Raw genomic sequence first — 56,668 nt, 5'->3', positions numbered from 1 at the left:
TTGCTCGACACCGAGACCAAGGCCTTCGGGCCCGTGCTGGCCTCGCGCTATGAAGCGATCACACGCGCCGCGCAGGAGCGGCTCGGAAAGGCTGCGTTCCAGCGCGCCTACGAGGCGGGCCGGCGTCTGGAGCCGGGCCGGCAGATGAGCCTGGCGCTCGGCGGTGCTGCCGCTGCTGAGAAGGGCCAGGCAAGCGCGGTGTCTGGGTCCGATCTGCTCACTCCGCGGGAGAGGCAGGTCGCGTCACTGCTCGCTGAGGGCCTGAGCAATCGAGCCATTGCCACAAGGCTTGTGCTCTCCCAGAGGACAGTCGAGGTCCATGTCGAACACATTCTGAGCAAGCTCGGCTTCCGCTCCCGAACCGAAGCAGGCGTATGGGCGGCCCAGGCGCTTCAGGGCAAGGAATGAAGCTGTCGGCGCGGGGTGGCCCGGGACAGCCTCCTCGGCCGCTTGGATCCGTACGGCCAGCAGCCGGAGGACGCGCCCGCGTTTGAGCTAGTGCAGCATCAGAGGGATGTCGAGTCTGGCTGAAAGTTCGGTGGCGGTGATGCCGTACGTCTCGCGCACCGAGACTCCGGAGAGGCCGAGTCCGAAGGCGGCGAGTCGGTGTAGACCCGGCTGACGCGCCCGACGCCTGTCACTCCCGCGCCGATCTCGTGGCGATCGATCTCGAGGATGCGGTCGAGGAAGACCGAAAGGACGACGCGCGGGCATCAGCGGGCGCATGGCTTTCGAGCGACGGTCGTGCCTGTGTCCGGATCAATGCCCCGTCAAGCGCGTCGTTCGGTACGGACCTTGATGCCTTGGTCGGCATCCCGGGCTTGGGCGCCGCGAAGCTTCCGAAAGTCGACTCGCCCCAGCCATAGACGACCGTCGCCCAACGGACCGGCTTGCCAGTCATCGCCTTGATCGAGTCAGCGGCTGCATTGTGCGAGTCCATGACCTCGCCGCCACACCAGGTGGCCCCGCCTCGCTTTCGGTCACCTCGACTACGCGCTCGACGTGCGCGCGCCGATCACCCCCGCCGCGTTCGGCCCGACGAGGAGGCCGTCCGCTGGGCCCGCCGTGTTGTCCCATCAGTCTCCGGGAACGGAGCGGTTCGCGTTGACGGACACATGGTTGACGCGCCGGTCCTAGTGCTGCGCCGCGGAAGTTCCGCCGATGGCTATCGGGTCGTTGACCGGGCATGGTGCTTGATCCTGATGTTCTGTGTTGGAGGACCGGGTTCGTGCGCACACCACCCCGCAGCGTGCCGCGCGCCGTGCGCACATTGTTCTGCTGGCTGCGGAAGGGTGTCCGGCCCGGCAGATAGCGGAGATCGCTCGGGTGGATGTCTCCACGGTGGTGCGGTGGCGGGACCGATTCGCCCGGGAAGGATTGGCGGGGCTGGAGGACCGGCTCCGCTCGGGTAGACCTCCCGTCTACGGTCCGGAAGTTCGGTTGCGGATCGTGGCGACGGCCACCAGCGCTCCGCCGCATCCGCATGGCGGTTGGTCGCACCGGCTGATCGCCCATCATCTGGCTGACACCGGCATCTCTTCCTCCCAGATCGGCAGGATTCTCGCCGCGCTCCAGGTCAAGCCGCACCGAGTGCGTGGCTGGCTGACCCGGCCCGCTGATTCGAACTTCTTCAGCAGGGCGGCCGAGGTATGTGCCCTTTACCTCAGCCGCCCGCCGGACTCGGTGGTGGTGTCGGTGGACGAGAAGACCGCGATGTCTGCCCGCTCCCGCAAGTACCCCGACCGGCTGCCCGGTCCTGGACGGGTGCGTCTGCGGGAGTTCGAGTACGTCCGCCATGGCACCGTCTCGGTCACTGCCGCGCTGGACGTGCACAGCGGGCAGGTCGTCGTGGAGAACCTGCCACGCAACGACTCCGCGCATTTCGTGAAGTTCCTGGCCCGTCTGGAGCGTTGCATCCCTGCCGGGCTGACGGTCCATCTGGTGCTGGACAACGGCTCCTCGCACGTCTCCAGGGCCACTCGGGCCTGGCTGGCGAAGCATCCACGGATCGTGGCGCACTACACCCCTAAACACGCCTCCTGGCTCAACCAAGTGGAGATCTTCTTCTCCCTTCTGGCCCGGGCCGTCCTGCGCCACGGGGACTTCTCCTCCCGCGCAGACCTGCTGGAGAAGGTCACCGACTTCACCATCGTCCACAACGCGACCGCTCGTCCGTTTCGTTGGAACTACGAAGGACGACCGCGCCAGACTGGGCACGAGAGCACCGCCACTGCGAAGGAACCGTGCCATGCCCGCTGACTCCGTCCTGCAGATCAAGGTCACCCTGGCCGACATCCGCCCTCCGATCTGGCGGCGGCTGCAGGTCCCGGCCGACCTCACGCTCGACCGCCTGCACCTGGTGATCCAGACCGCGATGGGCTGGGAGAACTACCACATGCACCTCTTCCAGACCCCGACCGGCGACTACGGGCGCCGCGACAGCGAGCTCGGCCACCGCGACGAACGCAAGGTCCCGCTTCATGCAGTTGCACCCGCCATCGGCGACAGGATCGGCTACACCTACGACTTCGGCGACGACTGGGTGCACCACATCGAGGTGGAGAAGACCCTGCCCCGGGCTCCGGGAACGGCCTACCCCCACTGCCTGACCGGCCGGCGGGCCTGCCCACCGGAGGACTGCGGCGGCCCGTGGGGCTACGCGAACTTCCTCGAAGCCATCACCGACCCGGGACACGAGGAACACGACGAACTACTCGAATGGGTCGGCGGCACCTTCGACCCCAGCCACTTCGACCTCGAAGACACCAACAACCGCCTCACCGTCCGATAGCCATCGGCGGAACTTCCGCGGCGCAGCACTAGCTCGGACACAGGTGATTCTGCGGAACGCGGACTGATGCTCAGGTCGGCGTACCGGCAGCCGGTTGTCCTCATTGCGGGTCTGCTTCCCGATCTCCGCACACCGTCATGCTTCAGGCGAATCGCTGGGTGAAATTATCCGGCATCGTCAAATCCGATTCCAAACCACATCCTTTATTTACGGGTGATGTCAGCGACGTAACCACAAGGAGAAAATATGTCCCTTACCGCCGAGCGTCCCAGCGACCTCGACCGTAAGCGCTTCTTCATTGATGGAGCATGGGTCAACCCGAGCGGCGACCGCGTGCAGGATCAGATCGAGGCCGCCACGGGCGAGCGCATCGGCGTCGCCGCGTTGGGCACCGAAGCGGACATCGACGCCGCCGTCCGTGCCGCCCGCCGCGCGCTGGACGAGGGCCCCTGGGGGCGTACCCCAGCGGCCGAACGCGCCGCGGTGCTGCGCAGGTTCGCGGACGCGCTCGACAAGCGCGCTGGGGACACCGCGACTCTGGTAAGCCGCGAGAACGGAATGCCGATCGGACTCTCTCAGATGTTGAACGGCGGTGCGCCCGCCATCCTCCTGCGGATGTACGCCGACGTCATCGAGAGCCTCCCGCTGGAAGAGGCGCGCCCGAGCCAGGCCGGGTCGACGATCGTCCGCCGCGAACCCGTCGGCGTGGTCGCCGCGATCACGCCGTGGAACTTCCCGCAGGCGCTCGCCATGTTCAAGATCGCACCGGCGCTCGCCGCCGGCTGCACGGTGGTGCTGAAGCCGTCGCCGGAGACCGCCCTCGACTCGTACGTCTTCGCCGACGCCGCCCAGGAGGCCGGGCTGCCCGAGGGCGTGCTGAACATCGTGCTCGGTGACCGCGACGCCGGCGCCGCGCTGGTGTCGCACCCGCTGGTCGACAAGGTCGCCTTCACCGGGTCCACCGAGGCCGGTCGGGCCATCGGACAGGAGTGCGGCCGGCTGATTCGCCGGGTCACCCTCGAATTGGGCGGCAAGTCGGCTGCGATCTTCCTGGAAGACGGGAACGTCGAGACTCTGCTCGCCGGCCTGGACAACGCGTCCTTCCTCAACAACAGCCAGACCTGCACGACCCAGTCGAGAATCCTCATCGCACGCTCCCGCTACGACGAGGTCGTCGACGCGATCGCGAGTTTCGCGGACGCGTACAAGCTCGGAGACCCCCTCGATCCCTCAGTGACGATGGGTCCCATGGCCACCCGCGGGCACCTGGAGCGCGTCCTCGGCTACATCGAGACTGCCAAGAACTCGGACGCCCGCCTTATCACCGGCGGTGGCCGTCCGGAGCACCTGAACCGGGGGTGGTTCGTGCAACCCACGGTCTTCGCCGACGTCGACAACGCCGACCGGCTCGCCCGCGAAGAGGTGTTCGGTCCCGTCATGGCGCTCATCCCGTTCGACGACGACGATGACGCGGTCCGGATCGCCAACGACAGCAACTACGGCCTCGGGGGCTCGGTCTGGAGCGCCGACGAGGACCGGTCGCTGGCCGTGGCACGTCGCGTCCGTACCGGCACGATCGGGCTCAACTACTACACCCTCGATCTCGGCGCGCCGTTCGGGGGATACAAGGACTCCGGAATCGGTCGCGAGCTCGGGCCGGAGGGGATCAACGCCTACCTCGAATACAAGTCGATCTACGCATCGACGAGGTACCGCCCGGCATGACGCATTCCCCAGGAACAATGAGAGAGGACGGGCAGAAATGAGTAGTCCTGTCGAGGTGGTCACCGCCTACTTCGCCGGCGTCACCGCAGCCGATCCGCATGCCGTGGCCGATTTGTTCGCCCCGGACGCGGTCCTGCAGAACGCCGCGGGCACGCTGACCGGTGCCGAGGCGATCAGGCGGATGTACGAGAACGGTCTCACTCCCGGCGCGATGAAGCCGAACCCGAAACAATTCGTCGTCGACGGCGAAAACATCGCAGTGGAGATCGACCTGATCGCGAACGGAAGTGCCGTGACACTCGGTGACTTCTTCACGGTCCGGAACGGGAAGATCGAGCGTCTCGCCATTTACAGCCTCAGCCCTGTGGATGGGCGTCTTTTCGACAAGGTCGGTGTCGACCCCGATCCGGCGTGAAGGCCGACGAGCACTCGGGGATCGCATCGCCGATGAGCCCGGCGCCCCGTCGTGCTTTGCACATTTCCACGAGTTCACAAGGAGAACGATGAAGGTCACAGTCTTCGGCCCGGCTCGGCGGGTCGGTGTGGTACACGAGGGTTCCGTCGTCGACATCAACGGCGCGTATGCCAAGTACTTGGCCGAGACCTCGCATGCCGCCCGGCCACTCGCCGAGGCAGCCGCAGCCGTTCCGGCCCAGCTCAACGCATTCATTGAGGAGGGGGCGCGAGCCCTCGACGGTGCCCGAGCTGCACTGGAGTACCTGGTCGACCAGGCGCAGGACGTCCGTGGTGTGACAGGGGAGCAGCTCAGCTTCGGACTTGACGAGGTGAGGCTGCACGCCCCGATTGAGGGCCAGTCCCGGATCCTCTGCGCTCTCGCCAACTTCGCTGACCACATGCAGAGCGCAGCTGAGAACTCTCGCGGCGGTGACGCCAAGACCACTATCAACCGTCTTGTCGAGGGAGGGCCCAAGTTCTTCGTGAAGGACCACCGCGCCGTCTCCGCGAGCGGCGATCCGGTGCGCTACCCGGCACGCACCGAGCGGCTGGACTACGAGGCGGAGGTGGCCGTCGTAATCGGCAAGAGTGGTCGCGACATCAAGGGCGACGATTTCACGTCGCATGTGTGGGGATACACCCTGTTCAACGACTGGTCGGTGAGGGACAACGTCTCCTTCGGCCCCGACTTCATGTACGCGAAGAACTTCGACACCTCTGCGACGATCGGGCCCTGGATCATCGTGAACGAGGGAATCGATCCGCAGGACATTCCCATCGAATGCCGGGTCAACGGCGAGCTGCGCCAGAGCGGCAACACGAGCTCCATGATTCACTCCTTCGCCGCGCTCGGCGAACACCTGTCCAGGGACACGACTCTGTGGCCCGGTGACCTGATCGCCAGTGGTACGCCCAAGGGCACCGCCGTCGATTCCAGCCGGCAGGAGTCCGACGGCTCGGTTCCGGACACCTTGTTCGTCAAGCCCGGTGATGTCGTGGAAGTCTCCTCCGCCCTGATCGGCACCATCCGCAACGAAGTTGTCAAGCCGACCGACTGAGGACAGAGCACATGACCGCGAAGAAGTTCAAGGTCGGCGGCGTCATGTATGACCGCCCCTTCAAGATCCGGCGACTCAACCACTTCGGTATCAGCGTCGACAACACAGCTGAGTCGGCGAAGTTCTACCGGGACGTGCTCGGGTTCGCAGTCGCCGACACCCTCGATCTCGAGAAGTACGACCCGGGCCCCTGGCTCGACGGTGTGCCCGACAAGCACATCTACTTCCTCCGTCACAACAGCGACCACCACACCTTCGTGCTCATGCCGCGCCCGTGGGCCGAGCACATGGAGCCGCCGGCCCGTTCCGACATCACGGTCAACCAGATCACCTGGCAGGTCGGCAGCCTTCGCGAAGTCGTCGAGGCGCGGCGCTGGCTCGCTGAGCTCGGGCAGAAGATCGAGCGTTACGGGCGTGACCCCGGCTCGAACTGGCACACCTACTTCCCGGACCCGACCGGCCACGTCAACGAGCTGGAGTACGGCATCGAACAGGTCGGCTGGGACGGCCTGAGCAAGCCCGAGGTGACGTGGCCGTGGCTCAACGGGCACCCGGAACTGCCGTACAAGTCGGAGTCGACCGAGGTCGCCGAAGCCCTCGCCGAGGGCGTCGATCTGACGTCGGGTCACCGTTGGGTGGACGACCTGCCGAAGACGTACGACGTGGGAGGCGTCCTGCTCGCGCGGCCGTTCAAGCCGGTGCGGGTCGGACCAGTGAGCATCTTCGTCGAGGACCTCGATGCCGCTGAGCGCTTCTACACCGATCGACTCGGTCTGCAGAAGAGCGAGGAGTCCCGGATAGCCGGACACCGCGTTGTCTTCCTGCGGGCGAACACCGAGCATCACAGCCTGACGCTCCTCCCACTGGAACTGCGCACTGTGCTCGGTGCGCGGGAGGACAGCACCTTGCTCGCCTTCGGTGTGCAGGTCGGTTCCTACGAGCAGCTCCGCGCGGCGAAGACGTTCCTGGAGGAAAAGGGCGTCGAGCTCGTCGACCTGCCGCAGGAGATCCACCCGGGCATCGACTACGTCATCCACGCGGTCGCCCCCGACGGTCACGTGATGCAGCTGTACTACTACATGGAGCAGGTCGGCTGGGACGGCCGCGTGCGGCCGAAGGACGAGCGTCGGAAGGTACAGGCCGGCGTGTGGCCCGAGACACTGACGCCGCTCTCCGACACATACGCCGGCGAGACGTTCTGGGGACCGCTCGGCTGACGCTGTGCCTCGGTGCACCCCCGGCCTGGCGTGGTCATGCCGGCGGGGGCGTAACCGATCGCATGTGAGGGCTTTGGGCGACCCTCGTGTTCATGGGCTCGGCCTTCCCGTGCCCGGATCCTGGCCGCTCAAAAGTGCTGCTGGCGCGCCTTGGACGCTGCTGAGTAAGGCGCCTCAGCACTGATCGTTTCCGTCACACCGCGCATCGCATGCCCTCAGCAGAGTCGTCAAGGAAGTAAGGAAACGGAGAGACAAGCATGAGTCGAATCGTCATCAGCGGAGCCTCGGGGGACCTCGGGCGTCGCGTCACGAGGTTGCTGCTGGAAGCGGACCCGGGCATCGAACTGGCGCTTGTGACGCGCACACCCGAGAAGCTCGCCGACCGCGCGGCCCAAGGGGTCACCGTCATGAAGGGCGACTACAGGGACCGGGAGTCACTGGACGCCGCATACAGCGGTGCCGAGACACTCCTCCTGATCAGCGGGCTCAACCTCGGTCGGCGAATCTCCGAACACCGCAATGCCATTGCCGCTGCTCAGCAGGCGGGCATCCGCCACATCGTCTACACCTCGGTCGGTGGTGGCGAGCAGCCGAACAACCCCGCCCTGTCGGCGAAGGATCACAAGACGACGGAGCAGGACCTCCGGTCCTCCGGCATCGCGTACACGCTCCTGCGCAATCACCTCTACGCCGAGATCGTCAGCAACGTCTGGATCGCCCCCGCCACCGCGAGCGGTCGGCTGGAGATGGCGACGGGGCAAGGCTCCCTGGCCCCGGTGGCGAAGGGTGACGTGGCCCGCAGCGCGGCGGCGGTGTTGCGCGACCCCGAGCGGCACGCCAGTGGAGCCTATGAGATCACTGGTCCCGAGCTACTGAGCATGCAGGACATCGTGCGCATCGGCTCCGAGGTGCATGGGGTGCCGATCACCTATGTGCCTCAGACAGGGGAGCAGCGTCTCGCCTTCTTCGACTCCGTAGGCCTCCCGCGTACCTACGACCCCGCCATGCCGCCCAGTCCCGATGGCCACATGTGGGCCAGCGACGAGTTGGTGTCGGCTGATCTGGCGGTCGCGGGGGGATACCAGGCGCTCCTCACTCAACACGTGAAGCAGATCACGGGTCGTGACCCCGAGCCGCTGCGGTCGGTGATGGAGCGCGTCAAGTCGGTGCCCTACGACCAGATCGATGACGCGGTGTGACGACTGGTCCTGTCGTCGACTGTCGGCAGGCTTGCGTGTTCCAGAGGTTTTCGTGTTCTTGAGAAAGGTGCTTCAACGATGAACGGTAACGGCAGTGCCGGCGGTCCGGGCGAGGCCGCTGTGGCGGCCATCCACGATGTTCCGGCCTACCCAGAAGTCCCGACCTATCTGAACATCCTTGGCAGCCTGCACATCTGGGAGGGTGATGGCTGGAAGCAGGAGTCCATGTCGTGGAAGACGGGCTCCTATCTGGCGTCGAACCTGAGCGGGTTTCCCGAGGTGACGTTCAGCGGCCCGCACGCGCAGGAGTTCCTGTCGCGGCTGAGCATCAACAACGTCTACAAGTGGCCGGTGGGTACCTCGAAGCATCTGGTGATGCTCGACGAGCACGGGTACATCGCCAGCCACGGTCTGGCGGTGCGTGACAGTGAGGACTCCTTCCGCCATTTCGCCGCGATGCCGTGGCCGATGTACAAGGCGCCGTCGCTGGGGCTGGACGTCGAGATCGGGCTTCGGGACATCTTCCTGTTCCAGGTCGCGGGTCCGACCTCGCTGCAGGTCCTGGAGCGGCTCATCGGCGAGCCCTTGCGCGATCTGAAGTTCCTGGGCATCAGGCAGGTCAGCATCCCGGGGATCGACGCGTCGGCGGAGATCGAGCTGTCCCGGATCGGCATGGCGGGCACTCTGGCGTACGAGCTGCGCGGGCCGTTGGAGCACGGCCCGGCCGTGTTCGACGCGGTGTTCCAGGCAGGGAAGGAATTCGGGCTCAAGCGACTCGGATGGCGTACCTACGTGGTCAACCACACCGAGGGTGGATTCCCGCAGCAGGGTTGCACGTTCCTGCCGGCAGCGTTCGCCGACCCCGGGTTCGTCACCCACCCGGTGTTCGGGGCCGGGCTTCCGCCGTCGCAGGTGGGGGGGCAGTTGCCGGGCAGCGTCCAGCCGGGGGACATGAGTGCCCGGCTGCGGACTCCGTTCGAGGTGAACTGGGGCTGGATGGCGAAGTTCGACCACGACTTCATCGGCCGTGAGGCGCTGGAGGCCGAGGCTGCGAACCGTCGCCGCAAGACGGTGGTGCTGAGGTGGAACAAGGAGGACGTACTCGACGTCTTCGCCTCGCAGTTCGAGCCTGGTGAGGAATACAAGCACTTCGAGTTCCCCACCACCCCGCAGTCACCCGCCGGTGGGCACGCCGACCTCGTCACCAAAGACGGCAAGCAGGTAGGGGTCTCCTCGGTCGCGGTGTACTCCTACTACTACCGGGAGATGCTCTCCCACTCGACCATCGACATGGACCAGGCCGAGATCGGCACCGAGGTCATCGTGCACTGGGGGGACCACGGAGGACGGATCAAGCCGATCCGGGCGACGGTGGAACGTTTCCCGTACCTGGACCTGGCCAGCAACAAGGACTTCGACTTCACCGCCGTCCCCTCCGGAGTCGCGGCCGCGTAGCCGTCCACCCGCGGCGCCGTCCCGGGCTCCGCGGGTCATCTCCCGGATTCACCGAAGCGGCCCCTGACGGCCGCCGGAATCCCTCGCACGCCGGGTATCTGCTGCAAATCCCGAAAGGAACCGCTTTCATGTCTCTGCCCACTCATGATGCCGCCGACCTCGGACGGTTGATCGTCCAGGGTCCTGACGGGCCGGGGATCGTGTCTTCGGTGTCGTCCCTGCTTGCGCGGCTCGGTGCGAACATCGTCTCTCTCGATCAATACTCGACAGGCCCTGCCAGCGGCCAGTTTTTCCAGCGCACGACGTTCCACCTGGACGGCCTGGCAGGTCGGTTGACTACGCTCGAGGAGGAACTGGACGAAGCGCTGGGCGCGCTGGGACTGAGCTACCGGCTGGGGGACGCGCACAGGCCCAAGCGCGTGGCGATCATGGCCTCCAAGTCGGATCACTGTCTGCTGGACCTGCTGTGGCGTCAGCGCCGCGGCGAGATCCCCATGAATGTGGCCATGGTCGTCTCCAACCACCCGGACTTGGGTGAGGATGTGCGGGGCTTCGGTATCCCGTTCTTCTACATTCCCGTCGAGAAGGGCGCCAGGGCGGTTGCCGAGCAGGAGCAGCTGAAGTTGCTCAAGGGGAACATCGACCTGCTGGTGCTGGCCCGATACATGCAGATTCTCTCGGAGGACTTCCTCGAGGAGGTGGGTGCGCCCGTCATCAACATCCATCACTCGTTCCTGCCCGCGTTCATCGGCGCCGGGCCGTACCAGAAGGCCAAGGACCGGGGTGTGAAGCTGGTCGGAGCGACCGCTCACTACGTGACCGAGGACCTGGACGAGGGGCCGATCATCGAGCAGGACGTCGTACGGGTGTCTCATGACGACACGACGGCGGACCTCCAGCGACGAGGCGCCGATGTCGAGCGTCAGGTCCTGTCGCGGGCGGTGGCGTGGCACTGCGAGGACCGGGTGCTCCTCAACGGCAGTCAGACGGTTGTGTTCTGACCGGGGCCGGATGCAACCTTCGAACTCGACAGAAACAAGGGTGTGGAAAGTGGTGTCACAACTCCTGGACGGCCGCGCGGTTTCGTCGGCGCTCCTGGTCGAACTCAAGGCGGAAGTCGAGCAGTTCGTTGGAGAGCAAGGTCGGCGGCCGGTGCTGGCGACGGTACTCGTGGGCGATGACCCGGCTTCGCACACTTATGTGCGGATGAAGGTCAACCGCTGTGGCCAGGTGGGGATCGAGTCACGCCGGTTCGATCTCGACGTCGGGATCGACACGGCCGAACTGTGCCGCGTCATCGGCGATCTGTCGGCCGATCCCGAGGTCGACGGCATCCTGTTGCAGCATCCGGTGCCCCACCACATCGACGAGCGTGCTGCATTCGAGGCGATTGACCCGGGCAAGGACGTGGACGGGGTGACCCGGACGTCGTTTGCGGCCATGGCCTTCACCGAGGAGGGATTCGCGTCCGCGACCCCGGGCGGGATTCTGGCGCTACTGGACGCCTATGATGTGCCGCTCGCCGGCCGCCACGCAGTGGTGATCGGTCGCAGCGCCATCCTGGGCAAGCCCATGGGGATGCTCCTGCTAGGGCGCGACGCGACCGTGACCTACTGCCATTCACGGACCGCGGACCTGCGCGAGCACGTAGAGCGAGCCGACCTCGTCGTGGCGGCGGTTGGGGTGCCGGGAATCGTCAAGGGCGAGTGGGTCAAGCCGGGCGCGGTCGTGGTCGATGCGGGGTATGCCGACAACCGAGGCGACGTCGAATTCGAAACGGCCGCGAGGCGTGCTTCCTACATCACACCGGTCCCCGGTGGAGTGGGTCCGATGACGATCGCGACGCTTCTCGTGCAGACCCTGCGCGGAGCCCAGCGGCGGGCGGCCGAGGCCGCGTCGGCCCGCTAGGTGGCCCTGGATTTCCGAGGGAGGAGTGGGCAGTGGCAGCCGAGGGTGGGCCGCCGGCGGGAGACGCGGCTGGTCCGTCTGCCGGCGGCAACTCATCCTGACTGCAGCGAGGCGCCCAGGCGCAGGAAGGCGAGCCTCTTACGGCGGGCTGCCGGTGAGGACCAGGAGGTACGGCACTCGCCCTCGATGTCGGCGGTCTGGAGGTCGGCGACCTGGCCCCAGGGGAGGGTGCGGCCGGGGGGGCCACCTTGTAGGCCCCACGAGGCGGCAGGCAGCTCGTGGGGGCGACTTGGCTGCCGCCGGGCGAGAAGCGGGGGCGGCCGGCCTTGGTGCGGTCGGCGGTGATCCGCCAGGCGCGGCTGGGTTCGTCGAGCGGGGTCAGCCGCGATGTCGTCCTCGGCCACGAAGCACAACTGGCACCGCTGAGGTGCGTCAGGCGCAACCAGGTCAAGTTTCCATGCCTTGAGGCGCAAGGGCCAGGGCAACTTATATGTTCTCAACGGACGTGAGCCGGGGCACGTACGACATTATTCGCCTCCGCGTAGTCGTAGGGTGTCTTTGAGGTCTACGTGATGAGTCCGTGCCGGAGTTGGAAGGTGAGGGGCATGACTGCGGTGGCAACGAAGCGTCGCAGTCGCATCACGCCCGAGCGCGAAGCCGAGCTGTTCGCGGCCGTGCTTGACCTGCTCCGCGAGGTCGGTTACGACGCCCTGACCGTGGAGGCCGTCGCCGCCCGCACTCGTTCCAGCAAGGCCACGCTCTACCGCCAGTGGGGCGGCAAGGCCGGCTTGGTCGTGAAGGCCGTCAGGCACAACAAGCCGGACCGCTTCAGTGGCATCGACACGGGCACCCTCCGCGGCGACCTGCACGCGCTGGTCCAGCTTGAGGACGACTGCACCATCGAACGGAACTCGGCGCTCATGCGCGGCGTCGCCATGGCGATGCACAACATCGCCGACCTGCGCGGGGAGTTCCGGGCGCAGCTCGTCGAGCCCGAGTTGTCCGGCTTCCATCAGGTGATCCAGCGGGCCATCGACCGCGGCGAGGTCCGTGCGGACTGCCCCGCGCTGGAGGGCGTGCTGCACATGATGATCGGCGGCTACGTCACCCCGGCGCTGCTCGACGACCAGCCGCCGACCCAGGCCTCCCTCGCCTGGTACATCGACGCCGTGGTCCTCCCCGCCCTTGGCCTTCCCACCGCCTCCTGACCGTCCCCACGGTCCGCCCCTCCTGACGTCACCGCTCTCGTGGTTGCGCCGATCGCTCCTGCCACGCCGACGTGATCGGCCCTGCCCTTGGGGCCTCGGCCCCCACACCCACGGCCTGACCGGGACTACACGTGCGTGGTCGCGTACTTGTATGAACTCAGCCGGCTCGCCTTCCGAAGACGGCATTTCGTCGCCCGGTATGGGTTGCCCCCGGGCCGCTTACCTCTGGATGTGCGCGCCGGCGGGTGGACGGCACCGGAGAGCGTGTAACGGGAGGCCGTCACTTCCTGGCGTTCCTCAGACGGCCTTGGTCGCCACGCCGGCAGCCTGCGGGGCGGCTTCCTGCGGCGCTCCCATGGCCTTCGGCCGTGCCGTCACGAACGCCATGAAGCGCCGCGCGGCCTGCCCGCCCGGTCCTCCCCGGCGCGTCAGCATTCCGTAGGGCCGGAACGCGGAAGGGTCGTCGATGGGAATGACGGGGGTCAGGGTCTGCTGTCCCGGCTGCGGTTCGGGGACAATGGCGACACCCCAGCCTGCCAGGACGAACGGGGGCAGGGTGTACAGGTCGGTGGCCTCGATGACGATCTGCGGAGAGAACCCGGCTTGCCGGCACAGGCGTTCAGTGATGTGCCGCAGGCCGTATCCGACCCTGAGCGCCACCATCGGCTCGTCCTCCAGGTCGGCGATCGTGACATGGCCGCGGTCCGCGAACCGGTGGCCCGCCGGAACCCCGACGCTCAGTCTTTGGAGGCCGAGCGGGGTCCAGTCGAGGTCCTCAGCGGTCGGCTCCGGGGCCACGAAGCCGATGTCGATACGGCCCTGGCGTACGTCGTCCGTCACCGTGTCCGAGGCTGCACCGCGCAACTCGAAGGACGTGCGGGGAGCCAGATCGCGGTAGCGGTTCACCAGGTCCGGGATCAGCCACTCCCCAAAGGAATTCAGGAAGCCGAGTGAAACCTGGCCTTGGTCCGGGTCGACGAGCGTGGAGATCCGCTCCTCCGCTTTGGAGAGTTCGTTCATGGCCCGCATCGCATGTGCCTGAAAGATCGCACCGTACCGGTTGAGCTGCAGTCGGTTCTGGCGGCGGTCGAAGAGTTTCACCCCCAGCTTGCGCTCGAGGCGCGCCAGGGCCCGTGACAGGGTGGGTTGGCTGATGTTCAGCCGTGCGGAGGCAGCCGTCATATTCTCGGTCTCGGCGAGGGTGTTGAACCACTCCAGTTCGCGCAGTTCCATGGTTCCTCCGGGTCTTGCGGCTCTGGCGGGGACCATACAGTCAACGCATAGTTCCTTCAATAATCGCGGTCACGCTGGATTCCGAAAATTCCCGTGAAACGGCGGTGAGCCCGGGTCGGTTGCCAAATGCCGGTGCAATCCAGGCGCTGCATTATGCGTCTGATGCATAGCCGCAGCGAAATTCCTGAGCCTCTCCTTCCGGTCGGGCCTTCCAAAGCGAAGACCCCTCGATGTGCCGCTGTCCGATCGGACAGCGGCACATCGAGGGGGAGCGCCTTTCAGGAGGCGGAGGGGCCGTCCATGTCCACGAACCCGCCTTGCAGGAAGATCAGCGGTGGGTTCGAGGCACGCAGTTCCATCGACTCGACGCGGCCGACCACCTGGTAGTGGTCGCCGATCAGGTCGATCTTGGCCCGGCTGCACTCCAGGGTCACGATGGCCTCCGAAAGGAGCGGGACACCCAGGTCGGACGTGTGCCAGTCCACGCCCACGAACCGGTCCTCGGAGCGGCGGGAGAACGCCCTGCACAGTTCGCTCTGGGCATGCCCCAGGATGCTCACGCCGAAGTGGTCGGCCGCGTACAGGTGAGGCCAGGTGGATGATGCCTGGTCGACGAAGAAGGCGACCAGTGGTGGGTCGAGGGAGACGGAGGTGAACGATCCGACGGTCATGCCCACCGGCCGTCCCGAGCGGCCGGTGGCGGTCACCACGGCCACGCTGGTGGGGACATGCCCGAGGACACGCCGGTAGACCGCCGCGTCGTGGATCGCCGCACGGCCGCCTTCGATGTGGGAGTTGTCGGTCATGGTCGGCATGTCACAGCTCGATCAGGTGGTCGTGGTTGCCCAGCAGTATCCGGCCGTAGGCCTCGCGGCCGATGCCCGACGTGACGTGCGCGTGCCTGTTCGCGATCTCCGAGTCACGCCAGATCCGGCTGAGGACATTGCTCTCCGCGAACGAACCGGAGCCGTTGGCCGTCAGAAGGAGACCGATCGACTCCTTGCACAGGTCCGCGATGACACCCGTGTCGTTGCGGATCCTGGCGCGTGTCTCCACGTCCGGCCGCCGGCGCTCGGCACTCGCGGTGTCGATGTCGTGCGCGACACGCCGCATGGCCAGTTCAGCGAGGTGGAGCTTGGTCGCCGCATCGGCCACGTTGAGCTGGTGGGTGGGGGACAGGCGGGCCTGGCGGTAGGCCGTGTTCGTCACCCGCTTGTCGCCCAGCTTGGCGCGGGTGATCTCCAGCGCGTGGCGGGCCAACCCGAGCTGGGGAGCGGCGAGGATGACAGACACGAGCGAGCTGAACGGCCAGCCGGCGACCCGGTCCTCCTTGTGCGAGGTCAGCCATTCTCCGTCGAGCATGTTGTGCATGGGCTGGATTCGGTGGTCCGGGACGAACTGGTTGTCGACGACCACGGTGTCGCTGCCCGTTCCCGTGAGGCCGGTGACGAACCAGGAGGGCTCGATCCGGCAGGCGTCACGGGGGAAGAGCGCCATGGAGACCGGGTTCTCGTCGGGATTCTCGCGCGGGATGAGGAGACCCAGGGTGAGCCAGTCCGCGGCGAAGGAACCTGAGGAATACGGCCAGCGGCCGCTCACCAGGTAGCCGCCCTCCACAACACGCTCGACCTGCGTGGTGGGGGCGAACGTGCCCGAGACGCGGGCACGCGGGTTCGCACCGAAGATGTCGTGCTGGGCCTGGTCGGGGAAGGTGGACACATAGCCGGCGGCCGACGAGAGCAGTGTGGTCACCCAGCCGGTGGAGCCGTCTCCGCGCGACACCTCCGCGAGCGTCTCGAAGATTGTCGCTGCCGAAGCCTCAAGACCGCCCAAACGCGCCGGCAGGAAGAGCCGGAAGAGGTCGGCCCTGTCCAGCTCCTTGATTACCTCGGGCGCAACCCGGCGGCCCTCGGCGCCCTGGTTCGCGTACTCGCGGATCATCGGGACCAGCGCCGTCGCGCGGGAGACGATCTCCGGATTCGGCTCAACGGCCAGGAACGATCCGGGAATTGACTGTGTCACGGCTTCCTCCACAGGGTGCGGAAATGCAGATGTCCGGGTAACACCGGTCACCCCCAGCAGCATGCGGAGTCACGGCGAGCGGGAATAGGCACAGGAAGTTCATGATGGCCATGCGATACGCGCATGAGTGTTTCCGACGGCCGCAAATCCGGCGGCCATGGATGTCATACGGAAAATGCATTGCTGGGCGAATTTTTTCGTCATTGATGTGCGTGATCGCTGTAGGACACGCTGGGGGCCGCGGGTCGTACGGACCTGTGCGGCTGCTCATGGCTCGCAGCCGGCGGAACGTCCTGGAGGAGTCCGGTGCTGTCAGCGCAGGAGACGGAAAAGAAGGTGGCCGTGGTGACCGGCGGCGCTGAGGGCCTGGGCGCGGAGATCGCGCACCAACTAGCTGGCGAGGAATTCGAGTTGGCACTTCTCGACCTCAACGGCGAGGGCCTGGAGTCCACGGCCGCCGCGATCCGCGCCGCGTTCCCCGCGGTCCGGGTGCTCACCGTCAAGGCGGACCTGGCGGACGCCACGCTCGTCTCGGACGCCTTCGCCGAGATCGAGAGCCACTTCGGCCGGGTCGACGCGCTTGTGAACACCGCGGGCGGCAGCGGAACGGAGCCCGCCCACGACATCGAGGACATCGCTCCCGAGATGTGGTCGCGGGTCCTGAACGCCAATGTGACCAGCGCGTTCCTGTGCAGCCGGATGGCGGTGCCGTTGATGCGCCGGAACGGCTTCGGGCGCATCGTCAACTTCTCCTCGGCGGTGGCCAACGGGCTCTCCGGACCGTCCGGCACCGTGGGTGCGCGACTGCCGTACGCCGCGTCGAAGGCTGCGGTCATCGGGCTCACCAAGCAGCTCGCGAAGGACCTGGGCAGCGTCGGCATCACGGTCAACGTCGTCTCGCCCGGACTGATCCTGCCGGAGCAGGGCCGGGTGCGGCGGGTGTTCGAGGCGCTGCCCGAGGAGGCGCAGGTGGCCACCCGTGCGGCGATCCCGGCGGGGCGTACGGGCACCGGTGCAGAGATCGCCGCCGCCGTCGCCTACCTCGTCTCCGATGAGGCGGGGTTCACCTCCGGTTGTGTCCTCAATGTCGATGGTGCCGCGTAAGCCAGGAGGAATGAAGATGCTGAACCATCCACTGGTACTGATCCCCGCGCTGGGTGCGGACGAGCGCCTGTGGCAGCCCGTAGTCGAGCGGCTGTCCGCACATGTCGAGTGCCGGGTGATCCGGGGCGAGGGTGCCTCGATCAAGGCGATGGCCGACTCGGTCCTGGAGAAGGCGCCGGAGAAGTTCAACCTCGCCGGCATCTCGATGGGCGGGTACGTCTCGCTCGACGTCGTGCTGCGAGGCACTGGCCGGGTCCAGGGCCTCGCCTTGCTCAACACCTCCGCGATTGCCGCGGAGCCGCAACGCCGGGACAACTCGCTCAGGGCCATCGGTCTGGCGGAGTCCGGTGATTTCGAGAAGGCCGCCGACATCATCGCGGGCGCCGTGGCGCTGGCCCGGCCCGACATCACCGCGCTCGCGGGAAAGATGGTCCGCGCCCTGGGTGTGGAGGTCTTCAAGGACCAGCAGCGGGCGGTCGCCGAGCGGTACGACCGACGCCAGGAACTGTCGGCGATCTCCGTGTCGACGATGGTCCTGGTGGGCGACAACGACGCGATCACGCCGCCGAGCCTGGGCCACGCGCTCGCCTCAGGGATCTCCGGCGCGCGGCTGGTGACGCTGGAGGACGTAGGGCACTTCTCCGCCCTCGAGGATCCCGACGGGGTCGCCTCAGCTCTGCTCGGATGGCTGCCGCGGACCAAGGAAGCGTGAACCGATGAAGTTTGTCCACGAGACGCTGCCGCAGCGCGTGGTCTTCGCCTCCGGCGAGGCCCCGTCGGCCGTGGCGGCCGAGGTCGAGGCGCTCGGTGGCGCCAAGGTGATGCTGATCGCCTCGGAGCGGGAGGCGGCTCTGGCCGCCCCGATCGCCGCGGCGGTTCCGGTCGCACTGCTTCACGAAGAGGTCGTGATGCATGTGCCGGTCGAGGTGGCCGCCCGAGCCCGGGAGGCTGCCGCCTCCTGCGGCGCGGATGTGATCGTCACGGTAGGAGGCGGCTCGACCACCGGACTCGGCAAGGCGGTCGCCCTGACCACCGGCCTGCCGGTCGTCGCCGTGCCGACGACGTACGCCGGCAGCGAGGCGACCGATGTGTGGGGCCTGACCGAGGATGGGACCAAGCGCACCGGAGCCGATCCGAAGGTGCTGCCGCGCTCGGTCGTCTACGACGCTTGCCTGCTGACCACGTTGCCCGGCGAGATGGCCGTTTCCAGCGGTCTGAACGCGCTGGCCCATTGCGTGGACTCGATGTGGGGTCCACGCGCTGATCCGATCGACCGGGCGCTGGCCGAGGAGGGCATCCGCGGCCTGGCCGAAGGGCTGCAGCAGGTGGCGGATGCCCCGGCCTCCCTCGAGGGAATCGAGAAGACGCTGTACGGCGCGTACCTGGCGGCGGTCGCGTTCGCCTCCGCCGGCTCGGGCATGCACCACAAGATTTGCCATGTGCTCGGCGGCATGTTCGACCTGCCGCACGCGCAGACCCATGCGGTCGTGCTTCCGTACGTGCTGGCCTTCAACGCACCCCACGCACCCGAGGCCGAGGCCCGGATCGCCCGGGCGTTCGGCTCGGCAACGGCGTCCGATGGGCTGGCAGCCCTGCGTGAAGTCCTGGGCGCGCCAAGGGCGTTGAAGGATCACGGCATGCCCGCCGACGGCATCGCCAAGGCCGTCGGCCCCATTGTGAAGGCCGTTCCGGCCAACAACCCCGCGCCGGTGACTCCGGCGAGCATCACCGCCCTGTTGCAGTCTGCATGGTCCGGACAGGGGCCGGTATGAACGACAACCGCGAGGCCTCGGTTACCGAGACATCAAGCGCTTCCGGCACGGAACAGGCCCGCCGGGAGGCGGAGTTGACCGAGCGGGTGGTGCGCTCCTTCGACAACTGCGTGGATCCGCGGCTCAAGGAGCTCATTACCACGCTCGTCAGGCACGTCCACGCCTTCATCCAAGAGACACGTTTGACCGAGGCCGAATGGAACAAGGCGATCGAGTTCCTCACCGCCACCGGCCACATCACCGATGACAAACGGCAGGAGTTCATCCTGCTTTCCGACGTTCTCGGCGCCTCGATGCAGACCATCACCGTCAACAACGAGGTGTACGGGAACGCCACCGAGGCGACCGTGTGGGGCCCGTTCTTCGTCGAAGGCTCGCCGGAGATCCCGCTTGGCGGCGACATGTCGTTCGGCGCGGCCGGGCAGCCGTGCTGGGTCGAGGGCACCGTCACCGACACCGACGGCAACCCGGTTCCCGGGGCACTGGTCGAGGTGTGGGAGGCCGACGAGGACGGCCTGTACGACTTGCAGTACACGGACGACCGCACCGCCGCACGCGCCCACTTCCGCACCGACGTCCGGGGTTCCTACCGCTTCTGGGGCATCACGCCGACCCCCTACCCGATCCCGCACGACGGCCCTGTCGGACGGCTGCTGCAGGCCGTCGGCCGGTCCCCGATGCGCGCTTCCCACCTGCACTTCCTCGTTCGCGCACCCGGTCACCGTGAGCTGGTCACGCACATCTTCGTGCGCGGTGACGAACTCCTCGACACGGACAGCGTCTTCGGCGTGAAGGAGTCGCTGGTCAAGGACTTCGAGGAACAGCCGGCCGGAACACTCACGCCGGACGGCCAGGTCGTCGACGGCACTTGGTCGAAGGTCCGCTTCGACATCGTGCTCGCGTCGGCCGAGGCCTGAGCAAGTGATCCGCCCGAGGCCGGCACCCCGGGCACGAACGAAATGACAAAGGAGTCCCTTGCCATGATCAAAGTGAAGGTCGATTTCGACCGGTGCGACGCCAACGGCACGTGTGCCGCACTGATGCCGGACGTATTCCGCATCGGTGACGATGGCCTGCTCGAGCAGCTCAGGACCGAGGTGGACCCCGGGCGTGAGGCCGAGCTCGAAGAGGTCATCGTGTGCTGCCCCGTCGGCGCGATCGCCCGCGGGTGACCCCCATGAACGAGATAGCGACCTTTGATCCGTTCTCGCCCGACGCCGGCACGCACCAGGGCGGTGCGCTCGACGGACACGCCCTTGTGCAGGGCGACTACGGCACCGCCGTCCTTGGCTACGACCTGGCCTCCAAGGTGCTGCGCGACAAGCGGTTCCAGAACTCCGCGCTGCGGCTGATGGAGGAGTTCGGCATCACCTCCGGCCCGGTCCACGACTTCCGGGCCCGCAGCATCATCATGCTGGAGGGCGACCGGCACCTTCGCCTGCGTCTGCCGCTCGCCCGCTTCATGAGCCCGGTGACGGTGAAGAACACACGCGACGTGCTCCGCCGGATCGTGGAGTCGATCAACGCCGATCTCGACGACTCGGCGCCCGTCGACTTCTACCGGGGCGTCGCCCAGCGCATCCCGTCGCTGGTCTACTGTCACCTCGCGGGCGCGCCCGCGAGCGACGCACCCCAGGTGCAAAGCCTGTCCGAGCGCACTCTGTCACTGCTCACCAGGGACCGCAGTCTGACCCCGGTGATCGTGGAGGCCTACGACGAGCTCTTCGCCTACCTCGCCGGCCTCATCGCCAGGAAGCGCGCCGAGGGGCTGGGCGATGACATGCTGTCGTACCTCATCTCCCTCGGCGACGAAGGCAAGCTGACCGAGCAGGAGGTCCTGGCCGAGGCGACCTCGATGCTCGAGGCGAGCTCCGTCAACACCGCGCACCAGGCCGGCCTGGTCGTCTGGACCCTGCTCCGTGATCGGGAGGCCTGGCAGCGGATCGTTGCCGATCCGGAGCTGATCCCCGCGGCGGTCGTCGAGAGCCTGCGGCTCTTCCCACGCACCGGCGTGGTGAGCAAGATCGCCGTCGAGGACGTCGAGCTTGAGGGCACCGTCATCCCCAAGGGGAGCGACGTGCACGTGGCGGTCTGGTCGGCCAACCGCGACCCGGAGAAGTTCGAGCACTCCGAGGAGTTCGACCTCGATCGGGAGCGCAACCAGCCGCTCACCTTCAGCACCGGTTCCCACAACTGCCTGGGGCAGGGGCTGGCCAAGGCCGAGATCGAGGAGGTGGTGCGCCACCTGGCCGAGCATTACCCGGGCGCCCGGGTCGTCGAGGACGCCACACGGATCGACCAGGCGGGCGGCCGGTGGCTTATCGGCAAACTCACCGTCGACCTGAAGCCGTGAGGGGGCCAGGCAAATGACCAGTAGCACACCCTCGTTGACGGAGACGCTCGCAGCTCACTGGGCGGGCATCGCCTTCCAAGACTTGCCCGAGGACGTGGTCGCGGGAGTCAAGGACCACATCCTTGACACGCTCGCCGTCGCGATGCTCGGCGCGACCACCGCCGAGGCGACCAGCGTGATCGACGCGCTGGCGGGGATCCAGGACACCGCGTCGGGCAGCCTCGTGTGGGGCACGCGCCTCAGGCTCACCCCTGCCCAGGCCGCCCTCGCCAACGGCATGTCGGCGCATGCCCGCGACTTCGACGACGGAGGCGGCCCCGGGCACGCCGGTTCGACCGTGCTGCCGGCCGTGATCGCCACGGCCGAGGCGGCGGGTGGCTCAGGGCGTGACCTCATCACGGCCACCGTCGCCGGATACGACATCGGCTACCGAGCCCTGGGGGCCCTGGGCGGCTTCGCCGCGCACACCGACCGCGGCTGGCACTCCAGCGGCACGATGGGCAGCATCGCCGCGGCCGCCGCGGCCGCGAAGTCCCTTGGCCTCGACGCGGAGCGGTTCGCCGACGCGCTCGGCATCGCCGGCTCGTTCACGGGCGGCGTGTGGGCCTTCAAGGACGACGGAGCCATGACCAAGCGACTCCACCCCGGGAAGGCCGGCGAGACGGGCGTGGACGCGGCCGTCCTCGCCCGTGGGGGACTCACCGGTCCGCGTCGGCTCTTCGAGGCGAAGTGGGGCGGACTGTTCGCCACCTACAACGGTGGGGAGGGGTCTGCCGATGCGGCGCTGAAGGACCTGGGCACCGACTTCAATGTCGCGAGCTCCTACCTCAAGCCGTACGCGTGCTGCCGAGGCTGCCATTCGGCCATCGACACGGTGATGGACCTGCTGGCCTCGCGCCCGATCCAGGCGGAGGACGTACGGAGCCTGCGCATCACCGCAGGGGAGACGGCGATCAACATGCTGTCCGTCGACCCCGTGGAGACCTTGTTCGACGCGCAGTTCAGCCTCCCGTACTCGGTCGCCCTGGCGCTGTGCGGTGGTCGGCTCGGCCTGGACGAGTACGAGCCGCCCCGCGTTCACGAGCCGCGTGTCAGGGAGACGATGAGCAAGATTTCCATGCACGCCGACCCGGGCATCCAGCTCGAGGACGGCCCCCGCTTCGATATCGAGCTCATCGACGGCGAGGTGCTCACCCTGGAGGCGGGCAACCCGACCACGGCGAAGGGCTCGGCGCAGAACCCGATGTCCCACGAGGAAGTTGTGGCCAAGGCGCGGGCCCTGGTCGAGCCGCTCGGCGCTGGGGCCGCCGCCGAACTCGTCGACGCGGTGGAGCATCTGGAGGACGCGCCCGATCTCTCGGAGCTCCTGCACTCCCTGCGTGCACGGGCATGAACAGACGCGCATGGGAATGAATGGAACGGATGACATGACGAATCAGGAAACGGTCGAGCGCACCGAGGTGATCGCCGCCGAGCCGGCCGAAGCGCTGGCAGCGATGCTCGATCTCGACATCCCCCACAAGGCCGGGGACCGCGTGCTGCCCTTGTGGCACTGGAGCTACCTGCTCGAGCGCAGCCGCGAGAGCGAACTGGGTGAGGACGGGCACCCCGTTGTGGGCATCCCGGCGCCCCCGGGTCCGGGCCGCCGGCGCATGTTCGGCGGCGGGCGGGTCACGACGCACGGGCTCCTCGAGATCGGCAAGCCGGCGACCAAGGTGACCTTCGTCGCCCGGTCCGTCGACAAGCAGGGACGTACCGGTCTTCTGACCCTCACGACGGTCGCTCAGGAGATCTTTCAGGACGGGCGGTTGGTGATCCGCGAGGAGCAGGACATCGTCTACCGCGCCCCGGGTTCGAGCGCCTTGCCGGTACCCCCGGCGCCGCCCGAGCCCCCGGCCGGCCCGCAGCTTCGGCTCTCCGCGGACGAGCGAATGCTGTTCCGGTTCTCGGCGCTGACGTACAACGCCCACCGGATCCACTACGACCTGGACTGGTGCCGCAATGAAGGCTACGACGGGCTGGTGATCCACGGCCCGCTCCTCGCCTTCATGATGGGCGAGCACATGCGCCGCGAGGGCATCGACCTGATCGGCAGGACCTTCGGCTACCGCCTGGTCTCGCCGATGACCAAGGCGCAGACCTTCTCGGTCGTGCCGGGCCCGGACGGCCTCGCTCAGGGCGCCGAGGCACGCAGCGCCGCCGGGACGGTGTGCGCCGTGAGCACCCTGACGGAGGCGTGAGACCCATGACCGTGCGTAGATCCGACATCGTGGTCGTCGGCGGATCCGTCGCCGCTCTTCGCGCCGCGGAGACCGTCTCCCGCCAGGCACCGCATCTCAGCCTCATGGTGGTCAGCGACGAGGTTCATCCGCCGCACGAGCGTCCGCCCTTGTCCAAGGTGGGGCTGGAGGAACCCTTCGACCGCGAGGCGCTGACCTACCCGGCGGTGGCAAGCCTGCGTGAGCAGGGCGTTACCTTCGCGCTCAACACCCGGGCCGAGGGCCTTGACGTGGCGAACCGCCGGCTGCTGACCACGGTCGGTTCCCTGGAATACGGCGCTCTGGTGGCAGCCACAGGTTGCGAGCCGTTCGTTCCGCCGGTGTTCGCCGGTCAGCCAGACGTGTTCACGCTGCGCCGCTATGAGGACGCCGTCGGGCTGCGCGCGGCGGTGTCGCGGCCGGGTGCGCACGTCGCTGTCATCGGCGCGGGATTCATCGGCGGGGAGTTCGCGGCCACCCTGGCCAAGGCCGGCCGCCGGGTCACCGTGGTCGACCTGGCGGACAGGCCGCTGGGCCGGTTCGGCGACGCTGTCGCGCGGGAGTACCAGGCCTTGCACCGGGCCGCCGGTGTTCAGCTACGATTCGGCGCGGCCGTTACCGGACTCGGCGAGGACGGGGGGCGGCGGTTCCTTCTGCTCGACGACGATTCGCGGGTGCCGGCGGACGTCATCCTGGTCGGGGTCGGCGTACGGCCGTCGACGGCCTGGCTGGAGGAGTCCGGCGTGCTGCTCGACAACGGCATCGTCTGCGACGCGACGCTCAAGGCGGCCGAGCGGGTCTTCGCCGCCGGTGACGCCGTGCGCTGGCGCAATCCGCGGTGGGGCGCCACGATGCGGATCGAGCACTGGACCAACGCGGCCGAGCAGGGGCGCGTGGCCGGCATCAACGCCGTCAACGTCTTCGCTGGCGAGGACCCTGTCGTCTGCGGCAGCGTGCCCTATTTCTGGTCGGACCAGCACGGTGTCCGCATCCAGTTCGCCGGCTACCGCACCGGCACGGAGGAGATCGTCGAGGACCGGAACGCCGACGGGCTTCTCGTCGTCTACCGCATGGGCGATCTCGTCACGGGTGTGCTGGCCTTCGAACGCCGGGCCCAGTTCGTGAAGCTCCGCGCCATGCTACGCAACGAACTGCCGTGGCAGCAGGCCCGGACGGTCCTCACTTCCGGCCCGGCTCCGGTCGGCTGAGGAGGCCTCAGCCGGACGCCTCCGCCCCGTGATCTTGGCCGCCGAGTGAAGGTGGAGGCGTCCTCGGCATCGGCCTCGAGCGTCCGGCGAGTTTCACGGTCTCTGCAATTCTCCCGGCATCCGCAACAGCGCGGAAAGGTCGACGCTCCGAATTGCATGCGTGAAGTGAATCGCCTGGGCGAATAGGTGGCATTGGCGGTCGACCCAATTCTCGTTCATGGTGAAGTGCGGGATTCCTAAGCTGAAATCCCAGAAAAAATACGGAATTTGTGGAGGCTGACGGTGAGCGAAGAGCAACAGGTCGTGGTGGTCGGCGCTGGACCGACAGGGCTCCTGACCGCACTCGGCCTCGCCCAGCAGGGAATCGAGGTCACTGTTGTCGAACGTGCCCCCGGTCTTCAGGATGCGCCCCGGGCGATCGTCTATCACTGGTCGACCCTGGACGGCCTCGACCGGCTCGGCCTCTTCGAGGCGGCCAGGACGGCAGGCTTCTTCAAGCAGGATTACGCCTACCGCGTGCGCAGGACCGGCGAGATCGTCGAGTACGGACTCCAACCCCTCGCGGGCCGGGTCAAGCACCCGTACAACCTCCACCTCGGCCAGGGGGCACTCGCCCGCATCATCCTCGACGAGGTGGAGAAGTTCCCCAACGCCCGTGTCCTGTGGCGCCATGAGTTGATCGGCGTCTCCCAGGACGAGTCGGGCGCCGAACTGCGCCTGAGGTCGGACACCGGCGAGACCTCGCTCCGAGCGGCCTGGGTGGTGGGCGCGGACGGCGCACGCTCGGCAGTCCGTGGCGCGCTGGGACTCGGGTTCGACGGCATGACCTGGCCGGAACGGTTCGTGGCCGCCAACATCCGCTTCCCCGACGACCGGGAGGGCTGGGCCCAGTCGACGTTCTACGTCGACGAGAAGTACGGCGCCATCATCGCCAAGATCGACGAGTCCTGTGAGCACGGCCTGTGGCGCTACACCTACATGGAGGACGCAGCGCTCCCCGCCGAGACGGTGACCGAGCGCCTGCCGGGGTTCCTGGCGCAGGTCTTCGGCGAGGACGTCATGGAGAGGATCGAGCTGGATGCCATCTCCCCCTACCGGATGCACCAGCGCAGCGCGTCGACCTACCGCGCCGGCCGGGTGCTGCTGGCCGGCGACGCGGCGCACGCCACCAATCCTTGTGGCGGGCTCGGCCTGACCATGGGCCTCTTCGACGCGTACGCGCTGATCGAGACGCTCGGCGCGGTCGTCGTGAAGGGCGTCGACGACAGCGTCCTCACCCGCTACGCCGATGCCCGTCGCACGGCCTTCGTCGACAAGGCGAGCCCGCGCGCCACCTCCAACAAGCAGCTGATCTTCCACTCCGGCGACTCCGCCAAGCTCGACCAGGACCTGGAGATCTTCCGCCGGATGGGCCGCGAGCCCGAACTCGCCGCCGAGGTCCTGTACTTCACCAAAACGCTGGAAAGCCCCTCCCTTCTCGCCCGCTGAGCCCGCCCTCTATTCAGGAGTACGCGCATGCATCCCCTCCGAGGCCTGACCGTCGTCGCGCTCGAACAGGCGGTGGCGGCCCCGTTCGCCACGCGGCAGCTCGCCGATCTGGGCGCCCGGGTCATCAAGATCGAGCGGCCGGGAGTCGGTGACTTCGCCCGCGGCTACGACGAGACCGTGCGCGGTCTCGCCAGCCACTTCGTCTGGCTCAACCGCTCCAAGGAATCGGTCTGCCTCGACCTCAAGAGCGAGGACGGCCAGGCGGCCATCCGCGAACTGGTCCGCCATGCCGACGTCTTCATCCAGAACCTCGCGCCCGGCGCAGCGGAACGGCTCGGCCTGGGCGCCGCCGAACTGCGTGCCGAGAACCCGGGACTCATCCATGTGTCGGTCTCCGGATACGGCGCAGGAGGGCCGTACTCCGGCAAGAAGGCCTACGACCTCCTCGTGCAGTGCGAGGCGGGACTGGTCTCCATCACAGGCACCGAGGAGGAGCCTTCGAAGGTCGGCATCTCCATTGCGGACGTCGCGTCAGGCATGTACGCCTACACGGGCATTCTGACCGCGGTCATCCGCCGCGGGCAGACCGGGGAAGGCGCGACCATCGAGATCTCCATGCTCGAGGCGCTCGCCGAGTGGATGGCCTACCCGCTCAACTACGCCTCCTACGGCGGCACGGCGCCGGCTCGCACCGGGGCCCGCCACGCCGCCATCTCCCCGTACGGCCCCTTCCGCTGCGGGGACGGCAGCCTCGTCTTCCTCGGCCTGCAGAACGAACGCGAGTGGCGCGTGTTCTGCGAGAAGATCCTCGGCCGGCCCGAACTGGCCGAGGACCCGCGGTATCTCCGCAACTCCCTGCGCGTGGAGAACGCGGATGATCTGCGCGGCGAGATCGAGCGTGCCTTCCTCGGCAGCACCGCGGCCGACGTCGCCGCGAAGCTGGAGGAGGCGGGCATAGCCAACGCCCTGCTGCGGGACATGCACGGGCTCGCCGCCCACCCGCAACTGGAGGCCCGCGGCCGGTGGAAGACGTACGAGTCGCCCAAGGGAACCCTTCGGGCGCTGGTGCCGCCAGTCACCATGGACGGCCTCGAGCCGGTCATGGGGCCCGTTCCCGACGTCGGTGAGCACACCGCCACCGTGCTGTCCGAGTTCGGGATCACGGCCGCCGTCGAGCCGGTCCAGGCGTGAGAGGCAGCGAGATGACCGGACTGACTGCACCGGAGGCGAGCGACGTGCTGCGATCGGCCGTCTCTTTCCTGTTCGTGCCCGGCGATCGCCCCGAGCGGTTCGCCAAGGCGGCCGCGGCTGGGGCGGACGTCGTGGTCATCGATTTGGAGGACGCCGTCGCCGAGGGGCGCAGGGACAGCGCGCGCAAAGCAGTCGCGGAGTATCTGGCGGCTCGTGGCCGTGCCTGTGTACGGGTCAACCCGGTCACCAGTCCGCACCACCACCGCGACCTGGAAGCCCTCACCGACCTGCCCGGCCTGCTCGCGGTGATGCTCGCCAAGGCGGACACCCGTTCCTCGGCGGCATCGGTCGCGGGCCTCACCGACGTCCCGGTGATCCCCCTCATCGAGTCGGCGGAGGGAGTGGCGCACGCGTATGAACTGGCGGCCACCGCCGGTGTCGTCCGGCTGGCCTTCGGACACCTCGACTACGCCCTCGACATCGGGGCGGAGCCGACCGGGTCGGCGATGCTGCACGCCCGGTCGACATTGGTGCATGCCTCACGGCTGGCCGGTCTCCCGGGGCCGATCGACGGGGTGACCACCGCATTGGACGATGAACAGGCCCTGGCCGACGATCTGAGGTGCGCGCAGGAAGTCGGCCTCGCGGGCAAGCTTCTAATCCATCCGCGGCAGGTGGCAGGGGCCCATGCGGCGTTCCGGCCGAGCGCCGAGTCGCTCGACTGGGCGCGGAGCGTGCTGGCCGCCGTCGGCGAGGGCGAAGCGGTTCGCGTCGACGGGCATATGGTCGACGCCCCGGTCCTGGCCCGGGCCGAGGCGATCCTGCACAGGGCCGGACGAGACGGTCAGTAGGCCATGAGCAGGATCTGCTCCCGGTCGTACTCCAAGTGGGGGTGCGCCGCGCGCAGATGAGCCTGGACCCCGGCTACGAGGGCGTCGTTGTTGCTGCCCTCGAGCAGTTCGCCGCAGGGACACTCGAGGTATTTCCGTCGCTGCTTTTCCATGACATTCGACAATAGCGGCAGAAGCACGTGCAGGGGCGGGCCCCGGCTATTTTTCTCATGCGCGTTCAGCATCGCTGTACACACATTCCCGCTATTGTGAGGGCTTGACATTGGGTAGTAGGCCGTGCCCGAACGCGCGTGCATTTCTGTGTGCTGGAGAACTTCGCCGAGCATGTGCTGAGCTCGGCGCAGAAAACTCAGGACGCCGCGCGCGAGGCCACGATCCAGCGTCTCGTGGTCGGCGGAGCGAAGTATTTCCTCAACGGCATCTGTGACTGTAATCACCGCTCATATGTGGCCTGCGATTTATGGTCCGGCCGAGCGCGGGGATAACCTGCTGGATGGACATGCCGCGTGCCAGTCACGGTGTACGCCTTCCTGGTGAAAAATGCCGTCACAATTCCCCTCGCGGCACGCCTACGCATTAAATCAACTGCGAGATCACGGAAAAGGGACGGACGCGCGTGGACCTGTTCGAGTACCAGGCGAGGGACCTCTTCGCCAAGCACGGTGTACCGGTGCTGGCCGGTGAAGTCATCGACACGCCTGAGGCGGCCCGCGAGGCCACCGAGCGACTGGGCGGCAAGTCCGTCATCAAGGCGCAGGTGAAGGTCGGAGGCCGCGGCAAGGCCGGCGGCGTCAAGCTCGCCGCCACCCCGGACGAGGCCGTCGCCCGCGCGACGGACATCCTCGGCATGGACATCAAGGGCCACACGGTCCACAAGGTGATGATTACCGAGACCGCTCCGGAGATCCTCGAGGAGTACTACGTCTCGTACCTCCTCGACCGCACCAACCGCACCTTCCTCGCCATGGCGTCCGTCCAGGGCGGCGTGGAGATCGAGGTCGTCGCGGAGGAGAACCCCGACGCCCTCGCGAAGGTGCCGGTCGACGCCAACGAGGGTGTCTCCAAGGAGAAGGCCCAGGAGATCGTCGCCCAGGCGAAGTTCCCGGCCGAGGTCGCCGACCAGGTCGCCGACATCCTGGTGACGCTGTGGGACACCTTCATCAAGGAGGACGCCCTCCTCGTCGAGGTGAACCCGCTCGCCAAGGTCGCCTCCGGCAAGGTCATCGCCCTTGACGGCAAGGTCTCGCTCGACGAGAACGCGGACTTCCGCCAGCCCGACCACGAGGCGCTCGAGGACAAGGACGCAGCCAACCCGCTCGAGGCTGCCGCCAAGGCCAAGAACCTCAACTACGTCAAGCTGGACGGCGAGGTCGGCATCATCGGCAACGGCGCCGGCCTGGTCATGTCGACCCTGGACGTCGTCGCGTACGCCGGTGAGAACCACGGCAACGTGAAGCCGGCCAACTTCCTGGACATCGGTGGCGGCGCGTCCGCCCAGGTGATGGCGAACGGCCTGGAGATCATCCTCGGCGACCCGGACGTCAAGTCCGTCTTCGTCAACGTCTTCGGTGGCATCACCGCCTGCGACGAGGTCGCCAACGGCATCGTGCAGGCCCTGGCCCTTCTCGCCGACAAGGGCGAAGCGGTCACCAAGCCGCTGGTCGTGCGCCTCGACGGCAACAACGCGGAGCTCGGTCGCAAGATCCTGAGCGACGCCAACCACCCGCTCGTTCAGCGTGTGGACACCATGGACGGCGCGGCCGACAAGGCCGCCGAGCTCGCCGCGGCTGCGAAGTAAGGAAGAGGGACTCAGACCACCATGGCTATCTTCCTCACCAAGGACAGCAAGGTCATCGTCCAGGGCATGACCGGTGCCACGGGCATGAAGCACACCAAGCTCATGCTCGGTGACGGCACGAACATCGTCGGCGGCGTGAACCCGCGCAAGGCCGGCACCAAGGTCGACTTCGACGGCACCGAGGTCCCGGTCTTCGGCACGGTCAAGGAAGCGATGGAGGCCACGGGCGCCAACGTGTCCGTCCTCTTCGTGCCGCCGGCCTTCTCCAAGGCCGCCGTCGTCGAGGCGATCGACGCCGAGATCCCCCTCGCCGTCGTCATCACCGAGGGCATCGCCGTCCACGACTCCGCCGCCTTCTGGGCGTACGCGAAGTCGAAGGGCAACAAGACCCGCATCATCGGCCCGAACTGCCCCGGTCTCATCACCCCGGGCCAGTCGAACGCCGGCATCATCCCGGGCGACATCACGAAGCCGGGCCGCATCGGTCTGGTCTCGAAGTCCGGCACGCTGACGTACCAGATGATGTACGAGCTCCGTGACCTCGGCTTCTCGTCGGCCGTCGGCATCGGTGGCGACCCGGTCATCGGTACGACGCACATCGACGCCCTCGAGGCGTTCGAGGCGGACCCCGACACCGACCTGATCGTCATGATCGGTGAGATCGGCGGCGACGCCGAGGAGCGTGCGGCGGACTACATCGCCAAGCACGTCACCAAGCCGGTCGTCGGCTACGTCGCGGGCTTCACCGCCCCTGAGGGCAAGACGATGGGTCACGCGGGCGCGATCGTGTCCGGCTCTTCTGGCACCGCACAGGCCAAGAAGGAGGCCCTCGAGGCCGCCGGCGTGAAGGTCGGCAAGACGCCGACCGAGACGGCCAAGCTGGCGCGCGAGATCCTCGGCGGCTGACCGCCCACCGCGTCACCGCTCGACCAAGGCAACGGCGCGGGACCAATCGAGACCGGTGGTGCGGAAGCCGAGCTGGTGGTGGAGGTGACGGGCGAGCGCACCGTCGCCGCTGCCGATGTCGAGCGTCGGGTGATCGTTGCCAGGGACGAGGTGCTCGGCCAGCAGGGCCGTCTCGGCAGAAGCGAGCCGACGGGAGCGGCGGCCGTTTGACCACAGCGGCTGCCAGTAGGCCCACGAGGACGTGACCGTGTGCGTCCTCCTTCAGGCGCATCGGGGTCCTGTTGCAGGAGCCACAGTTCCTGCATGAGGGTGGGCAGGTTGATCAGCTCGTGGCAGGGGTTCAGTCCTACCGGGCCGGGCGCGCTTTCAAACACGCCCGGTCCGGGGCCCTGTTACTCGCCGGGGTGGGCGAGTTCGATGTCGTGGCCGTCGATGCTGCCCTGCACGGACAGGCCGGTGGCCTTCGGCGGGTAGCCGGTGGCGATGACCGTGTACTCGCCACTGTCCAGGTCGGTGAAGGCATACCCCCCGTCCTCGCCGGTGGCCGTGCTGGCGACCACGTTGCCGGCCACGTCGACGAGCGTCACCCGTGCGTCAGCCAGCGGCCGACCCGCCGCCTCCACCACACCCGTCACCTGTGAGCCGGAGAGCAGATCGATCTCGGTCCTGGTCACGCCCTGGGCGGAAACTTCGACGGGCAGAGCCAGTGGGCGGTACCCGGTCGCGGTCACCGCGAGGGTCAGCTGCCCGGGCACCATCCCGGTGAAGGCGAAGGTGCCGTCCGGGTCGGTGAGCCCGGCCGCGAGCACGTCGCCGCGCACATCGGCCGCGACCACTATGGCGCTGCCGACCGGCTCCTTGCCCTCGGCCGACCTCACCGTGCCGATCAGGCCGCTGGTGCCGGAGAGCAGGATGTCGTGCGAGACCGGCTCCTCGCCCACCACGACAGCGGAGACCTGGGGTTGGTATCCGTCGGCGGAGGCGATGAGTACGTAACTGTCCGAGGCTGGCGCGGCCACCCTGTAGGAGCCGTCCGAATGGGTCACTGTACGGCCCAATTGCCGGCGAGATGAGGGTGACGGCAGCCCCCTGTACGGGGGCGGATTCGGCGCCGCGGATGTAGCCGCTGACCGTTATGCCGCCGGAGGACGGAACGTCGGACATGGCATCCTTGGGCACGGTCGGGGCGACGGTGGCGAGCGGCGGTGCCGAGGGGGCGACAACCCAGGGCGTGATCAAGTTCCGGAATGGGTCGGGTTTCTGGTGATGCCCAGGATCGGGAGGGCTCGGGATGGGTTGTCGCGGATGGCGCGGGTGACCTTGGCGATGTTGGCCGCGCCGGCGGCTTTCAGGGTGCCGATCGCGAGGTTGCGGAGGGTGGCCATCGCCCGGGGTGCGGTGCCGGCGTGAACGGTGGAGGCGTCCTCGTCGAAGGTGACATCTCTGATGTGGTGGCTGGAATTTTCCACGGCCCAGTGTCCGCGCAGGTGAGAGGCCAGTTCGGCCGGAGTGGCCTGGTGGGCGTCGAGGCTGGTGACCGCATAGACGGTCTCGCGGGTCTCCTTCTTGCCGGTCTGCTTGCGGCGGCGATGGACGCGCAGGGCGAGTCGGGCGTGGGGGAAAGCGATCCCGCCGAGGTTGTCGTCGATCCCGACGGCCTTGATCGAGCGGGACTCGCGGCGGCCGTGCCCGGTGTTGGAAGCGGTGTGCTGGATGGGGACGGCCATCCAGTCCAGGCCGTCCAACTGGGCGAAGCAGGTGGACTGGTTGGTCTTGGTGACGGCGATGTAGTGCGCCTGCTTGACCTCGACGAGCCAGCTGACGTTGGCCTTCACTGAGTGCAGGGCATCGAAGGTGATCACGTCGCCGTGCAGGTCGAGGGGTTCCAGAAGGGGCTTGAAGTGCGTGGTCTCGTTGGTCTTCGCACCGATCTCGGCCTGGGCGAGGGTGAGGGGTCGCTCGTGGGTGACGGCGGACAGCAGATGCCGGCGGGGCCGGTCGAGCCGGGCCGATCCGCGCAGTGACTTGCCGTCGACCGCGATCGCCCGCCGCTGCGGGCGGCCGTCCCCCTTCTCGTTCACCGGGGTCGTCTCGCGGTGGCGCCGGGCCAGCCAGGCGCTGACGGCCGCGTCCAGCGCATCTCCGTCGAGCCGTTCCAGGACCCGGCCGATCGCCGAGCGGGACGGAGCATGCCGCCACCGCAGCGGGTGACGGCGTACGCCCAACTGCTGCAGCACCCCGGCATCGGCCCGCGCGCCCCACTCGGCGAGTTCGTCGACGCTCCTGGCCCCCGAGACGGCCGCGGCCGCACAGACCAGCAGGATCGACACCAGCGAATACCAGCGGCCCCGCCGCGAGCGGGGATCGGGCACCGACTCCAGGAACGGACGCAGATCGGCGACGTCCCCGGGCCCGAGCGGACCCAGCTTCGTCAGCACGACAGGGATCAGGGAAGATGACACAGCGGACACGGGAACCCTCATGATCATTTGGCTTCGACACCACAATGATCACGAACCCCGTGTCCGCACTGCCATCCACCCCAACCCGCCGCAACCCGACCACCTACGCGTCCCCGGAACTCGCGCAAGCCCTGTCGTCGAGCGCAGCCGCGCTTTCGGTTCGACTCTCAGGCGTGATGCGTGCTCATGTGATGAGACCGAGTCTGCGTAGGGCGTCGGCTGGGTGGTTGCGATAGTGGTCGTGGGCGGCGGCGTTGTTTCGCCATCCGGCGAGGTGGGCGAGGCTGATGACCAGGCTGCGGAAGGTCGCGGGCGAGCGTGGTGGCGTCGGCGACCTCGCCGGAGGCCGTGGTGACGCCGAGCCCGTCGGTCTCCTCGGTGCGGGCCACGCTGATGCGCGCCTTGGATTGCTCGTCCCACTCGAGGGCGTTGAGCTGAGGGAAGAGAGCGGCACGGTTCTCCTTGACCCGGAAGAGCGGCTGATCGAGTGCGGCAGTCTGGGCGAGAACGATCGGCCGAGAAGGCAACAGGGGCGCCGGCTCATGTACGGCCCTCGCAGAAATCGGCACCGAGTCGAATACGAACAAGAAAGTGCCTAATTGTTCGCCGAATGGGCCGCCGGTAACGTCGCCGATGTTCCGGTCAGGCCACGACGGAGAGGTGCAGCAGATGCAAATACATGGTGAACCGAACCCCCTTTTCGCACCGGTGCAGGTGAACGCGACCACCGTTCGCAATCGCTTCGTCCTGCCCGCGATGCAGCGCGGCACCCGCGACTACCGGCCCACGCCGGGAATGGCGGACACCTTGCGCAGGACGGCCGAGGGCGGTTCGGGCGTCATCATTTCCGAGGGCGCCGCCCCTGACCACCCCGCGGCTTACTGGCAACCGGCCTTCGGCATTATCGGCCGAGAGACGGTGGACGACTGGCGTCGCGTCGCCCACGCCGTGCTCGGGACGGGCGACACGGTGTTTCTCATGCAGCTGTGGCATCCGGGCGCGCTGCGCCTGGTGCTCGACGGCGTACCCAACCCGCACCCTGGTCATCCGGCGCTCAGCCCGTCAGGACTTGTGCAGGAGGACCGCCCGAACGGTGAGGCGATGACGAGGCGGGATCTCGAAGACACCAAGGAGGCGTACGTTCAGAGTGCACTGATCGCGCAGGAGGTAGGCGCGCATGGTATCGAGGTGCACTGTGCCCACGGCTACCTGCTCGACCTGTTCCTCTGGCACGAGACCAACAGGCGCGACGACGAGTACGGCGGAGCGACGCTGGCCGAGCGCGCCGCATATCCGGCGGAGATCGTGTCCGCGATCCGGGCCGCGACCGGACCCGACTTTGTCATATCCTGCCGCTTCTCGCAGTGGAAGGAAGTGGACTACGGGGCGCGGATCGCGGAGCATCCCGACGACCTGGGTCCGTTCCTCGCGCGCATGCGAGACGCCGGCGTGGACATGTTCCACGTTTCGACGCGCCGCTTCGACGCGGCGGCCTGGCCCGAGCTGGACTCGCGGCGGAGCCTCGCCTCATGGGTGAAGACGATGACGGACCGCCCCGTCGTCGCGGTCGGGAGCGTCGGGCTGACCACCGACCTCGCCCGCGACATCTTCGACAACGAAGATCCCGAGCTGCGATTGGAGGAGGACATCGTGCGTGTCCGCAGTGGACTCAAGGCGGGCGACTTCGACCTGATCGGTGTCGGCCGGGCGCAGATCGCGAACACCAACCTCGTCAACCGCGTGCGCGACGGCGACTTCGTCGGCCTGCGCGATTTCCGTAAGTACCGGGATCTAGCCGAGGCATACGAGAACTATGTCCACGAGGGGCAGCTCGTGGATCAGTCCAGAAAGACCGCCTGACCGCCGAAGACGGCTCACTGGATGGAGGCCGGCAGTCCCGAGCCCGACGACGATCACGGCGAACTCATCGAGGCTGGCGGCAGAGAAACCAGTCGGGACGAGCTTAGCGTCGCGTGGCCTCGGTCGTCGGTGACGGTTACCTGTCCCCAGCCGCGGGTCAGGGGCGGCCGGACATTCGCCCATCTCGGAGCCGACTGCGTCACGCGAGAACTGTCCCGTGATCCGTCCGCTGTGCGCGCCCATGTCTCGGCGGTAGTCTCTGGCGGGCACCGAGCCCGGTAGTCCTGTCCTCAGAGCCGATGGCAGGGGTGAGAGAGGACGACCATGTCCAGCAAAGGATCCGCACCTGCCGCCGGCCACGCCCCCGGTTCTGGGTCGGCCGTGCCGTCGGGACGTGACGACATCACGCAGGCCATGGCCAGGGTGCGGGCGGTCCTCGATCTGTCCGAGAGCGGGCGACTCGAGGGCGCACGGAAGGAGCTCTTCGAGTACGTCGCCGGGCAACTGGCGCGCTTCGAGCGGAGCAGTGACAACCCGATCGTGGCCGTCGTGGATCATATCGGCAACTATTGGCGCAATTGGCTCCTGGTGATCGTCCGTACCGGACCGTACCGCCCGTCGACGATCCAGCGACTGCTCGCGGCGCTGGACCCCTCACATCCGATCTCGCAGCGGATGCTGACGCTGAGCCTCCGGCTGCTCGAACGGGACGGCATCATCGCCCGCGAGGTCTTCGACGACGGACGCCGGCATGTGGAGTACTCCCTGACACCGCTCGGCAGGGAATTGTCGGACGGGTTCATGGCACTGCTCGACTGCATCGACCGGAGCGCGGGCGAAGTCGCCGAGTCCCGGGCGAAGTTCGACGCGGCACAGGCGTCGTTGAGCGGCGGGCGCACGTCGGCTAACGTGCCGTGAGCTCGCTGGCTGACCGTCCGATGCGGAGGTCGGCGAGATGGCCGTTGCGGCTGGAGGGCTCTCTGGTCCTCGAACTCGACCGCCGGGGCGCCGAGATGCTCTTCCAGGTTCTCACCGAACGCGAGGAGAAGAACAGCATCGCCGCGGCCTCCAACGAAGCGTTCACCAGGGCTTGCGCGAGTTCCGGGGACGCGTAGGTGGTCGGGTTGCGGCGGGTTGGGGTGGATGGCAGTGCGGACACGGGGTTCGTGATCATTGTGGTGTCGAAGCCAAATGATCATGAGGGTTCCCGTGTCCGCTGTGTCATCTTCCCTGATCCCTGTCGTGCTGACGAAGCTGGGTCCGCTCGGGCCCGGGGACGTCGCCGATCTGCGTCCGTTCCTGGAGTCGGTGCCCGATCCCCGCTCGCGGCGGGGCCGCTGGTATTCGCTGGTGTCGATCCTGCTGGTCTGTGCGGCCGCGGCCGTCTCGGGGGCCAGGAGCGTCGACGAACTCGCCGAGTGGGGCGCGCGGGCCGATGCCGGGGTGCTGCAGCAGTTGGGCGTACGCCGTCACCCGCTGCGGTGGCGGCATGCTCCGTCCCGCTCGGCGATCGGCCGGGTCCTGGAACGGCTCGACGGAGATGCGCTGGACGCGGCCGTCAGCGCCTGGCTGGCCCGGCGCCACCGCGAGACGACCCCGGTGAACGAGAAGGGGGACGGCCGCCCGCAGCGGCGGGCGATCGCGGTCGACGGCAAGTCACTGCGCGGATCGGCCCGGCTCGACCGGCCCCGCCGGCATCTGCTGTCCGCCGTCACCCACGAGCGACCCCTCACCCTCGCCCAGGCCGAGATCGGTGCGAAGACCAACGAGACCACGCACTTCAAGCCCCTTCTGGAACCCCTCGACCTGCACGGCGACGTGATCACCTTCGATGCCCTGCACTCAGTGAAGGCCAACGTCAGCTGGCTCGTCGAGGTCAAGCAGGCGCACTACATCGCCGTCACCAAGACCAACCAGTCCACCTGCTTCGCCCAGTTGGACGGCCTGGACTGGATGGCCGTCCCCATCCAGCACACCGCTTCCAACACCGGGCACGGCCGCCGCGAGTCCCGCTCGATCAAGGCCGTCGGGATCGACGACAACCTCGGCGGGATCGCTTTCCCCCACGCCCGACTCGCCCTGCGCGTCCATCGCCGCCGCAAGCAGACCGGCAAGAAGGAGACCCGCGAGACCGTCTATGCGGTCACCAGCCTCGACGCCCACCAGGCCACTCCGGCCGAACTGGCCTCTCACCTGCGCGGACACTGGGCCGTGGAAAATTCCAGCCACCACATCAGAGATGTCACCTTCGACGAGGACGCCTCCACCGTTCACGCCGGCACCGCACCCCGGGCGATGGCCACCCTCCGCAACCTCGCGATCGGCACCCTGAAAGCCGCCGGCGCGGCCAACATCGCCAAGGTCACCCGCGCCATCCGCGACAACCCATCCCGAGCCCTCCCGATCCTGGGCATCACCAGAAACCCGACCCATTCCGGAACTTGATCACGCCCTGGCGACAACCGGCTCCGATTTGGTGTGGCCGTTGGCCTTTGTGCGGATGCCGAGTGCGGCGAGGACGGCGCCGATGACGGCGAGGATGCCCGTAACGACGACGGCAGTGTGGACACCGTTCATGAACGCTGCCTGGCTGCCCTCTGTCACGGCGGCCCTGAGTTGCGCGGGCATCGCGTCGGCGACCGGGGCGACACCCATCGACACGGCGTCCTTCGCCTCTTCGAGGCGAGTGGCGACCGGTCCGGGCACACCCGCGTCGGTGAGTTCACCGGTGAGCGTGGAGCCGACGCGGCTGCTGATGAGGGAGACGAGCACCGACGTACCGAGCGCACCGCCGACCTGCAGAGCGGTGGCCTGCAGTCCACCGGCGACGCCGCCGTCCCTGACAGGGGCGTTGCCTACGATCGCGTCGGAGGAGGCGGACATCACCATGCCGACGCCGAGGCCGAGCGCGACGAACGGCAGCCACATGGTGGTGTACGAGGAGTCGGCACTCCACGAGAGCATCGCGAACGAAGCTCCTGCCTGCAGCACCATGCCGAGCGGCATGGACAGGCGCGGGCCGTACTTGTCGGTGAGCTTGGCGCCGAGCGGTGCGGCCACCATGGAGGCGAGGCTGAGCGGCAGGGTGCGCACACCGGACTCGATGGGCGAGTAGCCGCGCACGTTTTGCATGTACAGCATCACGAAGAAGATCACGCCGAGCATGATGAAGAAGTTCAGCGCGGTGACGATCGTGCCGACGGTCAGGGCCGGATTGCGGAAGAGGCGCATCGGCAGGAGTGGGTTCCTGACCCAGGTCTCGTACCAGCCGAACAGGACCAGGACGACGAGACCGGCGATGATCGAGCCGAGCGTGCCGGCCGAAGTCCAGCCCCACGTCTCGCCCTTGACGACTCCGAAGACGACAGCGAGCAGTCCAAGCGCGAGGAGTGCGATGCCGGGTACATCGAACTTCTCGCTCGCCGCTGCCTCGTTCTTGGACTGAGGAAGAACCAGGATGCTGAAGACGAAAGCGATGACGCCGATGGGGGCGTTGATGTAGAAGACCGACTCCCAGCTGACGTGCTCGACCAGGAACCCGCCGACGATCGGGCCGAGCGCGGTGGCGACGGACGAGATCATCGCCCAGATGCCGACCGCCATACCGAATTTCTTCGGCGGGAAGACAGCGCGCAACATCGCAAGGGTGTTGGGCATGAGCATCGCGCCGAAGAGGCCCTGAACGGCACGGAAGGCGATGACACCCTCGATCGAGCCGGCAAGACCGATGGCGACGGACGCGAGAGTGAATCCGACGACGCCGACGAGGTAGAGGGTGCGGCGGCCGAAGCGGTCGCCGAGCTTGCCGCCGAGGATGAGAGCGGCGGCGAGGGCGAGCAGGTAGGAGTTGGTGACCCACTGCAGTTCGGAGGTGGAGGCATGCAGGTCGCTGGCGATCGCGGAGTTGGCGATCGACACGACGGTGCCGTCGAGGCCGACCATGAACAGGCCGAAGGAGACGGCGATCAGCGTCAGCCAGGGATTGGCGCGCACTCCGCGGGGCGCCGCGGATGCCGACGTGGGCGCTGCGTGTGCAGCGGTTACAGACATGGGTGAGGAATCCTCAAGACGTGTGGCGCGCGGCTAAAGGCGCGTGAACATGGGGGAGCACGCCCGGCCCTCGCCGCGGCAGCGGCAAGGGCGGGGAGCGTACGGAAGTTGAGATCGGTCAGGCGGCGTTGTTGCGCAGCTGCCGAGTGAGAGCCTCGAGGGCATGGAGCGCCGAGCCGAGGGCGGCGAGGTCACCTTCGGTGAGGGTGCACAGGGCACTCGCGATCTGCTGCGCCGCGACACCCCGGGCCTGACCGATGCGCTGGTGAGCCAGGGCAGTGGCACGCAGGTGCACGACGCGCTTGTCGACGTGGTCCTGATGCCGCTCGACGAGGCCTGCTTCGGTGAGGTGGGTTACGAGGGCGCTGACGTTGTTCGGCTTCATCAGCAACGCGTCGGCCACCTGGCGAACGCTGACGCCGTCGTGCTCGGCGACGTACTGGAGCAGAGCCAGCTGGGCCTCGGGGAGCTTGGGGTACGGCAGCTGGCCGCCGATGCGTCGTTCGACGCATCGGTTCAGCACAGGCAGAGACGCCGCGAGACCTGTGGCTACGCGATCGATGCTCTGGCTCTGAAGAGCCCGGCTGCTTTCCGGCATGTCAGCCAAGCTATATATGCAAGTATAGCTATGTCAAGATAGGTAGATCTGTCGTCGCTGAACGCGGCGCCTCGGACGGGATACGCAGTTGGCACTGGGAGCCGGTGGACCGTCAAACGCCCTCCGGCACCCCTGGCTGCGGCCGAGGCGGTGTTCATCGGACGACGCCAACAGCGGCACGATTGCATCGTTCAAGCTCGTACAGATGCGAGCGGACGAAGCCCACCACTACGACCATGAGGCCGACGAACGGGAGATCCGGGTCAACGTCCGCATCGGCCCCTTGGCCCAGGCGGTCGCGTGCTGCCCCGTTCCCGAGGAGGTCGTTCTGTGTACTCACTTCAGGGGGTTCGCTCTGATCGATGAGACCTGAGCGGATGGTGCCATCCAGTCGGTGAGGCCCCTGCCAGTGCGCCCGCGATACCGGAGTCGCTCCCGACTCTCGCGCCGCGGCGGGGTCGACACCAGCCCCACCATTGAGGAGCCCCGGAAGCCGAGTGAATCACTTTCACGCGCGGCGTTGTCGTGCCCTCTCCCGCGTCGTCCTGCTGGTGGAGGTCCTGGTGTCGACCCGGTCGCGCCTATCGCAACTGCTCTCAGTCGGACGACCGGCTGCGGCTCGAGGGGCCTGCGGCGCGCGCGAGAGGTCCCGCCTGCCTCGTACCGGCGGACGGACGCCACCCCAGGCTGCGGGAGACCGCCAGGCCGCAGGCAATCACGGTCGGGCGGACCGTCCGCAGGTCGACCGTCCCGGCGCTGACGACGACCGAGAGGGCGGCGACGACCTCCCCCTCGGCGTTGAGAACCCGTGTGGCCACCGAGTCGACGCCGAGGGACGTCTCGCCGTGGACGTAGGCGACGCCGGTCTCCCGGCACTCCGCCAACTCGGCCCGGAGCCAAGTGGGTTCGGTGGTCGTGTGCTGGGTGTGAGGCGTCAGGCCTGCCGCGATGATCTGGTCCGTGAGGTCCGGTGCGGCGTGGGCGAGCAGGACCTTGCCGACGCCGGAACTGTGCAGTGGAAGCTGTCCGCCGGGCTGTGAGGCGACGTCGACGGCGTGGCCCGAGGACAGCCGCTCGACGAGCACCGCCGACGTGCCTTCCAAGATGGCGAGTTGTACGTGCTGGCGCAGCGCCGCGTGCAGGTCGTCCATGAACGGCAGGGCGACGGTGCGCAGCGGGACGCTGAGCGGTGCCAACGTGCCCAGTTGCCACAGGCGGATCCCGACCGTGAAGCCGCCGTCGGGTGACCTATCCAGGGCGCCCGCCTCGACGAGTTCCAGGGCGAGACGGCGCACGGTGGCGTGCGGCAGGCCGGTCTCCCGGGTGAGGTCGGCGAGAGTGAGCCGGGAGCGGCCGGTGCGCAAGGCGAAGAGAACCTCGAACAATCGCGAAGCCACGCTGCGACCGGGCTGGTTCGAGTGGGGCATTACGCCATCACTGCTCCGCTTCCGCATGACTGGTGACTTATCGCCGATGGACCGCTGACGGCGGCGCGCTCGATGCACGGCGATGTTCGTTCAATGAACATACCCGTTTCCGGTGCGCGGGGGAGGCGGCGAGGATCGAGCCATCGCCATCAGCACGTTCGCATCGAGGACATTCACGTCCACAATGCTCACGTCCAGACGAAGGAGTCTTCGATGTACGTCACCGAGCGCGCTCCCAGGTCCGGTCCGCGCATCGCAATCGTCGGCGGCGGGATCGGGGGTCTGGCCGCTGCTGCCTTCCTGCGCCGCGCGGGCCTGACCGCCACCGTTTACGAGCAGGCTTCCGCCCTCACCGAGGTCGGAGCCGGAATCGTCCTCGCCCCGAACGCCGCACGACTGTTGCGCCGCCTCGGCGTCCTGGAACCGGCCCTCCGCCGGGCCGTACCCCTCGACTGGGGCTGGGAGTTCCGGCGCTGGGAGGACGGACGCGTGCTCTCCGTGGAGCAGCTGACCGGTGTCTGTGAAGAGCTCTATGGCGAGCGCACCTACACCATCCACCGGGCCGATCTGCTCGACGCCATCAAGTCGGCAGTGCCCGCCGAGCAAATCCGTCTGGGAGCCCGGTGCACCGCGGTCGAGGAGAAAGCGGCCGGCCTGCGGCTGCGGTTCGCCGACGGCGCCACGGCAGACGCCGACGTCGTCATCGGTGCCGACGGTGTGCACTCCGTCGTCCGCGGTCTGGTGGCGGAGCCCCAGCCGCCTGCGTACTCCGGCGTCTGCGCCTTCCGCGCCGTCGTGCCCGTGGGCGCCGCGCCCGAGTTCGCGCTGCGCCGGGCCCAGACGCTGTGGATCGGGCCCGGCCGTCACTTCGTGCACTATCCGATCGTGGGCGGACAGGCCGTCAACGTGGTCGCGTTCACCCCCGCCGGGGACTACACCGACGAGTCGTGGAGCGCGACGGCGTCGGTCGAGGAGTTCGCGGCCGAGTTCAAGGGCTGGGACCCCCGGGTCACGGACCTGATCGCGGCGGGCGACGTCCCCGGGCGGTGGGCACTCCTCGACCGCGCGCCGCTGCCGCACTGGAGCCGGGGCACGGTCACCCTGCTCGGCGACGCGGCCCATCCCATGTTCCCGTTCTTCGCCCAGGGCGCGGCCCAGTCACTGGAGGACGCCGTCGTTCTCGCCCACTGCCTCGCCGCCGCACCGGACGAGCCCGAAAACGCGCTGGCCGGATATGAGGCCGTCCGCATCGCACGCACCACCCGGCTCCAGGAGATCAGTCACGGCCGCAGTGACGTCAATCATCTGCCGGACGGACCCGAGCAGCAGGCCCGCGACGCGGCGCTGGCCGAGGCGGATCCCCTCGTGGCCAACGGCTGGATCTACGGCCACGACGCCGAACAGCTCCCCGTCGCATGACCATCCACCCCTGACACACCAGCCAACTATCGACACCGCCGTCGACAGGAGGATCAACCCCATGTCCCCAGCCACGCCCGACGCCGTCCCCGACCGGCAACGCCAGGTGGAGGACGACCTCGTACGGACCGTGCTCGCGTCGTTCGATGACGCTGATGACCCCCGCCTCAAGGAACTCATGCAGTCCTTGGTCCGTCACCTGCACGCGTTCATCCGCGAGGTCCGCCTGACCGAGACGGAGTGGCAGCAGGCGATCGACTTCCTCACCGCGGCAGGGCACATCACCACCGACCGGCGTCAGGAGTTCGTGCTGCTTTCCGACGTGCTCGGCGCCTCGATGCAGACCATCAACGTCAACAACGCGGCAGGTGAGGGCGCCACCGAGGCCACCGTCGTCGGACCGTTCTTCGTCGACGGCTCACCCGAGATCCCCCTCGGCGGCGACCTGGCGGCCGGCGCCCCGGGCGAGCCCTGCTGGGTCGAGGGAACGGTCACCGATACCAAGGGAAATCCCGTACGGGGAGCGCGACTTGAGGTGTGGGAAGCGGACGACGACGGCTTCTACGACGTGCAGTACGACGAAGAACGGGTGGCCGGGCGGGCGCACCTCTTCACCGACGACCAGGGCGCGTATGCCTTCTGGGGGCTGACGCCCACCCCGTACCCCATTCCCCACGACGGCCCGGTGGGCAAGCTGCTCGACCGGACCGGGCGCTCCCCCCTGCGCGCGCCTCATCTGCACTTCATGGCCACGGCATCCGGCCTGCGGACACTCATCACCCATATCTTCGTCGAGGGCGACGAACTGCTCGCCCGAGACGCGGTGTTCGGGGTAAAGGAATCCCTCATCAAGAACTTCACACGCCACAAGGCCGGCACTCCGACCCCGGACGGTCGCGCCTGGCCCGAACACACATGGTCCCGCGTCCGGTTCGACATCGTGCTGCAGCAGGCTTAGGAGGAGCGGGACATGCGGTTCGAACACGAGACCCTCGCCCAGCGCGTGTGCTTCGTGCCCGGCGAGGCACGGGCGACGGTGCGGGCCGAGGTGGAACGCCTTGGCGGCTCGCGCGTGATGGTGATCGCTTCGGCGCACGAGGCCGAACTCGCCAAGACCGTCACCTCCGACGTTCCGGTGGTGGTGCACCACGACGAGGTGGTGATGCACGTGCCGGTCGCGTCGGCCGAGCGGGCCCGCGCCGCGGCCACCGCTCACGACGTGGACCTGGTGATCAGCGTCGGCGGCGGCTCGACGACAGGGCTGGCAAAGGCGGTCGCGCTGACCACCGGCGTGCCGATCGTAGCCGTCCCCACGACGTATGCGGGATCCGAGGCGACCAGCGTCTGGGGGCTCACCGAAGGCGCTCGTAAGACGACCGGAGTGGACGCCCGCGTCCTGCCCCGCACGATCGTGTACGACGCGGAGCTGACCCTGTCGCTGCCCGTCGCGATGAGCGTTGCCTCAGGGCTCAACGCCCTCGCCCACTGCGTCGATTCGATGTGGGCGCCGCGCACCGATCCGGTGGACCAGGCGCTCGCGGGGGAGGGGATCCGCGCCCTCGACGCCGGACTGCCGGCGGTGGTCGCCGACCCGTCCGGTCGCGAAGGCCGCGAGCAGATGCTCTATGGGGCGTACCTGTCGGCGGTCGCGTTCTCGTCCGCCGGGTCAGGGCTGCACCACAAGATCTGCCATGTGCTGGGCGGCAGATACGCGTTGCCGCACGCCGAGACGCACGCGGTCGTTCTGCCGTACGTCCTCGCCTTCAACGCCCCGGCCGCGCCGTCGGCCGAGCGGAGGATTGCGGAGGCCTTCGGGACGGCTTCCGCGCTGGAAGGGCTGGGGCGGCTACGGAGCGCAGTGGACGCGCCGACCGCACTGCGCGACCACGGCCTCGCGGAGTCCGGCATCGACGACGCCGTACCTGCGATCCTCGACGCGGCCCCGCCGAGCAACCCGCGCGCGGTGACAGCCGACGGCGTGCGCCGCCTGCTGCGGGCCGCGTGGGAGGGCACGGGCCCGGCGGACGCGAGCTGAACCACGTAGAAGGGGGCCTACGCACCAGATGCAACACGCCCGCCCTCTTCGACGTACAACTCATCCTGTGCCTAAGCGAGTTGAGAGCCATACGCGAATCACCTTGAGCACCGAGCTGACGCCGTTCGTGATCCAGGTCGCCATGACCCGGGTATGACTGACGGACGACCGCGGCGCCTGGAAACTGGCCCACCAGCAGATGGCCCGGTGTCTCCCGCCCGGCTAGTCCTCGGAGCGGCCGTCAACCGTCACGTCGCCGAGCGCCGCGATGATCTGGGCGACCTGCTCTGCGTAATGGTCGACGAACTCCTGTGACGCGGGGTCCTGTTGGGTGAATTCGCGAGCGATCCACGGCAGCGCCACGGGCGCCACCGATGCGGCGAAGAACACGAGGGAGAGAACCCCCACGTCGATGTCGTCGCGGATCTCGCCGCGGGCCTGCCGTGCGCGCAGGTCCTCGACGCTCTTGAGCAGCTCGGTGGCGCGGTCGTCCTCGGCGGGCGGCCGCATCCCGGGCTGCTCGCGCGTGAGCGTGTGCACCCAGCCCGGGTCCTCGTGGGCCATGCGGATGTATCGGCGTACCGCCTCGGCGAAGGGCAGCTCGTGACTGACCGGCATGGCAGTCGACAGCCACCGCTCGCTGAGCGCCTCGTAGAGCCCCCGTTTGCCGCCGAAGTAGTAGGTGATCAGCTGGTGACTGACTCCGGCAGCCTCCGCGATCCGTACGACCCGGGCTCCGTCGAAGCCGTGCGTGCCGAATTCCGCGCCCGCCGCGGCCAGGATCGCCCGGCGTGTGCCCACGGGGTCGCGCTGCCGGCCCGGGTCGCTGGGCTGCCTGCGCTGCCGTCGCTTGCCGGAACCCGCCGTCGGCTCGCCCGGCTCGCCCGCTGCCGTCTCCTCCTCTGTCACGCCGACGACCTTACGTCAGCGTGGCGCAGCGTGGGGCGCTGGTCAGGGGCGGGGCCGGTGCTCGCCGCCGACGATCGTGTTGCGCAGGATCCCGAGCCGGTCCACCTCGACCTCGACCACGTCGCCCGGGCCCAGCAGCCAGGGCGGCGTACGGGCATAGCCGACGCCCGCCGGGGTTCCTGTGGCCAGCAGGTCGCCGGGCCGCAGGGTGAGCGTGCGCGAGATGTGGGCCAGCGTCTCGCCCACCCCGTAGATCATGTCGCTCGTAGACGCGTCCTGCACGGTTGTGCCGTTGACCCGGGTCCGCACGCGCAGCCCGTCCCGCAGGTCACCCACCTCGACGGCCGGAACCATGGGGCCGAGCGGGCCCGACGCGTCGGCGTTCTTGCCGAGGATCCACTGCGAGGTCAGCTTCTGCGCGCGGCGGGCGGTGACGTCGTTGAAGGCGGAGTAGCCGACGACCGCGGCCAGCGCCTCTTCGGGGTCGGCGTCCACGAGTGTCCGGCCCACCCAGGCCACGATCTCGCCCTCCCAGTCCAGACCGTCCTCGGACGAGGGCACGGGAATCGCGGCCCCGCCGACGGTCAGCGACCGCGTCCAGCGCGCGAATAGCGTCGGATACTCGGGCAAACCCCGGTCCCGGTACGAGCCTTCGGCCGCATGATCGCGGTAGTTGAGCCCGACGCACAGCACGCGTGCCTCCGGCAGGACCGGCGGCACGAAGTGAGCCTCGTCCGAGCGGAGCGTCTCGCCGGTCGCCCACCCACCGGGATCGGGACGGGCCCAGAACTCCCGGAGTTCGGCGAACACGGTGACGTTCTTGCCATCAGGCGACAGGCTTGCCGCGTGCGTCACTCCGCCACGTATGACTCCCACGATGCGCATCCGCACCCCTTCATCGGCGATCTCCGCGAAAAGCTTCTAAAGGTTATAACCTTTGTGCTTGAATTACGCCATGGTCACCGAGCGACGAACTCTCTTGAGCGGTCTGTCCGTGCACGGCGGCACCCGGGCCGAGCAGCTGGCGTCGGCACTGGAGTCCCGCATCCGCGGGCTCCGGGCCGGCGCGCCGGTCGGCACCATCGAGGAGATCCGGCAGGAGTCGGGTCTCGCGAGGCCCACCGTCAGTGAGGCCATCCGGCTCCTGCGGGACCGGGGCGTCCTCGTCATCCGGCCAGGCCGCGGCGGCGGACTCTTCGTTGCCGAGCCCACCCCGGTCGTCCGCCTGCGCCACACCCTGCTCAGTGTCGAGGGAGAGCCCGACGCGGTCGCCGACGCCATCGAACTCCGCCACCACCTGGAGGAGTTCATCGCCGTCGGCGCCTCCCGCACCTGCAAGGACGACGACGCCCCTGCGCTGCGTGCCTGCCTGGACGACATGGCGGACGCGCCCGACTGGGACGGCTTCATGCGGGCCAACTGGGCTCTGCATGAACGCATCGCGCAACTGTGCCCGAACGCGATGGCCCGTGCCGTGTACATCGGCACGCTCGGGCACCTGACCGCGTCCACCGCGCGAACCACCGACACCGGCCCGGACGCGACCGCGTACCGCGAGGACCGTTTGGGAGTCCACCAGGACCTGGTGGCGGCGATCACCGCAGGGGACGAGGCGGCCGTCCGCGCCGCCGTCGCCCGCCACAACCACGTCGACCGACCGTGAGGAACCACCGCCATGTCACCGGATGCCGAATACCGCGCGTACCTGTACCCGCGCGACGCGCAGCGTCTCGCCTCGATCCGGGGGATGGCGCCGTATGCGTACCGGGAGGCGGCCAAGAAGGACGCATTCACGGGGGAGTTGATCCGCGGGTGGAAGCCTCTCCAGCTCTCCGAGTTCCGCGGCATCACCGAGAACGGCACTCTGCGGCCCGACGTGCATGCGTGGGAGCCCGCGCGGCCCGGTGAACGGGCACCTTTGGGCGAAATGGTCGCAGCAGCAAGGGAGTTGATGCACGCGCTCGACGGGAAGAGCAGGGGCGAGCTCTGTCACCCGGTGGACGCGGTCGAGTGGCAGACCTGGGCCAATCCGGAGTTCCTGCAGTTCGACACCGGGGTCCGACTGGAGTTTCAGCCGTCCGAGGTGCGACGCAAGGCGCTCGCCCTGATCGAGGCGTCCCTCAGCCCCGAAGGGTTCCGCCTGGTGCGCGACATGATGCGGATCAACGGCTTCCTCGGCGAGGTCGCGGACATCCGCACCATCCTCAACGAGTACAGCTACAACGTCGCGCTCTACGGGGAGCCCGACGCCGAAGCACCGTGGGGCTGGCAGATCTTCGGCCACCACTGCGCCGTCAACTGCCTCGTCGTGGAGGGGCGCATGGTCGTCAGCCCGGTGTTCCTCGGCGCCGAACCCAACGAGATCGACGCGGGCCCGCACGCCGGCACGACCGCCTTCACCGACCGGATCCGGCTCGGCACCGACCTGATGGCCGCTCTGTCCCCTGAACTCCGCACCGCCGCCACCGTGTACCAGCACATGGTCGACCCCACGATGCCGCCGGGCCGCGTCCACCCCGGCGATGAGCGGCACCTCGGCGGCGCGTTTCAGGACAACCGCGTGATCCCGGCCGAAGGCGTCAGAGTTGCCGAGATGCCCGCGGCGGCGCGCCGGGCCGCCCTGGACATCGCCGCCTCGTTCGTGTCCCTGCTACCCGAAGGGCCCCGTGCGGCCCGCATGCGGGAGATCCGCGAACACCTCGACGAGACCTGGTTCGGCTGGATCGGCGGACACGAACCAGGGGACGTGTTCTACTACCGGCTCCAGTCACCGGTCCTCATCGCCGAACTCGACCACCACTGCGGCGTGTTCCTCGACTACGACACCCCGAAGCCGTTCCACGTCCACACTGTGCTGCGCACGCCCCACGGCAACGACTACGGCAGGGCCTACGTGCGGGCCTGGCAGGAACGGCACTCGGCGACTTCTCAGTAGCCGCGGGCGATCCACTCCTCCAGGTGCGGTGCCTCCGCGCCGATCGTCGTCGACGCGCCGTGGCCGGTGTGCACCACCGTCCGCGGCGGCAGCACGAGCAGCCGGTCTCGGATGGAGCGGACGATGGTCGGGAAGTGCGAGAAGGAGCGGCCGGTGGCCCCCGGACCGCCGGCGAACAAGGTGTCGCCCGTGAACACCGTGCCCAGGTCCGGGGAGTGCAGCGAGATCGCCCCGGGCGTGTGGCCTGGTGTGCTGAGCACCGTCAACTCGGTTCCGGCCACCGTGATCCGGCGCATGTCGGAAAGGTAGCCGTCGGGAGCCCGTTCCGGGTGGGTGTGCTTCCACAGGAGCCGGTCCTCGAGATGGATCAGGACGGGCGCGCCGGTGCGCTCGGCGAGTGCGGGCGCGGCGCCGATGTGGTCGTCGTGCCCATGCGTGCACACGATGGCCGTCAGGCGTCGTCCTCCCACCGCCGCCACGATGGCATCGGCGTCGTGCGCTGCGTCGATGACGACGGCTTCGTCGTCATCTTCCACGATCCATACGTTGTTCTCGACGTCCCAGGTCCCACCGTCGAGGCTGAACGTGCCGGACGTGACGACACGTTCGATCCGTACGCCGCTCACAGGACGACCACGGACCGCAGGACGTCGCCGTGGTGCATCCGCTCGAACGCCTTCTCCACGTCGTCGAGCGCGATGGTCTCGGTGACGAACGTGTCGAGGTCGAGCCGGCCCTGCTGGTAGAGGTCGATCAGTATCGGGAAGTCACGTGGGGGCAGGCAGTCTCCGTACCAGGACGACTTGAGCGCGCCGCCGCGCCCGAACACGTCGAGCAGGGGCAGTTCGAGCTGCATCTCGGGCGTCGGCACGCCGACGAGGACGACGGTGCCGGCCAGATCGCGGGCGTAGAAGGCCTGCTTGTACGTCTCCGGGCGGCCCACCGCCTCGATGACGATGTCCGCGCCGAACCCTCCGGTCAGCTCGCGGACGGCCTCGACCGGGTCCGCAGTACGGGAGTTGACGGTGTGCGTGGCGCCGAGCCTCTTCGCGGTGGACAGCTTCTTGTCGTCGATGTCGATGGCGATGATCTTCGCCGCGCCGGCCAGGTGGGCGCCGGTCACGGCCGCTGCGCCGACACCTCCGCAGCCGATGACGGCGACGGAGTCGCCGCGGCCCACCTTGCCGGTGTTGATGGCGGCGCCGAGGCCGGCCATGACTCCGCAGCCGAGGAGTCCCGCGGCGGCGGGCGAGGCGGCCGGGTCGACCTTCGTGCACTGCCCGGCGGCGACGAGCGTCTTCTCGGCGAACGCGCCGATGCCCAGCGCGGGCGAGAGCGCCGTGCCGTCCAGCAGGGTCATCTTCTGCTTGGCGTTGTGTGCGTTGAAGCAGTACTGCGGCCGCCCGCGCTCGCAGGCGCGGCACTGGCCGCACACGGCACGCCAGTTGAGGATCACGAAGTCGCCCGGCGCGACCTCGGTGACACCGTCCCCGACGGACTCGACGACACCGGCGGCCTCGTGGCCGAGCAGGAACGGGAACTCGTCGTTGATGCCGCCCTCGCGGTAGTGCAGGTCGGTATGACAGACCCCGCACGCCTGGACCTTCACCACCGCCTCGCCCGGCCCGGGGTCGGGGATCACGATGGTCTCGATACTGACCGGATCCCCCTTCGCCCGTGCGACAACACCTCGTACTTGCTGGGACATTGTGGGTTTCCTCTCGTGTGGTGCGTGCGTGGGGTGTGGTTCAGGCGGAAGGGCGGACCCGTACCGGCAAGGACTCCCACGCGCGGAGCGTGTTGTTGGCGTGGCGGCGGGGTGTGCCGGTGAGCTCGAACGACTCGACCCGTCGGGCCAGCGCGGTGAGCAGCGCCTCCGCCTCCAGGCGGGCCACGTGCTGCCCGACGCACTGGTGCAGGCCCATGCCGAAGCCGACATGGCCGGACGGGTCCCGGGTGAGGTCGAAGCGGTCGGGCTCGCTCCAGCGGACCGGGTCGCGGTTCGCGGCACCGAGGAACATCAGGATTTTCGAGCCCTCGGGCACGACGGATCCGGCGACGTTCACATCGGTCGTCGCCGTACGGAAGAACGTCTGCACCGGCGACTGCCAGCGCATCGCCTCCTCGAAGGCGACCCGCGCCAGCTCCGGCCGCTCTCGCAGCCGTTGCCACTTCTCCGGGTGTGTCGCGAACGCATAGAGACAGGCCGAAAGGGCGTGCACGGTGGTGTCGACACCGGCCGTGAGGAGGGAACGCACCACTAGTGGGGCCTGCTCGTACGTGAGGTCACCGCGGTCGGCCGCCGCCCAGATGTCGGCGCCGAACCCGTCCTCGGTCAGGGCTTCGCGTGCGCACTGGGCATTGACCCACGCCGAGAGGTCCCCGGCTCGGTCTGCGTCTGCGGCGACCAGGTCGTTGCGGGGGCCGAAGGCGTTGAAGGCCATGTTCCCGTACGGCAGCAGGTTCTCCCGGCCCTCGGGACCGATCCCCACCGCATCGGGGAACGCCCGCAACGGGAACGCCTCCGCCAGCGCCGTGAACGCATTGAACTCCGGTCCCTGAGCGAGGACTTCATCGACCAGCTCCTCCGCAACGGCGGACCACGCGGCTTGCAGCCGACGCAGCGCTGGTGGGGCGAGGATATTCCGCAGCACGTGGCGCGGGGCGTCGTGCCGGGGCGGGTCGGCCTCAAGGAGCAGGCTCGGCGGGCGCCAGGGCTCCTCGTGGCGGAAGTTGGCCAGGCCCACACCCGAGCCCGACTCGAAGTGCTGCCAGTCCACCAAGGCGGCGTGCACCTGCTCGTAGCGGGCGAGCGCGTGGACGTCGTAGTGGGACAGATACACGACGGGCCCCGCCTCGCGCAATGCCTGGTGGAGCGGTTCGGGGTTCAGCAGGTGCTCGTCGGAGAACGGGTCGACGTCGCTGACTGGCGGCGTCGCGGCACGTACCGGTGCCTCGGTCATGGCGGCTCCTTGGCAGGATGGTTGATCAGGTCTCACAGATCGAGGACGAGACGGTCCCCGCACGAGCGCGACACGCACACGAACATGCAGTCATTCGCGGCACGTTGATGATCCGTCAGGATCGAGTCGCGGTGATCGGGCTGCCCGTCGAGCACCGGCGTCAGGCAGGTGCCGCACGTCCCTTGCTCGCAGGAGGACAGCACGTCGACTCCGGCCACGCGCACGGCCTCCAGTACGGAGATACCGGGGGTGACGGTGACGGCGCGCCCGCTGCGCCGCAACTCCACCTCGAAAGCGCCGTCTCGCACCGGCGCGGCCTGGTCTCCGGCGGTGAAGCGTTCGGTGCGCAGGGCGTACGGAGCCCAGGACGCGCAGGCGTCCTCCACCGCGGCGAGCAGCGGCGCAGGGCCGCAGCAGTACACCTTGGTGTCCGCACGCGGGGTTCCCAGGCAGGCGTTCAGGTCGAGAAGTCCCAGCTCGTCCTGCGGAACGACGTGGACCCGCTCGCCGTACGCCGCGACCAGCTCGTCCCGGAACGCCATGGAGGCGCGGCTCCGGCCCCCGTACAGCAACTGCCAGTCCGCGCCCAGCAATTCGGCCTGGCGCACCATCGGCAGCAATGGCGTGATGCCGATGCCGCCCGCGATGAAGACGTACGACTCCGAGGGCGCCAGCGGGAAATGGTTGCGCGGCCCGCCGACCCCGACCCGGTCACCCGCCCGCAGTCGGTCGTGCACATACGCCGAGCCTCCCCGGCCGGCCGGTTCCCGCAGGACCGCGATGCGGTACGTGTGCGCGTCCCACCGGTCCCCGCACAGCGAGTACTGCCGGACCGTCCCGTCCGGCAGGACCAGGTCGATGTGCGAGCCCGGCGTCCAGTCAGGCAGCCGGCCCCCGTCCGGGCGCGCGAGCGTCACCGACACGACACCCTCGGCCAGTTGTTGCTTGTTGGTGACGGTCAAAGTCACCGCGTTCGCCGCTTTCTCAGGCCCCGGGCGTCCCTCTCCGGTGCCGGGATCGGCATCCGCAACCACGTTGGTTCCGACCACGTTGTCGCCTTCCGTCGTTGGGTTCCAGGAAGGATGCGTGGTGGGGGAGGCGGGCGGCGACGCGATTCTCACTCAATGAGAGACGAACTCGTGACGCGTCAGACGGCCGCCCGCTCCAGAGCACGGGAGATGCCGCGTGCCGCCGTCCGCACTACCGGCACGACCGACGCGCCGCCGTCCTCGTTGGGCACGATCACCGACAGCGTGGCCAGGACGCTGCCGCGACCGTCCCGTACCGGAGCCGCGATGCCCAGAGCGTCCGGGTGGACGAATCCGGGACAACACGCGAACCCGTGCTGCCGAACGTCGGCGAGTACGGCCCGCAGCCGTGGGGCGGTGGAGGGAGTGTTCGCGGTGTAGCGATGCAGCGGCTGCGCGAGCACCCGCTCCCTCAGATCCGCAGGCCCGTGCGCGAGCAGAACGAGACCGCTGGACGAGGCGTGCAGCGGGAGGCGGCCCGCGATACGGGTGTAGTTGATAACCGCGCCGGGCGCGCTCAGCCGCTCCAGGAACAGCACCTCATCACCGTCGAGCACTCCCAGTTGCACATGGTGGCCCACCACCTCGTGCACGCCCTCCATGAACGGCATAGCGGCGTCCCGCAGGGACAGGGCGGGCGAGGCCCGGGTCACCAGCTCCCACATGCGCAGGCCGATGCGGACCCGCCGGTCGGCGTCGCGGGAGAGAAACTCGTGCGACACCAACTCGGCGACAAGACGCGACGCCGTAGCCACGTGCAGCCCCGTGCGCCGGGAGATCGCCGAAACGGTCAGGGCCGGCTCGTCGGGCGTGAACGCCTCGAAGATCCGCACGGCCCGGGCCAGCACCGACTCGCCACTCTGCGTTCTCACCTGGCCATCATCGGTTCCCTGCCGACAGGGTCAAGATGCCTGACAGACTTCGCCCTCCCTCGAGGGGCTCTAACCGTGACTCATGGATCTCCCGTCGCTCTCTTGGAGGGACAGCACACTTGGTTCAAATTTTAAACAAACCTACACTTGCCGCATGACGACCCGCTGGCTCACCCCCGAGGAACAGCGCGCCTGGCGCGCCTACATCGCCGCGACCCACCTCCTGGAGGACGCGCTCGATCGACAGCTCCAGCAGGACGCCGGCATGCCACACCTCTACTACTCCATCCTCGCGACCCTCTCGGAGGTCGAAGGGCGCAGACTGCGCATGACCGATCTCGCCGAAGCGCTGAAGATCACGCGAAGCCGGCTGACATATGCGGCGGCGCGCCTCGAGAAGGACGGTCTCGTGCGACGCGAGGAGTGCCAGGGGGACAAGCGTGGGAGCGTCGCCGTGCTGACCGACGAGGGTATGGAGGTCCTCGAGCAGGTGGCGCCGGGCCATGTCGCGACGGTGCGGGCGAACCTCTTCGACCACCTCGATCCGCACCAGGTGGAACAGATGGAGGAGATCTTCGGGGCGATCACTGGGGCCCTCCAGGCAGACGGCCCTCGCGCAGTGCCGGGTGACGTGCCGTGGCGGCGGCGATCGTCATCCTCGTGTTCATGAGCCACGTCACAAGCTCGCCTCTGTTGCTTCAAATTTAAAGCAAAGGTAGTGTCCGGCATCGTGAGGAACTGCTTCAAATTTGAAGCAAACGTCCATGGAGTCCGAACTCGGAGATCCCGCATGCCCGACTTCCCTGCTGCCACCCCACGCTCGCGTGTCCGAGTGCCGCTGAGTTTCCACGACGGCTACAGCGTCGACACTGAGCTGGTCACGTTCCATGGCTTGGCCGATGGCCAGGAGCATGTGGCTGTCGTTCTGGGGGACCCCGGCCCGGTCCCGCTGGTGCGCCTGCACTCCGAGTGCCTGACCGGCGACGTCTTCGGCTCCGCCCGATGCGACTGCGGACCGCAACTGCGTGAGGCGGTCGAGCGCATCGCCGAACGCGGCGGCATCCTGCTCTATCTGCGCCAGGAGGGCCGCGGCATCGGGCTCTACAACAAGCTCGACGCGTACGCCCTCCAGGACCAGGGCCTCGACACATACGCCGCCAACGCGGCCCTCGGTCTGCCGGAGGACGCCCGCGACTACACGGCGGCAGCTCAGATGCTCCGGGCCTTGGGCGTCGATATGCTCGATCTCCTCTCCAACAACCCAGATAAAGCTCAGCAGTTGCGCAGCCTGGGCATCGCCGTCCATGACCGCGTCCCGACGGGCGTATTCGCTACCCCGGACAACGTCCGCTACCTCCGAGCCAAGGTTCTCCACACGCAACACACCTTGCCCTTGGGGGAGTTGGACGAAGCGAATGTGAGCTGAGGGCAGCTTTTCACCGTTCTACGGGGTGGTGGGCCCCGATGGTCCGGGCTGGATCGTGTCGGAATCGGTGGGCCGGACCGCCGTCGTCCAGTGCGAGGAACGAGAGGTTGCCTAGAGCGTGAGGGCCAAGTCGAGGCGGTCATCCTGCGCGTCGACGCCGCCACCCACCAGGGTTCGGTGTACGTCGACGACTTCCTGGTCACCGAACACGTCAGCGACTACACCCCGTTCGAGGCTGACATCACCGGACCCGTGGGCACAGGGCGAGAGGTCCGCCTCACCATCGGCGTCAACAACCAACTCACCAACATCATCATCCTGCCCGGCTCCATCACCGTCACCCAGGACGGGCGCCACAATCAGACGTACCTACACGACTTCTACAACTACGCGGGTCTGGCCCGCTCGGTATGGCTGTACAGCCTGCCCTCCGTCTATATCGAGGACACCACCGCGGTGCACCCGGCTCGATGGCACCGCTGGCACGGTCGAGTGCGAGGTGGAGACGAGCGCGACCGCGGCGGTCCGCGTCCGTTTCCTGGACGCCACCGGCGCCGAGGTCGCCGTGAGCGGCAGCGTAGGACTGGAGGACGCGACGCCGGGGCGGCCGGGGGTCGCGCCCTACGGGCTGGTCGCCGAGATCGTCGATGGCGACGGGACGGTCCAGGACGCGTACGCCCTTGGCGGCCGCAAGCCGTCGGGTGAGGGAAGTTGATTGATTCGGCTCGCACCGCCTCGATGGAGACGGTGCGCGGCGAGGTGTCCTCTCAGTGGCGCAGCCAGGAAGACGGCAGGATCGACCTGTCGGTGACCGTGTCGTACAACACGGAGGCGGAGGCCTGGGTGCCCCATCCAGGGTAAGCCGGTCAGCGTGTCCGCCGGGGTCATGCACTTACGGGACGACCGCTTTGGCGGTGCGGCGTACCGCGTTACGGCGGGTTCGTACCGATTCAACGCCTCCGCCGGTTAAGGCACATCTTCCCTTCAGGGGAATGCGCGGCAGCAGCGGATCCAGCTGGTGCAGTCGCCGTCCGGCGCGGTCGCCGGGTCGGGCCGCGGCTGGCATGGGCGCCGCGGTGCCTTCACGCGAGGAGGTATCCGAGGTTAGCGGTGACGCAGCCGGCCGTGACATCGAGTGAGAGGGTGACTTGATGCGTCAACTAAAACCCTCATTTTTGACTTGACGCTTCAAGTGATGAGGAGTTCTACTGTTACTTGAAACGTCAAGTCACTACGGAGGTTCGATCCCATGAATGCCGCTCTCTGGATCGCCGCGAGCCTGCTGGCCGTCGCGTTCTTCCTGGCCGGGTTGATGAAGATTGCCCAGGTGAAGGAAAAGCTGGCCGCGTCGGGCATGGCCTGGGTCGGGGACTTCTCGACCAGTAGCGTGAAGGTCATCGGAATTCTGGAGGTGCTTGGTGCGCTCGGGCTGATCCTGCCCGGGGCTCTGGATGTCGCGCGGGTTGTGACGCCGCTGGCGGCC

57 protein-coding genes and 4 pseudogenes (2 of these 61 running past the window's edge) are annotated in these 56,668 nt (G+C 68.2%); 44 read left to right on the top strand and 17 right to left on the bottom strand.

What is annotated here, in order from left to right:
• The 12 genes from OG456_RS06165 to OG456_RS06110 form a co-directional block, all read left to right on the top strand.
• On the top strand, positions 1-408 hold the end of the coding sequence (locus tag OG456_RS06165; RefSeq protein WP_266557983.1) for a LuxR C-terminal-related transcriptional regulator. The gene continues 1,920 nt to the left of window position 1, outside the view; the window shows 408 of its 2,328 coding nt (coding positions 1,921-2,328); its start codon lies beyond the left edge, outside the window; the stop codon is at positions 406-408.
• Between the two features lie 248 nt (positions 409-656).
• Positions 657-866 carry an aldolase/citrate lyase family protein gene (locus tag OG456_RS06160; RefSeq protein ID WP_266557981.1) on the top strand — a complete coding sequence of 70 codons (210 nt, stop codon included), beginning with the start codon at positions 657-659 and terminating at the stop codon, positions 864-866.
• A gap of 343 nt (positions 867-1,209) precedes the next feature.
• The gene (locus OG456_RS06155; RefSeq protein WP_266557979.1) at positions 1,210-2,259 is read left to right on the top strand and encodes an IS630 family transposase; all 1,050 of its coding nucleotides are present in this window, start codon (positions 1,210-1,212) and stop codon (positions 2,257-2,259) included.
• Positions 2,249-2,791, top strand: a complete 543-nt coding sequence (locus tag OG456_RS06150; protein WP_266557977.1) for a plasmid pRiA4b ORF-3 family protein — start codon at positions 2,249-2,251, stop codon at positions 2,789-2,791. The genes OG456_RS06155 and OG456_RS06150 overlap by 11 nt, the downstream gene beginning before the upstream one ends.
• 246 nt (positions 2,792-3,037) lie before the next feature.
• Positions 3,038-4,516, top strand: a complete 1,479-nt coding sequence (locus tag OG456_RS06145; RefSeq protein WP_266557970.1) for an aldehyde dehydrogenase — start codon at positions 3,038-3,040, stop codon at positions 4,514-4,516.
• 55 nt (positions 4,517-4,571) lie between these two features.
• Positions 4,572-4,931: a nuclear transport factor 2 family protein gene (locus OG456_RS06140; RefSeq protein ID WP_266557968.1), complete on the top strand. Its 360-nt coding sequence runs from the start codon at positions 4,572-4,574 to the stop codon at positions 4,929-4,931.
• Positions 4,909-6,030 carry a fumarylacetoacetate hydrolase family protein gene (locus OG456_RS06135; protein ID WP_266557966.1) on the top strand — a complete coding sequence of 374 codons (1,122 nt, stop codon included), beginning with the start codon at positions 4,909-4,911 and terminating at the stop codon, positions 6,028-6,030. Before OG456_RS06140 ends, OG456_RS06135 begins: the two co-directional genes overlap by 23 nt.
• An 11-nt stretch (positions 6,031-6,041) precedes the next feature.
• Entirely contained in the window at positions 6,042-7,247 is a 1,206-nt protein-coding gene (locus tag OG456_RS06130; RefSeq protein WP_266557963.1) for a VOC family protein, read from the top strand.
• Positions 7,248-7,504: 257 nt separating this feature from the next.
• Positions 7,505-8,446: an NmrA family NAD(P)-binding protein gene (locus OG456_RS06125; RefSeq protein WP_266557958.1), complete on the top strand. Its 942-nt coding sequence runs from the start codon at positions 7,505-7,507 to the stop codon at positions 8,444-8,446.
• 78 nt (positions 8,447-8,524) lie between these two features.
• Positions 8,525-9,901 carry an aminomethyl transferase family protein gene (locus OG456_RS06120; protein WP_266557957.1) on the top strand — a complete coding sequence of 459 codons (1,377 nt, stop codon included), beginning with the start codon at positions 8,525-8,527 and terminating at the stop codon, positions 9,899-9,901.
• A 128-nt stretch (positions 9,902-10,029) separates the two neighbouring features.
• Complete coding sequence (gene purU, locus OG456_RS06115; protein ID WP_266557955.1) at positions 10,030-10,902, top strand: formyltetrahydrofolate deformylase; 873 nt, start codon at positions 10,030-10,032, stop codon at positions 10,900-10,902.
• 49 nt (positions 10,903-10,951) lie between these two features.
• Entirely contained in the window at positions 10,952-11,809 is an 858-nt protein-coding gene (locus OG456_RS06110; RefSeq protein WP_266557953.1) for a bifunctional 5,10-methylenetetrahydrofolate dehydrogenase/5,10-methenyltetrahydrofolate cyclohydrolase, read from the top strand.
• Between the two features lie 176 nt (positions 11,810-11,985).
• Here the strand turns inward: OG456_RS06110 and OG456_RS06105 are convergent.
• A pseudogene (locus OG456_RS06105) lies at positions 11,986-12,251 on the bottom strand (hypothetical protein); the annotation flags it as partial.
• A 163-nt stretch (positions 12,252-12,414) separates the two neighbouring features.
• Here OG456_RS06105 and OG456_RS06100 point away from each other — a divergent pair.
• Positions 12,415-13,017: a TetR/AcrR family transcriptional regulator gene (locus tag OG456_RS06100; protein ID WP_266557951.1), complete on the top strand. Its 603-nt coding sequence runs from the start codon at positions 12,415-12,417 to the stop codon at positions 13,015-13,017.
• A gap of 297 nt (positions 13,018-13,314) precedes the next feature.
• Here OG456_RS06100 and OG456_RS06095 read toward each other — a convergent pair whose 3' ends face one another.
• The 3 genes from OG456_RS06095 to OG456_RS06085 form a co-directional block, all read right to left on the bottom strand.
• Positions 13,315-14,250, bottom strand: a complete 936-nt coding sequence (locus OG456_RS06095; RefSeq protein ID WP_266557949.1) for a LysR family transcriptional regulator — start codon at positions 14,248-14,250, stop codon at positions 13,315-13,317.
• 278 nt (positions 14,251-14,528) lie between these two features.
• A complete protein-coding gene (locus tag OG456_RS06090) occupies positions 14,529-15,056 on the bottom strand; it encodes a flavin reductase family protein (RefSeq protein WP_266557947.1) in 528 nt (175 codons plus the stop codon).
• Positions 15,057-15,066: 10 nt separating this feature from the next.
• Positions 15,067-16,272 (bottom strand): oxidoreductase, encoded by a 1,206-nt coding sequence (locus OG456_RS06085; protein WP_266557945.1) that lies wholly within the window; start codon positions 16,270-16,272, stop codon positions 15,067-15,069.
• A 306-nt stretch (positions 16,273-16,578) separates the two neighbouring features.
• Here OG456_RS06085 and OG456_RS06080 point away from each other — a divergent pair, with 306 nt between their 5' ends.
• The 12 genes from OG456_RS06080 to OG456_RS06025 all read left to right on the top strand — a co-directional run bounded on the left by OG456_RS06080 (position 16,579) and on the right by OG456_RS06025 (position 28,497).
• Positions 16,579-17,376 (top strand): SDR family NAD(P)-dependent oxidoreductase, encoded by a 798-nt coding sequence (locus OG456_RS06080; RefSeq protein ID WP_266557943.1) that lies wholly within the window; start codon positions 16,579-16,581, stop codon positions 17,374-17,376.
• Positions 17,377-17,392: 16 nt separating this feature from the next.
• Positions 17,393-18,088 (top strand): alpha/beta fold hydrolase, encoded by a 696-nt coding sequence (locus tag OG456_RS06075; protein ID WP_266557941.1) that lies wholly within the window; start codon positions 17,393-17,395, stop codon positions 18,086-18,088.
• Positions 18,089-18,092: 4 nt separating this feature from the next.
• Positions 18,093-19,148: a maleylacetate reductase gene (locus OG456_RS06070; RefSeq protein WP_266557939.1), complete on the top strand. Its 1,056-nt coding sequence runs from the start codon at positions 18,093-18,095 to the stop codon at positions 19,146-19,148.
• Positions 19,145-20,065, top strand: a complete 921-nt coding sequence (locus OG456_RS06065; protein ID WP_266557937.1) for an intradiol ring-cleavage dioxygenase — start codon at positions 19,145-19,147, stop codon at positions 20,063-20,065. Before OG456_RS06070 ends, OG456_RS06065 begins: the two co-directional genes overlap by 4 nt.
• Before the next feature lie 63 nt (positions 20,066-20,128).
• Positions 20,129-20,320 (top strand): ferredoxin, encoded by a 192-nt coding sequence (locus OG456_RS06060; RefSeq protein WP_266557935.1) that lies wholly within the window; start codon positions 20,129-20,131, stop codon positions 20,318-20,320.
• Between the two features lie 5 nt (positions 20,321-20,325).
• Positions 20,326-21,501 carry a cytochrome P450 gene (locus tag OG456_RS06055; protein WP_266557933.1) on the top strand — a complete coding sequence of 392 codons (1,176 nt, stop codon included), beginning with the start codon at positions 20,326-20,328 and terminating at the stop codon, positions 21,499-21,501.
• A 13-nt stretch (positions 21,502-21,514) separates the two neighbouring features.
• Positions 21,515-22,894 (top strand): MmgE/PrpD family protein, encoded by a 1,380-nt coding sequence (locus OG456_RS06050; protein WP_266557931.1) that lies wholly within the window; start codon positions 21,515-21,517, stop codon positions 22,892-22,894.
• Between the two features lie 34 nt (positions 22,895-22,928).
• The gene (locus OG456_RS06045; RefSeq protein WP_266557929.1) at positions 22,929-23,741 is read left to right on the top strand and encodes a mesaconyl-C4 CoA hydratase; all 813 of its coding nucleotides are present in this window, start codon (positions 22,929-22,931) and stop codon (positions 23,739-23,741) included.
• 5 nt (positions 23,742-23,746) lie between these two features.
• A complete protein-coding gene (locus OG456_RS06040) occupies positions 23,747-24,967 on the top strand; it encodes an NAD(P)/FAD-dependent oxidoreductase (RefSeq protein ID WP_266557927.1) in 1,221 nt (406 codons plus the stop codon).
• Between the two features lie 282 nt (positions 24,968-25,249).
• Positions 25,250-26,455: an NAD(P)/FAD-dependent oxidoreductase gene (locus OG456_RS06035; protein WP_266557925.1), complete on the top strand. Its 1,206-nt coding sequence runs from the start codon at positions 25,250-25,252 to the stop codon at positions 26,453-26,455.
• A gap of 27 nt (positions 26,456-26,482) precedes the next feature.
• The gene (locus tag OG456_RS06030; protein ID WP_266557923.1) at positions 26,483-27,646 is read left to right on the top strand and encodes a CaiB/BaiF CoA-transferase family protein; all 1,164 of its coding nucleotides are present in this window, start codon (positions 26,483-26,485) and stop codon (positions 27,644-27,646) included.
• An 11-nt stretch (positions 27,647-27,657) separates the two neighbouring features.
• On the top strand, positions 27,658-28,497 hold the full coding sequence (locus OG456_RS06025; protein WP_266557921.1) for a CoA ester lyase: 840 nt from the start codon (positions 27,658-27,660) through the stop codon (positions 28,495-28,497).
• On the opposite strand, the gene OG456_RS06020 is transcribed toward OG456_RS06025, so the two are convergent.
• The gene (locus OG456_RS06020) at positions 28,491-28,649 is read right to left on the bottom strand and encodes a hypothetical protein (protein WP_266557919.1); all 159 of its coding nucleotides are present in this window, start codon (positions 28,647-28,649) and stop codon (positions 28,491-28,493) included. The genes OG456_RS06025 and OG456_RS06020 overlap by 7 nt on opposite strands.
• Before the next feature lie 464 nt (positions 28,650-29,113).
• On the opposite strand from OG456_RS06020, the gene sucC reads away from it, so the two are divergent.
• The 3 genes from sucC (at position 29,114) to OG456_RS06005 (ending at position 31,411) form a co-directional block, all read left to right on the top strand.
• Positions 29,114-30,295 (top strand): ADP-forming succinate--CoA ligase subunit beta, encoded by a 1,182-nt coding sequence (sucC, locus tag OG456_RS06015; protein WP_266557917.1) that lies wholly within the window; start codon positions 29,114-29,116, stop codon positions 30,293-30,295.
• Between the two features lie 21 nt (positions 30,296-30,316).
• Positions 30,317-31,201 (top strand): succinate--CoA ligase subunit alpha, encoded by an 885-nt coding sequence (sucD, locus tag OG456_RS06010; RefSeq protein ID WP_266557915.1) that lies wholly within the window; start codon positions 30,317-30,319, stop codon positions 31,199-31,201.
• 75 nt (positions 31,202-31,276) lie between these two features.
• Entirely contained in the window at positions 31,277-31,411 is a 135-nt protein-coding gene (locus OG456_RS06005; RefSeq protein WP_266557913.1) for a hypothetical protein, read from the top strand.
• A gap of 182 nt (positions 31,412-31,593) precedes the next feature.
• Here the strand turns inward: OG456_RS06005 and OG456_RS06000 are convergent.
• Positions 31,594-32,350: pseudogene (locus tag OG456_RS06000) on the bottom strand (collagen binding domain-containing protein); the annotation flags it as partial.
• Between the two features lie 86 nt (positions 32,351-32,436).
• Entirely contained in the window at positions 32,437-33,639 is a 1,203-nt protein-coding gene (locus OG456_RS05995) for an ISAs1 family transposase (protein WP_266557909.1), read from the bottom strand.
• Between the two features lie 693 nt (positions 33,640-34,332).
• Here OG456_RS05995 and OG456_RS05990 point away from each other — a divergent pair.
• The 4 genes and pseudogenes from OG456_RS05990 (at position 34,333) to OG456_RS05975 (ending at position 37,968) form a co-directional block, all read left to right on the top strand.
• The gene (locus OG456_RS05990; protein WP_266569083.1) at positions 34,333-35,523 is read left to right on the top strand and encodes a 12-oxophytodienoate reductase; all 1,191 of its coding nucleotides are present in this window, start codon (positions 34,333-34,335) and stop codon (positions 35,521-35,523) included.
• 324 nt (positions 35,524-35,847) lie between these two features.
• Positions 35,848-36,441, top strand: a complete 594-nt coding sequence (locus OG456_RS05985) for a helix-turn-helix domain-containing protein (RefSeq protein WP_266557911.1) — start codon at positions 35,848-35,850, stop codon at positions 36,439-36,441.
• 68 nt (positions 36,442-36,509) lie between these two features.
• Positions 36,510-36,608: pseudogene (locus OG456_RS05980) on the top strand (AAA family ATPase); the annotation flags it as partial.
• Between the two features lie 157 nt (positions 36,609-36,765).
• A complete protein-coding gene (locus tag OG456_RS05975; protein WP_266557909.1) occupies positions 36,766-37,968 on the top strand; it encodes an ISAs1 family transposase in 1,203 nt (400 codons plus the stop codon).
• On the opposite strand, the gene OG456_RS05970 is transcribed toward OG456_RS05975, so the two are convergent.
• Both OG456_RS05970 and OG456_RS05965 read right to left on the bottom strand, forming a co-directional pair.
• Positions 37,969-39,573: a DHA2 family efflux MFS transporter permease subunit gene (locus tag OG456_RS05970; protein ID WP_266557907.1), complete on the bottom strand. Its 1,605-nt coding sequence runs from the start codon at positions 39,571-39,573 to the stop codon at positions 37,969-37,971.
• Positions 39,574-39,691: 118 nt separating this feature from the next.
• The gene (locus OG456_RS05965; protein WP_266557905.1) at positions 39,692-40,171 is read right to left on the bottom strand and encodes a MarR family winged helix-turn-helix transcriptional regulator; all 480 of its coding nucleotides are present in this window, start codon (positions 40,169-40,171) and stop codon (positions 39,692-39,694) included.
• A gap of 205 nt (positions 40,172-40,376) precedes the next feature.
• On the opposite strand from OG456_RS05965, the gene OG456_RS50445 reads away from it, so the two are divergent.
• Entirely contained in the window at positions 40,377-40,544 is a 168-nt protein-coding gene (locus tag OG456_RS50445; protein WP_323136304.1) for a hypothetical protein, read from the top strand.
• Positions 40,545-40,767: 223 nt separating this feature from the next.
• Here OG456_RS50445 and OG456_RS05955 read toward each other — a convergent pair whose 3' ends face one another.
• Positions 40,768-41,568 carry an IclR family transcriptional regulator gene (locus OG456_RS05955; RefSeq protein ID WP_323136303.1) on the bottom strand — a complete coding sequence of 267 codons (801 nt, stop codon included), beginning with the start codon at positions 41,566-41,568 and terminating at the stop codon, positions 40,768-40,770.
• 243 nt (positions 41,569-41,811) lie between these two features.
• Between OG456_RS05955 and OG456_RS05950 the strand changes: the two genes are divergently transcribed.
• From OG456_RS05950 to OG456_RS05940, 3 genes are all read left to right on the top strand, one after another.
• On the top strand, positions 41,812-43,017 hold the full coding sequence (locus OG456_RS05950) for an FAD-dependent monooxygenase (protein ID WP_266557901.1): 1,206 nt from the start codon (positions 41,812-41,814) through the stop codon (positions 43,015-43,017).
• 61 nt (positions 43,018-43,078) lie between these two features.
• Complete coding sequence (locus OG456_RS05945) at positions 43,079-43,975, top strand: dioxygenase (protein WP_266557899.1); 897 nt, start codon at positions 43,079-43,081, stop codon at positions 43,973-43,975.
• Positions 43,976-43,987: 12 nt separating this feature from the next.
• A complete protein-coding gene (locus tag OG456_RS05940; protein ID WP_266557897.1) occupies positions 43,988-45,052 on the top strand; it encodes a maleylacetate reductase in 1,065 nt (354 codons plus the stop codon).
• 222 nt (positions 45,053-45,274) lie between these two features.
• On the opposite strand, the gene OG456_RS05935 is transcribed toward OG456_RS05940, so the two are convergent.
• A complete protein-coding gene (locus tag OG456_RS05935; RefSeq protein ID WP_266557895.1) occupies positions 45,275-45,961 on the bottom strand; it encodes a TetR/AcrR family transcriptional regulator in 687 nt (228 codons plus the stop codon).
• A 42-nt stretch (positions 45,962-46,003) separates the two neighbouring features.
• Positions 46,004-46,846: a fumarylacetoacetate hydrolase family protein gene (locus tag OG456_RS05930; protein WP_266557893.1), complete on the bottom strand. Its 843-nt coding sequence runs from the start codon at positions 46,844-46,846 to the stop codon at positions 46,004-46,006.
• A gap of 58 nt (positions 46,847-46,904) precedes the next feature.
• Here OG456_RS05930 and OG456_RS05925 point away from each other — a divergent pair, with 58 nt between their 5' ends.
• Together OG456_RS05925 and OG456_RS05920 are read left to right on the top strand one after the other, a co-directional pair.
• Positions 46,905-47,624, top strand: coding sequence for a FadR/GntR family transcriptional regulator (locus OG456_RS05925; protein ID WP_266557891.1), 720 nt, complete (start codon positions 46,905-46,907; stop codon positions 47,622-47,624).
• Positions 47,625-47,636: 12 nt separating this feature from the next.
• A complete protein-coding gene (locus tag OG456_RS05920; RefSeq protein WP_266557889.1) occupies positions 47,637-48,896 on the top strand; it encodes a DUF3500 domain-containing protein in 1,260 nt (419 codons plus the stop codon).
• On the opposite strand, the gene OG456_RS05915 is transcribed toward OG456_RS05920, so the two are convergent.
• The 5 genes from OG456_RS05915 to OG456_RS05895 all read right to left on the bottom strand — a co-directional run bounded on the left by OG456_RS05915 (position 48,890) and on the right by OG456_RS05895 (position 53,759).
• The gene (locus tag OG456_RS05915; protein WP_266557887.1) at positions 48,890-49,522 is read right to left on the bottom strand and encodes an MBL fold metallo-hydrolase; all 633 of its coding nucleotides are present in this window, start codon (positions 49,520-49,522) and stop codon (positions 48,890-48,892) included. The two genes, OG456_RS05920 and OG456_RS05915, sit on opposite strands and share 7 nt — an antisense overlap.
• Positions 49,519-50,604 (bottom strand): S-(hydroxymethyl)mycothiol dehydrogenase, encoded by a 1,086-nt coding sequence (locus tag OG456_RS05910; protein ID WP_266557885.1) that lies wholly within the window; start codon positions 50,602-50,604, stop codon positions 49,519-49,521. The genes OG456_RS05915 and OG456_RS05910 overlap by 4 nt, the downstream gene beginning before the upstream one ends.
• A 40-nt stretch (positions 50,605-50,644) precedes the next feature.
• Entirely contained in the window at positions 50,645-51,859 is a 1,215-nt protein-coding gene (locus tag OG456_RS05905; protein WP_266557883.1) for a cytochrome P450, read from the bottom strand.
• A 32-nt stretch (positions 51,860-51,891) separates the two neighbouring features.
• Positions 51,892-52,827, bottom strand: a complete 936-nt coding sequence (locus OG456_RS05900) for a PDR/VanB family oxidoreductase (RefSeq protein ID WP_266557881.1) — start codon at positions 52,825-52,827, stop codon at positions 51,892-51,894.
• A 179-nt stretch (positions 52,828-53,006) separates the two neighbouring features.
• Entirely contained in the window at positions 53,007-53,759 is a 753-nt protein-coding gene (locus OG456_RS05895) for an IclR family transcriptional regulator (RefSeq protein WP_266557879.1), read from the bottom strand.
• Between the two features lie 154 nt (positions 53,760-53,913).
• On the opposite strand from OG456_RS05895, the gene OG456_RS05890 reads away from it, so the two are divergent.
• From OG456_RS05890 to OG456_RS05865, 6 genes and pseudogenes are all read left to right on the top strand, one after another.
• Entirely contained in the window at positions 53,914-54,429 is a 516-nt protein-coding gene (locus tag OG456_RS05890) for a MarR family winged helix-turn-helix transcriptional regulator (RefSeq protein WP_266557877.1), read from the top strand.
• 120 nt (positions 54,430-54,549) lie between these two features.
• Positions 54,550-55,185, top strand: coding sequence for a GTP cyclohydrolase II (ribA, locus tag OG456_RS05885; protein ID WP_266557875.1), 636 nt, complete (start codon positions 54,550-54,552; stop codon positions 55,183-55,185).
• Between the two features lie 177 nt (positions 55,186-55,362).
• Positions 55,363-55,554 (top strand): annotated as a pseudogene (locus OG456_RS05880) (beta-glucuronidase); the annotation flags it as partial.
• 130 nt (positions 55,555-55,684) lie between these two features.
• Positions 55,685-55,900, top strand: a complete 216-nt coding sequence (locus tag OG456_RS05875; protein WP_266569564.1) for a hypothetical protein — start codon at positions 55,685-55,687, stop codon at positions 55,898-55,900.
• Complete coding sequence (locus OG456_RS05870; RefSeq protein WP_266557873.1) at positions 55,897-56,046, top strand: alpha-L-rhamnosidase C-terminal domain-containing protein; 150 nt, start codon at positions 55,897-55,899, stop codon at positions 56,044-56,046. The genes OG456_RS05875 and OG456_RS05870 overlap by 4 nt, the downstream gene beginning before the upstream one ends.
• A gap of 388 nt (positions 56,047-56,434) precedes the next feature.
• Positions 56,435-56,668, top strand: the 5' portion of a protein-coding gene (locus OG456_RS05865) for a DoxX family protein (protein ID WP_266557871.1). Its footprint extends 141 nt past the window's final position; the window shows 234 of its 375 coding nt (coding positions 1-234); its start codon is at positions 56,435-56,437; its stop codon lies off the right edge, out of view.

It is taken from the genome of Streptomyces sp. NBC_01446 (assembly GCF_026340095.1).
GTDB lineage: Bacteria > Actinomycetota > Actinomycetes > Streptomycetales > Streptomycetaceae > Streptomyces > Streptomyces aureus.
Note: the sequence above shows the minus strand (reverse complement) of the source record. Positions and strands in the feature narration are given on the sequence as shown.

Coding starts and splice junctions, on each gene's coding strand:
- OG456_RS05950 (WP_266557901.1), top strand. CDS start 41,812: ATGTACGTCACCGAGCGCGCTCCCAGGTCCGGTCCGCGCATCGCAATC.
- OG456_RS06025 (WP_266557921.1), top strand. CDS start 27,658: ATGACCGGACTGACTGCACCGGAGGCGAGCGACGTGCTGCGATCGGCC.
- OG456_RS05930 (WP_266557893.1), bottom strand. CDS start 46,846: ATGCGCATCGTGGGAGTCATACGTGGCGGAGTGACGCACGCGGCAAGC.
- OG456_RS06145 (WP_266557970.1), top strand. CDS start 3,038: ATGTCCCTTACCGCCGAGCGTCCCAGCGACCTCGACCGTAAGCGCTTC.
- OG456_RS06020 (WP_266557919.1), bottom strand. CDS start 28,649: ATGGAAAAGCAGCGACGGAAATACCTCGAGTGTCCCTGCGGCGAACTG.
- OG456_RS05945 (WP_266557899.1), top strand. CDS start 43,079: ATGTCCCCAGCCACGCCCGACGCCGTCCCCGACCGGCAACGCCAGGTG.
- sucD (WP_266557915.1), top strand. CDS start 30,317: ATGGCTATCTTCCTCACCAAGGACAGCAAGGTCATCGTCCAGGGCATG.
- OG456_RS05985 (WP_266557911.1), top strand. CDS start 35,848: ATGTCCAGCAAAGGATCCGCACCTGCCGCCGGCCACGCCCCCGGTTCT.
- OG456_RS05920 (WP_266557889.1), top strand. CDS start 47,637: ATGTCACCGGATGCCGAATACCGCGCGTACCTGTACCCGCGCGACGCG.
- OG456_RS05940 (WP_266557897.1), top strand. CDS start 43,988: ATGCGGTTCGAACACGAGACCCTCGCCCAGCGCGTGTGCTTCGTGCCC.
- OG456_RS06045 (WP_266557929.1), top strand. CDS start 22,929: ATGACGAATCAGGAAACGGTCGAGCGCACCGAGGTGATCGCCGCCGAG.
- OG456_RS06100 (WP_266557951.1), top strand. CDS start 12,415: ATGACTGCGGTGGCAACGAAGCGTCGCAGTCGCATCACGCCCGAGCGC.
- OG456_RS05890 (WP_266557877.1), top strand. CDS start 53,914: ATGACGACCCGCTGGCTCACCCCCGAGGAACAGCGCGCCTGGCGCGCC.
- OG456_RS06090 (WP_266557947.1), bottom strand. CDS start 15,056: ATGACCGACAACTCCCACATCGAAGGCGGCCGTGCGGCGATCCACGAC.
- OG456_RS50445 (WP_323136304.1), top strand. CDS start 40,377: ATGCGAGCGGACGAAGCCCACCACTACGACCATGAGGCCGACGAACGG.
- ribA (WP_266557875.1), top strand. CDS start 54,550: ATGCCCGACTTCCCTGCTGCCACCCCACGCTCGCGTGTCCGAGTGCCG.
- OG456_RS05965 (WP_266557905.1), bottom strand. CDS start 40,171: ATGCCGGAAAGCAGCCGGGCTCTTCAGAGCCAGAGCATCGATCGCGTA.
- OG456_RS06060 (WP_266557935.1), top strand. CDS start 20,129: ATGATCAAAGTGAAGGTCGATTTCGACCGGTGCGACGCCAACGGCACG.
- OG456_RS06095 (WP_266557949.1), bottom strand. CDS start 14,250: ATGGAACTGCGCGAACTGGAGTGGTTCAACACCCTCGCCGAGACCGAG.
- OG456_RS06030 (WP_266557923.1), top strand. CDS start 26,483: ATGCATCCCCTCCGAGGCCTGACCGTCGTCGCGCTCGAACAGGCGGTG.
- OG456_RS06120 (WP_266557957.1), top strand. CDS start 8,525: ATGAACGGTAACGGCAGTGCCGGCGGTCCGGGCGAGGCCGCTGTGGCG.
- OG456_RS05905 (WP_266557883.1), bottom strand. CDS start 51,859: ATGACCGAGGCACCGGTACGTGCCGCGACGCCGCCAGTCAGCGACGTC.
- OG456_RS05970 (WP_266557907.1), bottom strand. CDS start 39,573: ATGTCTGTAACCGCTGCACACGCAGCGCCCACGTCGGCATCCGCGGCG.
- OG456_RS06150 (WP_266557977.1), top strand. CDS start 2,249: ATGCCCGCTGACTCCGTCCTGCAGATCAAGGTCACCCTGGCCGACATC.
- OG456_RS06055 (WP_266557933.1), top strand. CDS start 20,326: ATGAACGAGATAGCGACCTTTGATCCGTTCTCGCCCGACGCCGGCACG.
- purU (WP_266557955.1), top strand. CDS start 10,030: ATGTCTCTGCCCACTCATGATGCCGCCGACCTCGGACGGTTGATCGTC.
- OG456_RS06125 (WP_266557958.1), top strand. CDS start 7,505: ATGAGTCGAATCGTCATCAGCGGAGCCTCGGGGGACCTCGGGCGTCGC.
- OG456_RS06065 (WP_266557937.1), top strand. CDS start 19,145: ATGAACGACAACCGCGAGGCCTCGGTTACCGAGACATCAAGCGCTTCC.
- OG456_RS05990 (WP_266569083.1), top strand. CDS start 34,333: ATGCAAATACATGGTGAACCGAACCCCCTTTTCGCACCGGTGCAGGTG.
- OG456_RS06040 (WP_266557927.1), top strand. CDS start 23,747: ATGACCGTGCGTAGATCCGACATCGTGGTCGTCGGCGGATCCGTCGCC.
- OG456_RS05910 (WP_266557885.1), bottom strand. CDS start 50,604: ATGTCCCAGCAAGTACGAGGTGTTGTCGCACGGGCGAAGGGGGATCCG.
- OG456_RS06050 (WP_266557931.1), top strand. CDS start 21,515: ATGACCAGTAGCACACCCTCGTTGACGGAGACGCTCGCAGCTCACTGG.
- OG456_RS06070 (WP_266557939.1), top strand. CDS start 18,093: ATGAAGTTTGTCCACGAGACGCTGCCGCAGCGCGTGGTCTTCGCCTCC.
- OG456_RS06130 (WP_266557963.1), top strand. CDS start 6,042: ATGACCGCGAAGAAGTTCAAGGTCGGCGGCGTCATGTATGACCGCCCC.
- OG456_RS06075 (WP_266557941.1), top strand. CDS start 17,393: ATGCTGAACCATCCACTGGTACTGATCCCCGCGCTGGGTGCGGACGAG.